The organism is Streptomyces sp. KL116D (assembly GCF_030766975.1).
Taxonomy (GTDB): Bacteria; Actinomycetota; Actinomycetes; order Streptomycetales; family Streptomycetaceae; genus Streptomyces; species Streptomyces longispororuber_A.
In genome coordinates this window covers 1-50669 of record NZ_JASERH010000069.1, presented here as the reverse complement: position 1 = coordinate 50669, position 50669 = coordinate 1, and the positions used below count along the sequence as shown (strand labels likewise).

The 50669-nt window shown below is 73.0% G+C and carries 47 protein-coding genes and 1 rRNA gene; 16 read left to right on the top strand and 32 right to left on the bottom strand.

All coding sequences use genetic code 11. The features are described 5' to 3' along the window. On the top strand, window positions 1–652 hold a 652-nt coding region (locus RBJ77_RS28710), incomplete at its 5' end, for an ABC transporter ATP-binding protein (protein ID WP_372347680.1). A 73-nt stretch (window positions 653–725) separates the two neighbouring features. Further along, window positions 726–1439 (top strand): ATP-binding cassette domain-containing protein, encoded by a 714-nt coding sequence (locus tag RBJ77_RS28705; RefSeq protein ID WP_372347679.1) that lies wholly within the window; start codon window positions 726–728, stop codon window positions 1437–1439. Here RBJ77_RS28705 and RBJ77_RS28700 read toward each other — a convergent pair. Then, complete coding sequence (locus RBJ77_RS28700) at window positions 1402–1971, bottom strand: transglycosylase family protein (RefSeq protein WP_372347678.1); 570 nt, start codon at window positions 1969–1971, stop codon at window positions 1402–1404. The genes RBJ77_RS28705 and RBJ77_RS28700 overlap by 38 nt on opposite strands. Before the next feature lie 107 nt (window positions 1972–2078). Next, window positions 2079–2681, bottom strand: coding sequence for a transglycosylase family protein (locus tag RBJ77_RS28695; RefSeq protein WP_372347677.1), 603 nt, complete (start codon window positions 2679–2681; stop codon window positions 2079–2081). A 383-nt stretch (window positions 2682–3064) separates the two neighbouring features. Between RBJ77_RS28695 and RBJ77_RS28690 the strand changes: the two genes are divergently transcribed. Beyond that, entirely contained in the window at window positions 3065–3856 is a 792-nt protein-coding gene (locus tag RBJ77_RS28690) for a hypothetical protein (protein WP_255975976.1), read from the top strand. A 208-nt stretch (window positions 3857–4064) separates the two neighbouring features. Next, a complete protein-coding gene (locus RBJ77_RS28685) occupies window positions 4065–4355 on the top strand; it encodes a hypothetical protein (protein WP_255975975.1) in 291 nt (96 codons plus the stop codon). Window positions 4356–4379: 24 nt separating this feature from the next. Here RBJ77_RS28685 and der read toward each other — a convergent pair whose 3' ends face one another. From der to RBJ77_RS28655, 6 genes are all read right to left on the bottom strand, one after another. Next, on the bottom strand, window positions 4380–5852 hold the full coding sequence (gene der / locus RBJ77_RS28680; protein ID WP_372347676.1) for a ribosome biogenesis GTPase Der: 1473 nt from the start codon (window positions 5850–5852) through the stop codon (window positions 4380–4382). A 76-nt stretch (window positions 5853–5928) separates the two neighbouring features. Further along, the gene (locus tag RBJ77_RS28675; RefSeq protein ID WP_372347675.1) at window positions 5929–6618 is read right to left on the bottom strand and encodes a lysophospholipid acyltransferase family protein; all 690 of its coding nucleotides are present in this window, start codon (window positions 6616–6618) and stop codon (window positions 5929–5931) included. Continuing rightward, complete coding sequence (gene cmk, locus RBJ77_RS28670; RefSeq protein ID WP_372347674.1) at window positions 6576–7265, bottom strand: (d)CMP kinase; 690 nt, start codon at window positions 7263–7265, stop codon at window positions 6576–6578. Before cmk ends, RBJ77_RS28675 begins: the two co-directional genes overlap by 43 nt. Window positions 7266–7387: 122 nt before the next feature. Next, complete coding sequence (locus tag RBJ77_RS28665; RefSeq protein ID WP_372347673.1) at window positions 7388–8473, bottom strand: prephenate dehydrogenase; 1086 nt, start codon at window positions 8471–8473, stop codon at window positions 7388–7390. Then, complete coding sequence (gene aroH / locus RBJ77_RS28660; RefSeq protein WP_255975965.1) at window positions 8470–8832, bottom strand: chorismate mutase; 363 nt, start codon at window positions 8830–8832, stop codon at window positions 8470–8472. The genes RBJ77_RS28665 and aroH overlap by 4 nt, the downstream gene beginning before the upstream one ends. A 119-nt stretch (window positions 8833–8951) precedes the next feature. Next, window positions 8952–9386: a YidB family protein gene (locus RBJ77_RS28655; protein ID WP_372347672.1), complete on the bottom strand. Its 435-nt coding sequence runs from the start codon at window positions 9384–9386 to the stop codon at window positions 8952–8954. Between the two features lie 164 nt (window positions 9387–9550). Between RBJ77_RS28655 and RBJ77_RS28650 the strand changes: the two genes are divergently transcribed. From RBJ77_RS28650 to RBJ77_RS28635, 4 genes are read left to right on the top strand one after another with little or no spacing between them, the layout of a single operon-like run. Then, the gene (locus tag RBJ77_RS28650; protein ID WP_372347685.1) at window positions 9551–10240 is read left to right on the top strand and encodes a hypothetical protein; all 690 of its coding nucleotides are present in this window, start codon (window positions 9551–9553) and stop codon (window positions 10238–10240) included. Between the two features lie 33 nt (window positions 10241–10273). Further along, window positions 10274–10852 (top strand): DUF6529 family protein, encoded by a 579-nt coding sequence (locus RBJ77_RS28645; RefSeq protein ID WP_372347671.1) that lies wholly within the window; start codon window positions 10274–10276, stop codon window positions 10850–10852. Further along, on the top strand, window positions 10849–11331 hold the full coding sequence (locus tag RBJ77_RS28640; protein WP_372347670.1) for a Rieske (2Fe-2S) protein: 483 nt from the start codon (window positions 10849–10851) through the stop codon (window positions 11329–11331). Before RBJ77_RS28645 ends, RBJ77_RS28640 begins: the two co-directional genes overlap by 4 nt. A 22-nt stretch (window positions 11332–11353) precedes the next feature. After that, window positions 11354–12058, top strand: coding sequence for a DNA polymerase beta superfamily protein (locus RBJ77_RS28635; protein WP_372347669.1), 705 nt, complete (start codon window positions 11354–11356; stop codon window positions 12056–12058). Here the strand turns inward: RBJ77_RS28635 and RBJ77_RS28630 are convergent. The 11 genes from RBJ77_RS28630 to RBJ77_RS28580 all read right to left on the bottom strand — a co-directional run bounded on the left by RBJ77_RS28630 (window position 12048) and on the right by RBJ77_RS28580 (window position 25125). Next, window positions 12048–13055 carry an ADP-ribosylglycohydrolase family protein gene (locus RBJ77_RS28630; RefSeq protein ID WP_372347668.1) on the bottom strand — a complete coding sequence of 336 codons (1008 nt, stop codon included), beginning with the start codon at window positions 13053–13055 and terminating at the stop codon, window positions 12048–12050. The genes RBJ77_RS28635 and RBJ77_RS28630 overlap by 11 nt on opposite strands. Beyond that, entirely contained in the window at window positions 13052–13795 is a 744-nt protein-coding gene (locus RBJ77_RS28625; RefSeq protein WP_255975953.1) for an NUDIX domain-containing protein, read from the bottom strand. Before RBJ77_RS28625 ends, RBJ77_RS28630 begins: the two co-directional genes overlap by 4 nt. Window positions 13796–13874: 79 nt before the next feature. Then, the gene (locus RBJ77_RS28620) at window positions 13875–14999 is read right to left on the bottom strand and encodes a pseudouridine synthase (protein ID WP_372347667.1); all 1125 of its coding nucleotides are present in this window, start codon (window positions 14997–14999) and stop codon (window positions 13875–13877) included. 10 nt (window positions 15000–15009) lie between these two features. Then, the gene (gene scpB, locus RBJ77_RS28615; protein ID WP_372347666.1) at window positions 15010–15654 is read right to left on the bottom strand and encodes an SMC-Scp complex subunit ScpB; all 645 of its coding nucleotides are present in this window, start codon (window positions 15652–15654) and stop codon (window positions 15010–15012) included. Further along, on the bottom strand, window positions 15651–16697 hold the full coding sequence (locus tag RBJ77_RS28610; RefSeq protein WP_372347665.1) for a ScpA family protein: 1047 nt from the start codon (window positions 16695–16697) through the stop codon (window positions 15651–15653). Before RBJ77_RS28610 ends, scpB begins: the two co-directional genes overlap by 4 nt. Before the next feature lie 27 nt (window positions 16698–16724). Beyond that, complete coding sequence (locus RBJ77_RS28605; RefSeq protein ID WP_372347664.1) at window positions 16725–17303, bottom strand: hypothetical protein; 579 nt, start codon at window positions 17301–17303, stop codon at window positions 16725–16727. After that, the gene (locus RBJ77_RS28600; RefSeq protein ID WP_372347663.1) at window positions 17288–18478 is read right to left on the bottom strand and encodes a ParA family protein; all 1191 of its coding nucleotides are present in this window, start codon (window positions 18476–18478) and stop codon (window positions 17288–17290) included. The genes RBJ77_RS28605 and RBJ77_RS28600 overlap by 16 nt, the downstream gene beginning before the upstream one ends. Window positions 18479–18820: 342 nt before the next feature. Beyond that, window positions 18821–19936, bottom strand: coding sequence for an alanine dehydrogenase (ald, locus tag RBJ77_RS28595; RefSeq protein WP_255975942.1), 1116 nt, complete (start codon window positions 19934–19936; stop codon window positions 18821–18823). A 145-nt stretch (window positions 19937–20081) separates the two neighbouring features. Beyond that, window positions 20082–22079 (bottom strand): tetratricopeptide repeat protein, encoded by a 1998-nt coding sequence (locus tag RBJ77_RS28590; protein WP_372347684.1) that lies wholly within the window; start codon window positions 22077–22079, stop codon window positions 20082–20084. A gap of 633 nt (window positions 22080–22712) precedes the next feature. After that, window positions 22713–23342 (bottom strand): NUDIX domain-containing protein, encoded by a 630-nt coding sequence (locus RBJ77_RS28585; RefSeq protein ID WP_372347662.1) that lies wholly within the window; start codon window positions 23340–23342, stop codon window positions 22713–22715. Between the two features lie 109 nt (window positions 23343–23451). Further along, a complete protein-coding gene (locus RBJ77_RS28580) occupies window positions 23452–25125 on the bottom strand; it encodes a CTP synthase (protein ID WP_372347661.1) in 1674 nt (557 codons plus the stop codon). 560 nt (window positions 25126–25685) lie between these two features. On the opposite strand from RBJ77_RS28580, the gene RBJ77_RS28575 reads away from it, so the two are divergent. The 3 genes from RBJ77_RS28575 to RBJ77_RS28565 all read left to right on the top strand — a co-directional run bounded on the left by RBJ77_RS28575 (window position 25686) and on the right by RBJ77_RS28565 (window position 29789). Next, entirely contained in the window at window positions 25686–27488 is a 1803-nt protein-coding gene (locus RBJ77_RS28575) for a glycoside hydrolase family 15 protein (RefSeq protein ID WP_372347683.1), read from the top strand. Window positions 27489–27578: 90 nt separating this feature from the next. Beyond that, a complete protein-coding gene (locus tag RBJ77_RS28570) occupies window positions 27579–29234 on the top strand; it encodes a PucR family transcriptional regulator (protein WP_255975936.1) in 1656 nt (551 codons plus the stop codon). A gap of 156 nt (window positions 29235–29390) precedes the next feature. Beyond that, a complete protein-coding gene (locus RBJ77_RS28565; protein WP_372347660.1) occupies window positions 29391–29789 on the top strand; it encodes a cytidine deaminase in 399 nt (132 codons plus the stop codon). Window positions 29790–29802: 13 nt separating this feature from the next. On the opposite strand, the gene RBJ77_RS28560 is transcribed toward RBJ77_RS28565, so the two are convergent. The 3 genes from RBJ77_RS28560 to recN form a co-directional block, all read right to left on the bottom strand. Then, window positions 29803–30930, bottom strand: coding sequence for a glycosyltransferase family 4 protein (locus tag RBJ77_RS28560; RefSeq protein ID WP_372347659.1), 1128 nt, complete (start codon window positions 30928–30930; stop codon window positions 29803–29805). A 142-nt stretch (window positions 30931–31072) separates the two neighbouring features. Then, entirely contained in the window at window positions 31073–31852 is a 780-nt protein-coding gene (locus tag RBJ77_RS28555; protein WP_372347658.1) for a hypothetical protein, read from the bottom strand. Window positions 31853–31875: 23 nt separating this feature from the next. Beyond that, window positions 31876–33600: a DNA repair protein RecN gene (recN, locus tag RBJ77_RS28550; protein ID WP_372347682.1), complete on the bottom strand. Its 1725-nt coding sequence runs from the start codon at window positions 33598–33600 to the stop codon at window positions 31876–31878. Between the two features lie 205 nt (window positions 33601–33805). On the opposite strand from recN, the gene RBJ77_RS28545 reads away from it, so the two are divergent. Continuing rightward, complete coding sequence (locus RBJ77_RS28545) at window positions 33806–35155, top strand: FtsX-like permease family protein (protein ID WP_372347657.1); 1350 nt, start codon at window positions 33806–33808, stop codon at window positions 35153–35155. Window positions 35156–35194: 39 nt separating this feature from the next. Here RBJ77_RS28545 and RBJ77_RS28540 read toward each other — a convergent pair whose 3' ends face one another. The 4 genes from RBJ77_RS28540 to RBJ77_RS28525 form a co-directional block, all read right to left on the bottom strand. Next, window positions 35195–38785 (bottom strand): hypothetical protein, encoded by a 3591-nt coding sequence (locus RBJ77_RS28540; RefSeq protein WP_372347656.1) that lies wholly within the window; start codon window positions 38783–38785, stop codon window positions 35195–35197. Window positions 38786–38864: 79 nt separating this feature from the next. Continuing rightward, on the bottom strand, window positions 38865–39770 hold the full coding sequence (locus tag RBJ77_RS28535) for an NAD kinase (RefSeq protein ID WP_255980967.1): 906 nt from the start codon (window positions 39768–39770) through the stop codon (window positions 38865–38867). Further along, entirely contained in the window at window positions 39767–40582 is an 816-nt protein-coding gene (locus tag RBJ77_RS28530; RefSeq protein WP_372347655.1) for a TlyA family RNA methyltransferase, read from the bottom strand. Before RBJ77_RS28530 ends, RBJ77_RS28535 begins: the two co-directional genes overlap by 4 nt. 7 nt (window positions 40583–40589) lie before the next feature. Continuing rightward, the gene (locus tag RBJ77_RS28525; protein WP_372347654.1) at window positions 40590–40859 is read right to left on the bottom strand and encodes a hypothetical protein; all 270 of its coding nucleotides are present in this window, start codon (window positions 40857–40859) and stop codon (window positions 40590–40592) included. 42 nt (window positions 40860–40901) lie between these two features. Here RBJ77_RS28525 and RBJ77_RS28520 point away from each other — a divergent pair, with 42 nt between their 5' ends. Then, on the top strand, window positions 40902–41249 hold the full coding sequence (locus RBJ77_RS28520; protein WP_372347653.1) for an SCP2 sterol-binding domain-containing protein: 348 nt from the start codon (window positions 40902–40904) through the stop codon (window positions 41247–41249). Between the two features lie 4 nt (window positions 41250–41253). Here RBJ77_RS28520 and RBJ77_RS28515 read toward each other — a convergent pair whose 3' ends face one another. The 3 genes from RBJ77_RS28515 to RBJ77_RS28505 are packed head-to-tail and all read right to left on the bottom strand — an operon-like array spanning window position 41254 to window position 44212. Further along, complete coding sequence (locus RBJ77_RS28515) at window positions 41254–42135, bottom strand: ABC transporter ATP-binding protein (RefSeq protein WP_372347652.1); 882 nt, start codon at window positions 42133–42135, stop codon at window positions 41254–41256. Next, window positions 42132–43169: a FecCD family ABC transporter permease gene (locus RBJ77_RS28510; RefSeq protein ID WP_372347651.1), complete on the bottom strand. Its 1038-nt coding sequence runs from the start codon at window positions 43167–43169 to the stop codon at window positions 42132–42134. Before RBJ77_RS28510 ends, RBJ77_RS28515 begins: the two co-directional genes overlap by 4 nt. Next, the gene (locus tag RBJ77_RS28505; protein ID WP_372347650.1) at window positions 43166–44212 is read right to left on the bottom strand and encodes a FecCD family ABC transporter permease; all 1047 of its coding nucleotides are present in this window, start codon (window positions 44210–44212) and stop codon (window positions 43166–43168) included. Before RBJ77_RS28505 ends, RBJ77_RS28510 begins: the two co-directional genes overlap by 4 nt. A 75-nt stretch (window positions 44213–44287) precedes the next feature. Between RBJ77_RS28505 and RBJ77_RS28500 the strand changes: the two genes are divergently transcribed. Then, window positions 44288–45370 carry an ABC transporter substrate-binding protein gene (locus RBJ77_RS28500; RefSeq protein WP_372347649.1) on the top strand — a complete coding sequence of 361 codons (1083 nt, stop codon included), beginning with the start codon at window positions 44288–44290 and terminating at the stop codon, window positions 45368–45370. A gap of 76 nt (window positions 45371–45446) precedes the next feature. After that, window positions 45447–46280 (top strand): siderophore-interacting protein, encoded by an 834-nt coding sequence (locus tag RBJ77_RS28495; RefSeq protein WP_372347648.1) that lies wholly within the window; start codon window positions 45447–45449, stop codon window positions 46278–46280. A 114-nt stretch (window positions 46281–46394) separates the two neighbouring features. Here the strand turns inward: RBJ77_RS28495 and RBJ77_RS28490 are convergent, their stop codons facing one another. Continuing rightward, window positions 46395–47447 (bottom strand): HAD hydrolase-like protein, encoded by a 1053-nt coding sequence (locus tag RBJ77_RS28490; RefSeq protein WP_372347647.1) that lies wholly within the window; start codon window positions 47445–47447, stop codon window positions 46395–46397. A gap of 72 nt (window positions 47448–47519) precedes the next feature. Between RBJ77_RS28490 and RBJ77_RS28485 the strand changes: the two genes are divergently transcribed. Next, window positions 47520–48794, top strand: coding sequence for a DUF1015 family protein (locus RBJ77_RS28485; RefSeq protein WP_372347646.1), 1275 nt, complete (start codon window positions 47520–47522; stop codon window positions 48792–48794). 51 nt (window positions 48795–48845) lie between these two features. Here the strand turns inward: RBJ77_RS28485 and RBJ77_RS28480 are convergent, their stop codons facing one another. After that, complete coding sequence (locus tag RBJ77_RS28480) at window positions 48846–49628, bottom strand: tetratricopeptide repeat protein (RefSeq protein WP_372347681.1); 783 nt, start codon at window positions 49626–49628, stop codon at window positions 48846–48848. 814 nt (window positions 49629–50442) lie between these two features. After that, a 5S ribosomal RNA gene (gene rrf / locus RBJ77_RS28475) occupies window positions 50443–50559 on the bottom strand. Window positions 50560–50669: the final 110 nt, after the last annotated feature.

The window sequence follows — 50669 nt, the reverse complement described above, 5'->3', positions numbered from 1 at the left end:
CCTCTCCGCCGCCCGCCTGAGCGTCGCCTACGACGGGCGCCCCGTCCTGCACGACGTGAGCATCGCCGTACCGGCCGGGCACGTCACCGCGGTCGTCGGGCCCAACGGCGCCGGGAAGAGCACCCTGTTCCACTGCCTCGCCGGGACGGTGCGGCCCGACGCGGGGCGGGTGTGGTTCGGGGAGCGGGACATCACCGCGCTGCCGGCCCACGCCAGGACCCGCCTCGGCGTGGCCCGCACGTTCCAGCAGCTCGCCGTCTTCCCGTCGCTGACCGTGGCCGAGAACATCCGGGTCGGCGCCGAGCAGGGCCGCGTACGCGATCCGGGGTCGACCCGGCGCATGCTCGCGCTGTTCGGCCTGCGGGGCGAGCTGGGCACGTCCGACCTGCCGACGGGCACGCTGCGCCGGGTCGAGCTGGCCCGGGCGCTCGCCGCGCGACCGCACGTGCTGCTGCTCGACGAACCCGCCGCGGGTCTGGACGACGCCGAAGTCGCCGAGCTGGCCCGGCTGTTGCGGGCGCTCGCGGCGGACGGCACGGCCCTGCTGGTGGTCGAGCACGACCTGGACCTGGTCGCGGGCCTCGCCGACACGGTGCACGTGCTGACGGCGGGCCGGGTGGTGTCGTCGGGCCCACCGGACGCGGTCCTGTGACCGCGCCCCGATCGCTCCGCAGGGCCCACCGCCCGAGCCCCGAAGTCCCGGACGACGACCGAGGAGGTCATCCGTGCAGCGCGGCGTCCAGCTCCGCACCGCCCACGTCCACTACGGCCCCCTCGAAGCCCTGCGCGGCGTCACGCTCGCCGCCCCCGCCGGGACGGTCACCGTGCTGCTCGGCCGGAACGGGTCGGGCCGCACCACCGCCCTGCGCGCCCTGGCCGGCACCGCCCCGCTGACCGCGGGGTCCGTCCACTGGGACGGTGTCGACGTGACCCGCCGCACCGCGCACCGGCGGGCCGCCGCGGGCCTGTGCTTCGTCCCCGACCGGCAGGCCGTCTTCGCCGGCCTCACCGTCGCCGAGAACCTCCGGCTCGCCGCCCCGGACGGGGACGTGACCGCCGCACGGAACGCCTATCCGGAGCTCGGGCCGCTCCTCGGCCGCAGTGCCGGCACCCTCTCCGGCGGCGAGCAGCGCATGCTCGCCGTCTCCCGGGCCCTGCTCTCCCGGGCCCGGGTCGTCCTCGTCGACGAGCCGACCCAGGGCATGTCCCCCCAGGTGGCGTCCCGCACCTACGCGCTGCTGCGGGCGCTCGACGCCTGTGTGGTCCTCGCCGAGCAGCGGCTGCCGCCCGGCCTGCGCACGGACGGCACGGACCGTGGGGGCGGGGCAGGCGGGGCGGCAGCGGTGCTCGTGTACGAACTCGGGCGCGGGACCGTCGTGTTCAGCGGTGAGGCAGGCGAGCTCAGCGGGGCGGGAGGATCAGCATCGTGCCGGCGTTGAGCCGGTCGGGACGCGGGCCGACCATGTCCCGGTTGGCCTTGTAGAGGGCCTGCCAGCCGCCTCTGATCCGGAACCGGCGGGCGATCGAGGTGAGCGTCTCGCCGCGCTGCACCACGTGGACGCGGCCGTCGAGCCGGTACCGCTTCGAGCAGGCGGGCCAGGCCCGCCACCCCTGGCGGCGCAGCACCTCCTCGGCGACCTTGATCTGTTCGGCGCGGGTGGCGAGGTCGGCGCGCGGCGCGTACGCGAGGCCGCCGTGCTCCTCCCAGGTGGCCTGCCAGAACTGCAGCCCGCCGTAGTAGGAGTTGCCGGTGTTCGCGTTCCAGCGCCCGTTGCTCTCGCACTCGGCGAGGCAGGACCACGGCCACTGGTCGCGCGCGCAGTCGTACGGCTTGCGGGCGGTGGCCGCCGGGCCCGGCCCGGCGGCCGCGGGGAGCGGTGCGAGGGCCAGGGCGAGCAGCGCGCCCACCAGGACCGGCACCCAGCGCCGGACGGCCGGCGGCGGCTTCGGGAGCGCAGACGTCTGATGCATCGCGTCACGCTAGGCAGCCGCCGCGGGCGCCGCTCCGGTGCCGCGCCGCGCCGCCCGCGGCCCCACCCGGTCGGCGCACCGGGCAGGACCGCGATCGCTGCCGGCCGCTAGCGGAGCATCAGGCGCTGGCCCGGGAAGATCAGGTCCGGATCGCCGCCGATGACCGCCTTGTTGACGGCGTACAGCCGCTGCCAGCCGACGCCGTGGGCGGCAGCGATCCGGCCGAGGGTGTCGCCGCCGCGCACGACGTAGCCGCCGCGCCGGGCCGATCCGCGGTCGGTGTGCGCCGACGTGCGCTTCGGGGCGACGGCCCTGGGCGCCGCCTTCCGGGGAGCCGCGGCGGCGGCCGGCGCGCTGCCGTACGCGCCCGCCCGGACCGAGCAGGTCGGCCAGGCGCCCCAGCCCTGTCCGCGCTGCACCTTGGTGGCGACGGCGATCTGCTGGGACTTCGTGGCCCGGTCGGCCGTCGCGGCGTAGGCCCCTCCGCCGTACGCGCGCCAGGTCCCCGCGGAGAACTGGAGTCCTCCGTAGTAGCCGTTGCCGGTGTTGATGTGCCAGTTGCCACCGCTCTCGCAGCGGGCGATGCGGTCCCAGACGCCGCCGTCCGCCGCGGGGGCGGCGGCCGGAAAGGCGAGGAGACCGAGGGGGGCGAGCAGAGCCGCCCCGGCTAACACCGCTGTCGTTCGAGCCGTACGTATCGGCACGGACATGAGAATCCCTCTCGTGGACTGCTCGTTGCAGACGGCGGTGGAATCTAGGCAGCGCACGGGGTGGGCATCAACCAACTCCTTGTCACTCCAGGCCAGTTCGCCGTTACTGGAAGTAGCGACGAATTCACGCCACCCACTTCATGGGCTGATTTCATGATTTGTCGACCTGTCACTTCGATGATCTGTGACCCACTTCACTCACTCAACTTCCTTGGAACACCTACAAGTTGTCGTGGAGTGACAGATTCCGGGCGCGCTCTCACGGTCCGCGTCGGATGGGTGGATTCCGTTCGGTTCCGGGCGTGACTCCGGCCACAGATCACCCGTTGTCCCTTCATACGCATCCGCGAGAACCACCCCCAGACCGATCCTGAGGAGCCCCCGTGCCGCGCTTGCTCGACGTCAGTGACGACGTACGCGCCGAGATCGGCGACGACGAAGCCGACCGGCTGCTCGCCGGAGACAACGCCCCAGGCGGCTACGACTGCACGTCCTGCCGCACTCCGGGCGACTCGGAGCAGGAACGCACCAGCACGGTCCTGTTCGTCGGCGACGAGACCGCCGTCCTCGCCTTCGCCCACGCCGCCTGCCTGCCCTCGCAGGTCGTGCAGGTCGCCGAGGACCAACTGCAGGGCGCCGTACGGTCCATGACCGGCGCCCCCGACGAGGGCGCCGGCGCGGCGCCCGAGGCCGCCCCCGCCCAGGCCGTGCTCGGCGTGACCAGCGGCCTGGTGCTGATCGCGGGCGAGCTGCACCCCGCGCTCGTCGTGGAGCCGACCGGCCCCATCTCCCGGCCCGGCGCCGAGTCCGGCGGCGACGACTTCCTGCCGCTCCTGATCGAGCAGGGCTTCATGCCGCTCACCGAGCTGACGGAGGCGCCGCGCGCCCTGCCCGGCTGGTCCGTGCTGCTCGCCATGGGCCAGCTGCACGCGGTCCTGCAGCCCGGCACCGGCGGCCCCTCCGCCCAGGTCGCCTGGTGGCAGGCGCACCAGCCGCTCCTCGTGACGGAGGGCTGGCGGGCCGCGGCCAACAAGACGCACACGGTGCTCGTCTTCGCGGCCCCGGTCGGCTCGGTCGGCCGTCAGCCCCGTGAGGACCTGCTCCGCGACGCCCTCGACAAGGCCGCGGCGAACGGCCGCCTGGTGGCCGCAGCGATGCCGCTCGCCGGCACCTGAGCCGGTACCCGAGCCCGCACCCGAGCCGACCCCCGGCAGACCCCCGGACCCCCACGAACGCGCCGGTCACACTCCTGACGCCCCGCACAAGCCGAGGCCAAGGGCGCATCCGTCGGGGGTCCGGGTCGTTGGCACAGACGTGCACCCATACGACCCCACCTCATCCTCGTCCGGGCGGCGTCAGCCGTACCAGAGCCACATCCCGTCGATGCGTCCCGCGGAGGACCAGCCGAGCAGTCACTCGGCCACTCCGATCTACGACGCGCTGTACGCGGAGTACCGCCGGTCCTTCCGGGCCCTGCCCGGCGACCGCAGCGGCGAGGAGGACCTCGGGTTCACGGCGTTCGGCACGGGCCCCTACGCGACGCGCCACCACACCCCGCACTACCCGGCGGTCCAGCACCACCACGCCTGGCACCCACAGACGAACGGGCGGCAGCACGGCCAGGGAGGTCACCTCCCGGCCGCGCTGCCGCCCGCTCCGCGTCGCGAGCACTGAGCCCGCGACGCCCCGTACGGCGAACTACTTCTTCTTGCCGCGCTTCTCCCGCACCCGCACGGACATGTGGATCGGCGTCCCCTCGAACCCGAACTCCTCGCGCAGACGCCGCTCCACGAACCGCCGGTAGCCCGCCTCGATGAAGCCGGAGGCGAACAGCACGAACCGCGGCGGCTTGGTGCCGGCCTGCGTGCCGAACAGGATGCGGGGCTGCTTGCCGCCGCGCACCGGGTGCGGGTGGGAGGCGACGAGCTCACCGAGGAAGGCGTTCAGCCGGCCGGTCGGGACGCGCGTCTCCCAGCCGTCCAGGGCGGTCTCGATGGCCGGAACCAGCTTCTCCATGTGGCGGCCGGTGCGCGCCGACACGTTCACCCGGGGCGCCCAGGCGATCTGCGCGAGCTCGGTCTCGATCTCGCGCTCCAGGTAGTAGCGGCGCTCCTCGTCGAGGGTGTCCCACTTGTTGAACGCGACGACGATCGCGCGGCCCGCCTCGACCGCCATCGTCACGATGCGCTGGTCCTGGATGGAGATCGACTCGGACGCGTCGATCAGGATGACCGCGACCTCCGCCTTCTCGACGGCGGCGGCGGTGCGCAGCGAGGCGTAGTAGTCGGCGCCCTGCTGCAGGTGGACGCGCTTGCGGATGCCCGCCGTGTCGACGAACTTCCAGGTGACACCGCCGAGTTCGATGAGCTCGTCGACCGGGTCACGGGTGGTGCCCGCCAGCTCGTTGACCACGACGCGGTCCTCGTTCGCCACCTTGTTGAGCAGCGAGGACTTGCCGACGTTCGGGCGGCCGATCAGGGCGATGCGGCGGGGTCCGCCGACGGCCGTGCCGAAGGTCTGGGCGGGCGCCTCGGGCAGCGCCTCCAGGACGGCGTCCAGCATGTCGCCGGTGCCGCGGCCGTGCAGCGAGGAGACGGGGTGCGGCTCGCCGATGCCGAGGGACCACAGGGCGGTGGCGTCGGCCTCGCCGGACGGTCCGTCGACCTTGTTGGCGCAGAGCACGACCGGCTTCTTGGCCTTGCGGAGCAGCCGGACGACGGCCTCGTCGGTGTCGGTGACGCCGACCGTGGAGTCGACGACGAAGACGACGGCGTCGGCCGTCTCGATCGCGTACTCGGCCTGGGCGGCCACCGACGCGTCGATGCCGAGCACGTCCTGCTCCCAGCCGCCGGTGTCGACGACCTTGAAGCGGCGGCCCGCCCACTCGGCCTCGTAGGTGACGCGGTCGCGGGTGACGCCGGGCTTGTCCTCGACGACGGCCTCGCGGCGGCCGATGATGCGGTTCACGAGCGTCGACTTGCCGACGTTCGGGCGGCCGACGACGGCGAGGACGGGCAGCGGGCCGTGGCCCGCCTCCTCGATGGCGCCCTCGACGTCCTCGACGTCGAAGCCCTCTTCGGCGGCGAGCTCCATGAACTCCGCGTACTCGGCGTCGCCAAGCGCCCCGTGCTCGTGCTCCGCCGAGCCCTCGGGCTGGATCTGGTCGTTCATGAAGTCCGTACCTCGTCGTTCATTCGTGGTGATCGGTGGATCGCGGCGGACCGCGGTCCACTACTGAAAGTCTCGCTCAGCGCCGGGTCAGGCGCCTGGCGTCGGCCAGGTGGGCGGTGAGCCGCTCCTGGATGCGCACGGTCGCCTCGTCGAGGGCCTTGCGCGTACGCCGTCCGCTGCCGTCGCCCGCCTCGAAGGGGTCGCCGAAGACGACGTCGACCCGGCTCCTGAGCGGAGGCAGCTCCTTTATCAACCGTCCGCGCCGCTCCGTGCTTCCCAGCACGGCGACCGGCACGATCGGCGCCCCGCTGCGCACGGCGAAGTACGACAGTCCGGCGCGCAGCGACGCGAAGTCGCCGTCGCCGCGGGTGCCCTCGGGGAAGATGCCGAGCACCCCGCCGTCGGAGAGCACGCCGAGCGCCCGGGTGATGGCCGTCCGGTCCGCGCCGGAGCGGTCGACCTTCACCTGGCCGATCCCCTCCAGGAAGGGACCGAGCGGCCCGACGAACGCCTCCTGCTTGATCAGGAAGTGCGCCGGTCGCGGCGCGACGCCCATGACCATGGGGCCGTCGATGTTGTGGGAGTGGTTGACCGCGAGGATCACCGGGCCGGTGGCGGGCACCCGCCACGACCCGAGGACGCGCGGCTTCCACAGCCCGTACATCAGGCCGACGCCGATGCGCCGGCCCACCTCGGCCCCTCGTTCGGAAGCGGACACAGGACTCACGCGGAGATCCGCTTCTCCTCGACGAGGGTGACCACGCACTCGATGACCTGCTGGAGGGTGAGCTCGGTGGTGTCGACCTCGACGGCGTCGTCGGCCTTGGCCAGCGGCGACGTCTTGCGGCTGGAGTCGGCCTGGTCGCGCTTGATCAGGGCCTCCTGCGTCGCCTTGACGTCGGCGCCCTTCAGCTCGCCGGAGCGGCGGGCGGCGCGGGCCTCGGGCGACGCGGTGAGGAAGATCTTCAGGTCGGCGTCGGGCAGCACGGTCGTGCCGATGTCCCGGCCCTCGACGACGATGCCCCGGCCGTCCGCGGCGGCCGCGGCGGCGGTGGTGCGCTGCAGCTCGGTGATCCGGGCGCGCACCTCGGGGACGGCGCTGACGGCGCTGACCTTGGAGGTGACGTCGGTGGTGCGGATCGGGCCCGCGACGTCCGTGCCGTCCACCGTGATGGTGGGCGCGGACGGGTCCGTGCCGGACACGATCTCGGCCTTGTCGGCGACCGCGGCGATCGCGGAGGGGTCGGTCAGGTCGATGCCGTTGTGCACCATCCACCAGGTGATCGCCCGGTACTGGGCGCCGGTGTCCAGGTAGCTCAGGCCGAGCTGCGCGGCGACGGCCTTCGAGGTGCTCGACTTGCCCGTGCCGGAGGGTCCGTCGATGGCGACGATCACGGCTGCCGGGGTTTCCATGGGTGACGGACACCTTTCTCAGTGCACGGGGGCATGCGTACGGGGCGCGGACACGCCCCGTACAAGGTTACTGGCTCCGGAAAGCGCCGCTTACGGCCGCCTTCCCCGGCGCCCGCTGCCGCCTACTGCCGCATCGCCCAGCCGCGCTCGCGCAGCGCCGCCGCCAGTTTCGGCGCCGCGGCGGGCTGCACCATGAGCTGCACGAAACCGGCCTGCTGCCCGGTGGCGTGCTCGATGCGCACGTCCTCGACGTTGACGCCGGCGGCGCCCGCGTCCGCGAAGATGCGGGCCAGCTCGCCGGGCTGGTCGGAGATGAGGACGGCGACGATCTCGTACGCGGCCGGGGCCGCGCCGTGCTTGCCGGGCACCCGCGCCTGTCCCGCGTTGCCCCGGCGCAGCATCGTCTCGACGCCGTCGGCGCCGTCACGGCGCTTGGCGTCGTCGGAGGACTGCAGGGAGCGCAGGGCCTGCACGGTCTCCTCCAGGTCGCCGGCGACCGCGGAGAGCAGATCGGCGACGGGGCCCGGGTTCGCGGAGAGGATGTCGATCCACATGCCCGGGTCCGAGGCGGCGATCCGCGTGACGTCGCGGATGCCCTGGCCGCACAGCCGTACGGCGGTCTCCTCGGCGTTCTCCAGGCGGGCCGCGACCATGCTGGAGACCAGGTGCGGCATGTGCGAGACGAGGGCGACGGCCCGGTCGTGGGCGTCGGCGTCCATGACGACGGGCACGGCCCGGCAGAGCGCGACCAGCTCCAGGGCGAGGTTCAGCACCTCGGTGTCCGTGTCCCGGGTGGGCGTGAGCACCCAGGGCCGCCCCTCGAAGAGGTCGGCGGTGGCGGCGAGCGGGCCGCTGCGCTCCCGGCCCGACATCGGGTGCGTGCCGATGTACGGGGTGAGGTCGAGGCCGAGCGCCTCCAGCTCGCGGCGCGGGCCGCCCTTCACGCTGGCGACGTCCAGGTAGCCGCGGGCCACGCCCCGGCGCATGGCGTCGGCGAGCGAGGCGGCGACGTGCGCGGGCGGCACGGCGACCACGCACAGATCGACAACGCCTTCGGGTGCCTCGTCCGTGCCGGCGCCGAGCGCCGCGGCGGTGCGGGCCTGGCCCGGGTCGTGGTCGGCGAGGTGCACGGTGACACCGCGCGAGGCGAGCGCCAGGGCGGCCGAGGTGCCGATCAGGCCGGTGCCGATGACGAGTGCGGTTCTCACTGGGCGATGTCCTTGCGCAGGGTGGCCGCGGCGCCGAGGTAGACGTGCGCGATCTCCGACTTGGGCAGCTCGGTCTCGATGTGGGCGAGGAGCCGGACCACGCGCGGCATGGCGCCCGCGATGTCGAGTTCCTGGGCGCAGATCAGGGGGACGTCCACGATGCCGAGCTTGCGGGCGGCGGCGGCCGGGAAGTCGGAGTGCAGGTCGGGCGTGGCCGTGAACCATATGGAGATCAGGTCGTCGCCGGTCAGCCCGTTCCGCTCGATGACGGCGGTGAGCAGCTCGCTGACCTGCTCGTCCATGTGCTCGGCCGTGTCCCGCTCCAGCTGGACGGCGCCCCGCACCGCTCGTACCGCCACGGTGTCGCTCCTTGTTCCTGTCCGTACGTTCTGCCACCGCCCAGCGTAGTTGGGGCCCCGCGCACGGGTGCGCGGCGCCCGTCCTTCGAGACGGCCGCCGCGCACCCCTGGGCGTACCGCTACAGCTTCTGCTGCTCGACGAGCTGGTCCAGGGTGAGGCCGGGGACCTCTCCGTCGGGGGTGAGCTTGTCGACGGCCGTCGGCAGCGCCCCGGCGATGTCCTGGGCGGCCTGGTCGGGGGTGACGCCGGACTCGGCGGCGACCTTCTGCAGGGTCACATCGGGCAGCGCCTCCTTGACCTGGTCGGGGGTGAGCGACTTGTTCTCGCCCTTGCCGACCCAGGACTCGACCTGCTCCTGGCTGACCAGACCCGACTTGGTGATCTGTTCGAGGAGCCCGCCCAGCGGATTGCCGCCGGCCGAACCGCTCTGCCCCTTGGTGAAGGCCGCGAGCAGCGAGGTGAGCACGCTGCCCGCGGAGCCGCCTCCCCCCTTGTCGCCCAGGAGGCCGCCGAGGAGGCTGCCGAGGTCAAGACCGCCGTTGTTGCTCGCCATGGGTCACGCCTTTCGAGACGTACGAGGAGTCACCGCGGAGGGGGCGCGCGGCCCCAACCGCAGACCCTGCCAATGTCACCCGAACCGCCCCCTGTCGCCACTCGGCCGGAGCTGCTTGCATGGGGAGGGCGGCACCGCGCCGTCACCGCTTCGGGGGAGGCGCCATAAAGCGTTCGGGACCCCTCTACACGCTCTTCGCCGGTCTGGCGCTCGGCCTGTTCATGCTGTCGCTGAACGCGACGACGGGCGAGGCCGGCACCCCGTACGGGGGCGCGCCCGCCGCATCGCCTTCGGCCACCGGCGTGCGCCCGTCGAAGTCCGCGAGTCCGGCCGCGAGTCCCACCGAGAGCGCGACCACTCCCCCGAGCCCGTCCCCCTCCACATCGGCCGCCCCGAAGACGAGTTACGCGGGCCGCACCGACGACGACAGCTCCGCCGTCTCGGTCTCCGTGCGCGGCGACAAGGCGATCGCCTACTTCTGCGACGGCCGCACCAAGGAGTCCTGGCTGAAGGGGAACGTCGAGGACGACGGCTCCATGAAGCTCAGCGGCAAGCACGGCGCCAAGCTGGAGGGCCGGCTGGCGAACGACCGGATCCGCGGCACGGTCGAGGTCGACAGGAAGCCGTACGGCTTCACGGCGAACAAGGCCGTCAAACCGTCCGGCCTGTACCGGGCCACCACCGAGGTGCGCGGTGCCGAGGTCGACGGCGGCTGGATCGTGCTGCCCGGCGGCCGTCAGGTCGGCATCGTCCGGCGCGACGACGATCCGTCGGCCGCGCCGCCCATCGACCCGGAGACCGGCACCGTGACGGTCGACGGCGAGCAGCTCACCGCACGCCCGGTCGTCCCCTGACCCGCCCGGTCCCCGACCTTCGCGAGGGTTTCCATGACCGTCGATCCCAACGCCGCCACCCAGAGTTTCCCCGGACCCGACCACCGCCGCCCGAGCCCGGCCCGCTATCTCGTCCCGGCCGTCGTGGCCGCCGCGGTGGCGGTGGCGCTCGGCGCGTACGGCAAGGTGCACGATCCGGAGGGCACCGCGTTCAACCTGGCCGGGTTCTCCAGCACGAGCGCGGTGAAGTCCTGGCTGGCGACGGTCGCCTTCGCCTTCGCGCTGGTCCAGATCGTGTCGGCGTTCATGGTCTACGGGAAGCTGCACGGCCCGTCGTGGGCGCCCGCCCTGCACCGCTGGTCGGGCCGGATCGCGTTCCTGGTCGCCGTCCCGGTGGCGGTGCACTGCCTGTACGCGCTGGGCTATCAGACGTACTCGACGCGGGTGATGTGGCACTCGTTCCTCGGTTGCTTCTTCTTCGGGGCGTTCAGCGCCAAGATGCTGCTGCTGCGGACCGAGCGGCTGCCCGGCTGGCTGCTCCCGGTGGTGGGCGGTCTCGCCTTCGCGGTCCTGACGCTGCTGTGGCTGACGTCGGCGCTGTGGTTCTTCCGCACGGTGGGAGTGACGACATGAGGCGGTCCGCGTCGCGCAGGAGCGTTCTCGTCGCGGGCGCGGCGGCGCTCGCGGCGGGGTGCAGCAAGTACGGCGACGAGGGCGGGGGCGGCGACGACGCGCAGCCGGAGCCCGAGCCGTCCGGCACCCCGTCGTCCGGGGCGTCGTCGGCCGGGGGCCCGTCGTCCAGCGGCGCCGGGCAGCCGCCCGCCGCCGACGAGCTGACGAGGACGACGGACATCCCGGTCGGCGGCGGCAAGGTCTTCGCCGACGAGAAGGTCGTGGTGACCCAGCCGGAGAAGGGCGACTTCAAGGCGTTCTCGGCGGTCTGCACCCATGCGGGCTGCACGGTCCGCGACGTGTCGGGCGGCACGATCAACTGCCCGTGCCACGGTTCGAAGTACCGGATCGCGGACGCGTCGGTGGCCGGCGGCCCGGCGCCGCGCCCGCTGCCGCCGCAGAAGATCACGGTCACCGGAAATTCGATCACGCTGGGCTGACCGCTCCGCCTACGCTCGGCGGATGGAACAGGAACACCTGGAGCCGGCCGATCTGGTGCGCGACCACACGGTCTACGCGTGCGTCATGGGTTCGCGCGCCTTCGGCCTGGCCACCGAGGCGAGCGACACGGACCGCCGCGGCGTGTACCTGGCGCCGACCCCGCTCTACTGGCGCTTCACCAAGCCGCCCACGCACGTCGAGGGCCCGGCCGACGAGCAGTTCTCCTGGGAGCTGGAGCGCTTCTGCGAGCTGGCCCTGCGCGCCAATCCGAACGTGCTGGAGTGTCTGCACTCCCCGCTGGTCGAGCGCGTCGACGACACCGGCCGCGAGCTGCTGTCCCTGCGCGGGGCGTTCCTGTCCCGGCAGGCGCACAGCACGTTCGCCCGCTACGCGGAGGGCCAGCACAGGAAGCTGGAGGCCGACGTCCGTACGCACGGCGCACCGCGCTGGAAGCACGCGATGCACCTGCTGCGGCTCCTGGTGTCGTGCCGCGATCTGCTGCGCACGGGCGAGCTGACCATCGACGTGGGCGGGGCCCGCGAGCAGCTCCTCGCGGTGAAGCGGGGCGAGGTGTCCTGGGCCGAGGTGGACCGCCGGATGGCCCGGCTCGCGGCCGAGGCGGCGGACGCGGCGGACCGCAGCCCGCTGCCGGCCGAGCCGGACCGGGCCCGGATCGAGGACTTCCTGGTCCGTACGCGCCGGGCCTCGGCCGCCCTCAGCTCCTGACCGCCCCGTCCCACTCCGCGCCGAACGCGAGCAGCTCGTCGCGGTGCTCGATCCGCGCGACCCACTCCTCGGGCCAGGCGTCCGCGCCGAGGTGGGCGCCCGCGAAGGCACCGGCGAGCGCCGCGATCGAATCCGAGTCGCCGGAGGTGCAGGCGGCCCGGCGCAGCGCGAGCACGGGTTCGTCGACGAACTGGAGGAAGCAGGAGAGCCCGGTGGCGAGCGCCTCCTCGGCGATCCAGCCGGCACCGGTGGCGAGGCAGGGGTCGACCTCCGGGTTGGCGTCGCGCAGGGCGGTCTCCAGGCGTTCGAGGACGGCGAGGCACTCGTCCCAGCCGCGCGCCATGAAGTGCTGCGGGTCCGGGTCCTGCGAGCGCCGCCACAGGTCCCCGAGCCAGCGCTCGTGGTAGGTGGTGCGGTTCTCGAGCGCGTACGACCGCAGCCGTCCGACGAGTCCGGCGGGGTCGGCTCCCTGCGCGAGCAGGAACACGGCCCGTGCGGTCAGGTCGCTCGCGGCGAGCCCGGTCGGGTGCCCGTGCGTCAGCGCCGCCTGCAACTGGGCGGCACCGGCGCGCTGTTCCGCGTCGAGTCCCGGCAGGAGTCCGAGCGGGGAGACCCGCATGTTGGCGCCGCATCCCTTGGAGTGGATCCGGCTGGCGTCGCGCCAGTCCCGCTGCGGGTCCTCCAGGAGTTCACAGGCCCTGAGGCAGGTGTTGCCGGGTGCGCGGTTGTTGTCGGGCGACCGGTTCCAGTCGATGAACCGGCCGCGCAGTGCGTCGGCGTAGCCGGCCGGGGAGCCGGGGTGCCCGGCCCGCGCCACGGCGAGCGCCATCTGTGTGTCGTCGGTGATGTAGGCGACCGGGTGGCCGGGCAGCTCCATCTCACGCCAGGGCCCGCACTTGGCGAGGATCGAGGGGACGTCGTTGAACTCGGTCGGAAACCCCAGCGCGTCCCCCAGCGCGAGCCCGACCAGCGATCCGGTGGCGGCGTCCTTCGTCATCGGCGGTTTCCTTCCGCGGGTTCGGGCACGGGCCGCAGCAGCGGCGGATGCAGCGACACGGCGCCCCCGGCCCGGTACAGCGCCGCGGGCTTGCCGCGTCCGCCGGTCAGCCGGGAGGCGCCGGGGATCTGCTCGACGAAGCCGGGGGTGGCGAGGACCTTCCGCCGGAAGTTGGCGGGGTCGAGGTCGGTCCCCCAGACCACTTCGTAGACCTGCCGCAGCTCGCCCAGGGTGAATTCGGGCGGGCAGAACGCGGTGGCGAGGCAGGTGTACTCCAGCTTGCCGCCGATCCGCTCGTGCGCGTCGGCGAGGATCCGGTCGTGGTCGAAGGCGAGCGGGCCGTACGCGCCCTTGGCGCCCTCCTCGTACGGCAGCCAGGCGGCGCGGGCCGCGTCGCCGCCGCCCTGCGCGGCCGGGGCGTCCGGGACGAGCGCGGCGAAGGCGACCGAGACGACCCGCATCCGGGGGTCGCGGTCGGGCTCGCTGTACGTCCTCAGCTGTTCGAGGTGGAGTCCGGCGACATCGCTCAGGCCCGTCTCCTCGGCGAGCTCACGGCGTGCCGCGCTCTCCGCGGACTCGGCGGGCTCCAGGAACCCGCCGGGCAGCGCCCAGCGGCCCGCGTAGGGCTCCTGGCCGCGCTCCACGAGCAGGATGTGCAGTCGGCCGGCCCTCAGCGTGAACACGGCGAGGTCGACGGTGACGGCGAAGGGTTCGTAGGCGTACTTGTCGTAGCCGGGCATGCGGCAGCCCCCTCCCTTTATTGGTCTTGATGACCTTAAAGGGAGGGGGCTGCTCACGACAAGACCCCTGCGGCGGGTCCTACAGGTCGACTTCCTTCATCAGCATGCCGACCTCGGTGTTCGACAGACGGCGCAGCCAGCCCGACTTCTGGTCGCCGAGCGTGATCGGCCCGAAGGCGACCCGCACCAGCTTGTCGACCGGGAAGCCGGCCTCGGCCAGCATCCGCCGCACGATGTGCTTGCGCCCCTCGTGCAGGGTCACCTCGACCAGGTAGTTCTTGCCGGTCTGCTCGACGACCCGGAAGTGGTCCGCCTTCGCGTACCCGTCCTCCAGCTGGATGCCGTCCTTCAGCTGCTTGCCCAGGTCACGCGGGATCGGGCCCACGATGTGCGCGAGGTAGACCTTCTTCACGCCGTACTTGGGGTGGGTCAGCCGGTGCGCCAGCTCGCCGTGGTTGGTGAGCAGGATGACGCCCTCGGTCTCGGTGTCGAGCCGTCCGACGTGGAACAGCCGCGTCTCGCGGTTGTTCGTGTAGTCCCCGAGGCACTGGCGGCCCTCGTTGTCCTCCATGGTGGAGACGACACCGGCCGGCTTGTTCAGCGCGAAGAACTGGTACGACTGGGTGGCGACGGTCAGCCCGTCGACCTTGATCTCGTCCTTCTCCGTGTCGACGCGCATGCCCTGCTCGAGCACGATCTCGCCGTTGACCTCGACGCGGGCCTGGTCGACCAGCTCCTCACAGGCACGCCGCGAGCCGTAACCGGCGCGGGCGAGCACCTTCTGCAGCCGCTCGCCCTCCTGCTCGGCGCCCGGGAAGGTCTTGGGGAGGTTCACCTTCGGCTTGCCCGCGTACCGGTCGCGGTTGCGCTCTTCCGCGCGCGTCTCGTACTCGCGGGAGTACGAGGGCGTGGTCCGGCCGCCGGAGCGCTGGCCCTGCTTGGGACCGCCCTTGGCGCCGCCGCGCGCGGACGCGCCGCGACCCGACTTCGGACCGTCCTGGGTGCCGCCGGGGCCCACGTCGTAGCGCCGCTCCTCGGGGCGCGGCTTCTTCGGACGGCCGGCGCCGCCCTGCTTGTCGTCGCGGGCGTTACCGGCACCGCGGTAGTTACCGCGGCCACCGCTGCTCCCGCCGCGGCCGCCGCTGTTGCCACCACGGCTCCCGCCGTTGTTTCCGCTGCTGTTCCTGCCGCTGCTGCTTCGCATCAAATTTCCGTTAGTCGGCTGTCTGCTGGATGGAGTCGGAACCCGGCGCATCGGGTGCGTCCGGATCGAACGACGGAACCCCTTCCAGCGTGTCCGCCTCGATCGCGTCCGCCTCGGGGAGGAAGGGCGCGAGCTCCGGCAGCTCGTCCAGGCCGCGCAGGCCCATCCGCTCCAGGAAGTAGTTCGTCGTCCTGTACAGGATCGCACCTGTTTCGGGTTCCGCGCCCGCCTCCTCCACGAGACCGCGCTGCAGCAGGGTCCGCATGACCCCGTCACAGTTCACTCCGCGCACCGCGGAGACCCGGGAACGGCTGACCGGCTGCCGGTACGCGACCACGGCGAGGGTCTCCAGGGCGGCCTGCGTCAACCGGGCCACCTGACCGTCGAGCACGAAGCCCTCGACGGCCGCGGCGTACTCCGGCCGGGTGTAGAACCGCCAGCCACCGGCCACGAGCCGCAGCTCGAAGCCGCGCCCCTGCACGGTGTACTCGTCGGCCAGGGCCCGCAGCGCGTCGGCCACGGCCCTCCTCGGCCGCTGCAGGATCTTGGCGAGGTGCTCCTCGGTGGCGGGCTCGTCGACGACCATGAGCACGGCTTCGAGGGCGGGCTTCAGATCGAGCCCGGCCACGGCGTCCCGGTCCGTCTCGACGCTCATCCCACGCCCTCCTTCTCCTTGCTCTCCGGCTCGGGGGGCCGGTCGAACTCATCGGTCACCACGGGTTCGGTCGCGTCCGCGCCGCCGGTCCAGCGCACGAGCAGCTCGCCGAGGGCGGTCTCCTGCTCCAGCGCGACGGCCTTCTCCCGGTACAGCTCCAGCAGTGCCAGGAACCGGGCGACGACGGTGAGCGTGTCCTCGGTGTCGGCCACGAGCTCCCGGAAACTGGCCTCGCCCACCTCCCGCAGCCGGGCCACGACCACCCCCGCCTGCTCCTGCACGCTCACCAGCGGGGCGTGGATGTGGTCGACGTACACCTGGGGCTTCGGCTTCGGCTGCATCGCCTTCACGGCGAGCCTGGCGAATCCTTCCGCCCCGATGCTGATGACGACGTCCGGCAGCAGTTCGGCGTGGTGCGGTTCGAGCCCCACGGTGCGCGGGTAGCGCCGCGCCTCGGCCTCCAGCCGCTCGCTGAAGATGTCGGCGATCCGCTTGTACGCGCGGTACTGCAGCAGCCGCGCGAACAGCAGGTCCCGGGCCTCCAGCAGTGCGAGGTCGGCCTCGTCCTCGACCTCGGCGGCGGGCAGCAGCCGCGCGGCCTTCAGATCGAGCAGCGTCGCGGCGACGACCAGGAACTCGGTGGTCTGGTCGAGGTCCCAGTCGGGTCCCATGGCGCGGATGTGCGCCATGAACTCGTCGGTGACCTTGGACAGGGCGACCTCGGTGACGTCGAGCTTGTGCTTCGAGATCAGCTGCAGCAGCAGGTCGAAGGGCCCCTCGAAGTTCGCCAGCCGAACCTTGAACCGCCCGTCGTCGGCCTCGGCCGCCTCGGGCGCCTCCGCCACGGACTCCGCGGTCCCGGCGCCGCTCTCGGGTTCCGCCGCCGCCCCCGCCTCGACCGGCCCCGGCTCCTCCTCCGAGGGCTCCGGTTCGGGCTCGACCGGCTCGGGCGCGGCCAGCGCACCCCGGCCCAGCGCACGCCGACGCGCCCCACGGTCAGGGGGCGTAGAGGGATCCGGCTGGGCGGAGTCGTTCACGGGCATCACTGCCGGAGGCTACCGCTGAAGGCGCTAACGCCCACGCAGCCGACGTACGAGAATGCTCGCGTCCCCCCGGGACTCCAGGTCGGCCAGGACCACGGCGACCGCCTCGCGCACGATGCGGCCCCGGTCCACGGCGAGCCCGTGCTCACCGCGCAGCACCAGACGCGCGTGCTCCAGGTCCATCAGCTCTTCGGCGGAGACGTACACGGTGATCTTCTCGTCGTGCCGCTCACGCCCGCTGGGCCGCCGGTTCGCGGCCCGGGCACGGCGCCGCGCGGGCGCGGACCCCCGACCGCTGCCAGAACCTTCCTGCGCCCCACCCGACGACCGCCGGGCCGGCTTCTCCCCGGCCTCCGCCGCGGCGGCCCGACTGCGCGAACCGGCGTCGGACTCGGCCTCGGCCGCGGTGTGTTCGGCAGCCGCGGCGTCCGCGTCACCGTCCTCGCCCGAGGACGCCGCTGCGGCCGCCTCGTCGCTCTCGCCGGCCGGGCCGGGAACCCGCGCCTCGCCGTTCGCCGCCCGCCGCGGCGACGACGCCTGCAGTGCCATGCCACCGGTCGTACGGAACAGTTCGTCGGCCCCCGGCAGACTCACTCGGCGTGACACCGGGCGAGCACCTCCCTGGCGAGCTGGCGATAGGCGGCGGCACCGACCGAGTTCGAGGCGTACGTGGTGATCGGCTCACCGGCGACCGTGGTCTCCGGGAAGCGCACGGTCCGGCCGATCACCGTGTGGTAGACGTGATCGTCGAACGCCTCGACCACGCGCGCGAGGACCTCACGGCTGTGCACGGTCCGCGAGTCGTACATCGTGGCGAGGATGCCGTCGAGTTCGAGGTCCGGGTTCAGCCGCTCCTGGACCTTCTCGATCGTCTCGGTCAGCAGGGCCACACCGCGCAGCGCGAAGAACTCGCACTCCAGCGGCACGATGACCTTGTGAGCGGCCGTCAGGGCGTTCACGGTCAGCAGGCCGAGCGAGGGCTGACAGTCGATCACGATGTAGTCGTAGTCGGCCATCAGCGGCTTCAGCGCCCGCTGCAGCGTGGACTCCCGGGCCACCTCGCTGACCAACTGCACCTCGGCAGCGGACAGGTCGATGTTGCTCGGCAGCAGGTCCATGTTCGGGACGGCGGTCTTCAGGAGGACCTCGTCCGCGGCCATGCCCCGCTCCATGAGCAGGTTGTAGACCGTGAGGTCGAGCTCCATCGGGTTCACGCCGAGACCGACCGACAGGGCACCCTGCGGGTCGAAGTCGACGAGCAGGACCCGGCGACCGTACTCGGCAAGTGCCGCACCCAGGTTGATGGTCGACGTGGTCTTGCCGACGCCGCCCTTCTGGTTGCACATCGCGATGATCTTCGCGGGGCCGTGGTCGGTCAGCGGTCCTGGGATCGGGAAGTACGGGAGCGGACGCCCGGTCGGACCGATGCGCTCGCGGCGCTGGCGGGCAGCGTCCGGGGCGAGCGTGGCCGCGTACTCGGGATCGGGCTCGTACTCGGCGTCGGGGTCGTAGAAGTGCCCCTCGGGCAGTTCGTCGTAGTCGGCGAAGTGGCTGTGTGTGTCGCCACTTCGGTCGCCGGCCATGGCGTTCACGTGATGGCCATCCATGCTCTGGTGTGCTGTCTGCGTCGGCGTCTGCTGGGGGCCGCTCATGGCGCTGCCCCGATAGCCGCTCTGGTGGGCCGCGAAGGTTCGGACAGCGACGGAGCCGACAGCTTGAAGCCCCGCGGAAACCTGTCCGCCTGGCTGGCCACCTCCGGGAGTAAATGTCGACTCATTCACAAGTCGTCTTACCTCCTTGGATGTGACCAGGAACATTTATCGATAGGTCAGCGTGGCACCATGCCGACGGTTGGCGACTCTATGGCGTGTCACCGCTCCGCAGCAACACAATCCGCCGGACCCGGCACGATGTGTCGGCACTTCAGCGACAACAGAGTGCCCTCATGTCAAGGGCGTGCGACGGTTCTTCGGCGCGTTTCGCGGGGGCGCGAATCGGTTAAAGGGTTACGTTCAAGGCGAGTTGGCCATGTCCGTACCCATGCGCGTACGGCCGGACCCCTCACAAGGTCCGGCCGTAGGCGTGAGATTGACGACTCTCGTTGACGAGACGCGTCGCGAGGCTCAGCCGAGCAGGGTCTCCAGCTCGACGTGCTCGAGACCGTGGGCCTCGGCGACCTCCTTGTAAACCACCTTGCCGTCATGGGTGTTGAGGCCCAGGGCGAGCGCGGCGTCGCGGCGCAGGGCCTCGGCCCAGCCGCGGTTGGCGAGCTCGACGATGTACGGCAGCGTCGCGTTGGTCAGCGCGTACGTCGACGTGTTGGGCACGGCGCCCGGCATGTTGGCGACGCAGTAGAAGACCGAGTTGTGGACCGGGAAGGTCGGCTCGGCGTGCGTCGTCGGGTGCGAGTCCTCGAAGCAGCCGCCCTGGTCGATCGCGATGTCGACAAGGACACTTCCCGGCTTCATGCGCGAGACGAGCTCGTTGGTGACGAGCTTCGGGGCCTTGGCGCCCGGGATGAGGACGGCGCCGATGACGAGATCGGCGTCGAGGCAGGCCTTCTCCAGCTCGAAGGCGTTGGAGACGACGGTCTGGATCTTCGTGCCGAAGATCTTGTCGGCTTCCTTGAGCTTGTTGATGTCCTTGTCGAGCAGGGTCACGTGGAAGCCCATGCCGATGGCGATCTGCGCGGCGTTCCAGCCGGAGACGCCACCGCCGATGACGACGGCCTTGCCGGCGGCGACGCCCGGGACGCCACCGGGCAGCACGCCGCGGCCGCCGTTGGCGGCCATCAGGTGGTAGGCGCCGACCTGCGGGGCCAGGCGGCCCGCGACCTCGGACATCGGGGCGAGCAGCGGGAGCGCGCGGTTCGCGGTCTCGACCGTCTCGTAGGCGATGGCGGTCGTGCCGGACTCCAGGAGCGCGTCGGTGCACTCCTTGGAGGCGGCCAGGTGCAGGTAGGTGAAGAGCGTCTGGTCCTTGCGGAGGCGGTGGTACTCCTCCGCGATCGGCTCCTTGACCTTGAGGAGCAGGTCGGCGGTGGCCCAGACCTCGTCGGCGGTGCCGAGGATCCGAGCACCGGCGGAGACGTACTCGTCGTCCGTGATCGACGAACCCACACCGGCGTTCTGCTCGACGAAGACCTGGTGGCCGTGGCGCACGAGCTCATGCACGCCGGCGGGGGTGATGGCCACCCGGAACTCGTTGTTCTTGACCTCGCGGGGGATGCCGACCTTCATCGTCGATCACGGTCCTTGACTCAGGGGATTTCTCGGGCAATGCACTACATACCAGTGTGCTCGCAGACACACCGGGAGACACCGCGGAAGGATGCGGCGGAGCCAGTCTAATGAAGGTTTTCCGGCTGTCTAGCCTTTCGATGCATCAATCTTCTTCGGATGCACTACGGATTTCGTAGGCGTTAGTGGCTTGTTCCGAAGGGATTGCTTCCGCGGAGCCCTCATCGGCCCCACCTCGGAGTTCCTCACCCAGCATCCGCTCGGCGGCGCCCCGGTGGAGCTTGGCGGCGGCCGGGTCGCCGAGCCGTTCGAGGGTGTCCGCGAGCCGCAGCTGGAGCGCCGCCTGGAGCCGTACGTCCTCGGCCTGCCGGGCCCACTCGACCGCCTCCTGGCAGGTGTAGAGCGACTCCTCGGGCCGTCCGGCGTACTCCTGCACGCGCGCCAGTTCGCTCAGTGCCCGCGCCTGGGCGGGGACGTCGCCCTCCTTGCGGTATCCGGCCACGGCCGAGCGCCAGCCGCGCAGCGCCTCGCCGTACCGGCCGGCGTAGGTGTGCACCGCCGCGATCCGGCCATGGAGGCGGGCGGCGTCGGCCCGCTCGCCCCGGGTGATCCGCTGGGCGAGGGCGCGGCCGTACCAGTCGGCGGCCCGCTGCCAGTCCCCCAGCTCCTGGTACGCGCCGCCTACGGATTCCATCGCGCGGCCGGTCGCGTACGGGTCCTGCGCGGCCCGTCCGGCGTCGAGCGCGGCCCGGTAGCGGGTGAGCGCCTCCTGCGTGCGGCCGGTCTGCGCGTCGAGGTCGGCGAGATTGAGCAGGGCCGCGGCCTGCTCCCTCGGCAGGTTCCGCCGCTCGGCCACGTCGAGGACCAGCCGGTGGATCCCGTACAGGTCGGGAGCCGCGTCCTCGGTTCCGCGGTGCGCCACCATCGCCCGCACGAGCGCGGCCATGAGGCGTCGCGCCAAGGTGTCCAACTCCCCGTCGGCGACGGCCAGTCGGGCCGCGGCGAGCAGTGCGGGCCGGCGGACGTCCAGCCAGTCGGCGGCCGCCTCGGGACTCGCGAACCGCAGGGCGCTGGGCAGTCCGGCGAGCTTCTTGCGGGCCGGGGAGCCGTCCGGTTCGGTGACCGCGCGGCACGACGTGAGCAGCCGCACGGTCCGCTCCAGCATCCGGGCGCGGGCCAGCTGCACCTCGCCGGGCCGGTCCTGGGTCTCGGTGAGCCCGCGCAGGAGCGGCACCAGACAGCCCGGGACCTCGTACTGCGGCAGCTCCGAGTCGACCCCCCGCACCAGGCCGAGGGTCACGAAGTCGTCGAGGGTGGTGCGGGCCGCGGACACGGAGCAGCCCGCGAGCGCGGAGGCCGTGTGCGGGTCGACGTAACCCTCGGGGGCGAGGCTGAGGAATCGCAGTATCCGGGCGGCGGGCGCGGGCAGCGTGGCGTACGCGTGCCGGAAGACGCGGGCGAGGGCGGGCCCGTCCCCGGCGTTGTCGTCGGAGTGCAGTTGCTTGGCCAGGTCCGCGACGGATTCCTTCGGCCGCACGGCGAGCCAGCCGCCGGCGATCTCCAGGGCGGCGGGTTCGGCGCCGCACAGCTCGACCAGCGACTCGGCGGAGCGCGGGTCGCAGGTGACGCGGACGGAGCCCGTGTGCCTGGTCAGGAGTTCGAGCGCGGATTTGGTGTCGAGTCCGCCGAGCGTGCAGGGCCGGACGTCGGGGATGCCGGTCAGCGGCCCCTCGGCGACGGCCACGACGAGGCAGTCGGCGTTCTCCGGCAGCAGCGGGTCGACCTGCTCGGCGTCCCCCGCGTCGTCGAGCAGCAGCGCGACGCGGCGCAGGGACAGCCCCTCGCGCAGCCGCTCGGTGAGGTCGTCGGCCGACTCGCCGGGGGGCGCGGGCAGTTCGAGCGCGTTCAGCAGGTCGCGGGCGACGCGTTCGGTCGGTACGGGGGTGCCGTCGGGGGCGGTGAGCCGGGTCCGCAGCGAGCCGTCCGGGTACTGGTCGGCGACCTGGCGCAGCAGTTCCTCGGCGACGGCGGTACGGCCGGTGCCGGGGCGTCCGGCGACCAGCAGGACCCGGGCGCGCGGCACCTTCCGGCCGGACAGGGTGTCGAGTCCGGCCCGCTCGATGTCGGCCCGCAGCTCCTTCAATTCCCGCCTGCGGCCGAGGAACTGAGTGTCCGTCACGTCCTGACCCCGGCGGGTGCGGCGCCGTTTGCGGACCTGTCCCTGGGACGACTCGGCCTCCGCCACGTCGTCCGACTCGACCGCCTGATCCGTCACGGGCCACGCTCCGTCTCACCCAGCAAGCCCCTCCGGGGGTCGGCAGGGGCGTTTCCGAGCGTAGTTCAGGGGGTGCGGGTGCCCTTGGCGGGCGGCGCGGCGAAGTCACCCGGTCGGATCAGCGGATGGTCGGACCGGGTGGTGTGCCGGGCGGGGTCCTTCGACCGCGGGCCGGTGGGGGCTGGCCGCGCAGTTCCCCGCGCCCCTGAAAACCGACTGCGTCTGCGGCTTCGGTGGGGCTCCTCGCGCAGTTCCCCGCGCCCCTGAGCATCTGCCATGTGGCGGCCGGTTCTTCGTCGGCGGGTCTCATCGTGGTTGCTCGCGCAGTTCCCCGCGCCCCTGGAAGGCGTGCGCTGCGCGCAGCCTTCCCCGGCCTGGAGATGCCGCACGAAGTGCGCATCTCCAGGGGCGCGGGGAACTGCGCGAGAAGCCCCACGCACCCGCACCCCGCGACGAAAGCCCCGCACGGCAGACGCAGTCGGCACTTCAGGGGGCGCGGCGCTACGCCTCGAAGGGACGCGCAGGCCACTCCGACTCGGCGGGACGCAGCGCCCCGACCCCGTCCCCCGCCAAAGCCGCGGCCAGCGAAAGCACGCCCACCACAAGGCAGTTGTTGTGCAACTCACCCGCGAGCACACCCCGGACCAGATCCGCCAGAGGCACCCGCGCCAACTCCATGTCGGCCTCTTCGTCCTCCACCTCGAACCGCTCCCCCTCCGCCTCGGAGAGGTCCCGCGCCAAGAAGATGCGCACGGCCTCGGAGCAGCCGCCCGGCGTCGTGTACACATCCGTCAGCACGCGCCAGTCCTCGGCCTTGACGTGCGCCTCCTCGTACAGCTCGCGCTGCGCCGCGTGCAGCGGGTTCTCGCCGGGGATGTCGAGCAGACCCGCCGGGATCTCCCAGAGCTTCATGCGCACGGGGTGCCGGTACTGCTTGAGGATCAGCGCCCGCCCCTGGTCGTCGAGGGCGAGCACGGCCACGGAGCCGGGGTGCACCTGGTAGTCGCGCCGGGCGACCGACCCGTCGGGCATGACCACGTCGTCCGTACGCACCGAGGTCTTGTTCCCGACGAACGGGGTCTCGGTCGCCCGGACCTCCCACTCCTCGGCGGTGTCCTTGATCGTCGTCATGCCGGAACGTCCTCCTACGTACGTGAAGCAACCAGGCGCAAAAGAAACCGGGGCACGTGCCGCAAAAGGCACGCACCCCGGTAACCGTACATCGCTTGTGTGACAAGCTTTACTTGGCCTTCTTGGCCCCCGCGGCAGCGGCCACCTTGCGCTCGACGGCGGCCTTCACGAGGCCGGCGAAGAGCGGGTGCGGACGCGTCGGACGCGAGCGCAGCTCCGGGTGCGCCTGGGTGGCGACCAGGTACGGGTGGACGTCGCGCGGGTACTCGACGTACTCGACGAGCTTGCCGTCCGGGGAGAGGCCGGAGAACTGCAGGCCGGCCTTCTTCTCCAGCTCGGCGCGGTACGCGTTGTTCACCTCGTAGCGGTGCCGGTGGCGCTCCTCGACGTACTCCTTGCCGTCGTACACCTCGCGCACGATGGAGCCCTCGGCGAGCTTGGCCGGGTACATGCCGAGCCGCATGGTGCCGCCCATGTCGCCCTCACCGGCGACGATGTCGAGCTGCTCGGCCATGGTGGAGATGACCGGGTGGGCGGTCGCCGCGTCGAATTCCGTGGAGTTCGCGTCGGGGATGTCGGCCAGGTTCCGGGCCGCCTCGATGACGGTGCACTGGAGGCCCAGGCACAGACCGAGCAGCGGGATCTTGTTCTCGCGGGCGAACTGGATCGCGCCGACCTTGCCGGACACGCCGCGGTCGCCGAAGCCGCCGGGGATGCAGATCGCGTCGACGTCGCCGAGCTGCTTCTTGGCACCGGCCGGGGTCTTGCAGTCGTCCGACGTGACCCACTTGATCTTGACGCGGGCCTTGTTGGCGAAGCCGCCGGCGCGCAGCGCCTCGGTCACCGACAGGTAGGCGTCGGGCAGGTCGATGTACTTGCCGACCAGCGCCATGACGATCTCGTGGTCGGGGTTGTGGACGCGGTCGAGCAGGTCGTCCCAGGTCGTCCAGTCCACGTCGCGGAACGGCAGGTCCAGCTTGCGGACGACGTAGGCGTCCAGGCCCTCGCTGTGCACGACCTTCGGGATGTCGTAGATCGAGCGGGCGTCGGGGCAGGCCACGACGGCGGCCTCGTCGACGTCGCACATCAGGCTGATCTTGCGCTTGATGGCGGTCGGGACCTCGCGGTCGCAGCGCAGCACGATGGCGTCCGGCTGGATACCGATGTTGCGCAGGGCGGCCACCGAGTGCTGGGTGGGCTTGGTCTTGAGCTCGCCGGAGGGGCCGATGTAGGGCAGCAGCGAGATGTGCACCACGAAGACGTTGTCGCGGCCGACCTCGTGGCGGACCTGGCGGACGGTCTCCAGGAACGGCAGCGACTCGATGTCGCCGACCGTGCCGCCGACCTCGGTGATCACGACGTCGACCTCGTCCGTCGCCATGCGGCGGATGCGGTGCTTGATCTCGTTCGTGATGTGCGGGATGACCTGGACGGTGTCGCCGAGGTACTCGCCGCGCCGCTCCTTGGCGATGACCTGCGAGTAGACCTGACCGGTGGTGACGTTGGCCGAGCCGTCGAGGTCGACGTCGAGGAAGCGCTCGTAGTGGCCGATGTCGAGGTCCGTCTCGGCGCCGTCGTTGGTGACGAACACCTCGCCGTGCTGGAACGGGTTCATCGTGCCCGGGTCGACGTTCAGGTACGGGTCGAGCTTCTGCATGACGACGCGGAGGCCCCGTGCCTTGAGCAGCATCCCGAGGCTGGAGGCGGTGAGGCCCTTGCCGAGGGAGGAAGCGACACCCCCGGTGACGAAGATGTGCTTGGTCGTCGTGGATTTGGGCGTCATGGCCAAGAGGGGGCTCCCGTGGTCGCGGTCTGGGGTGCGTACCGGCTGGTCCCCGGTTCTTTCGGGGGAGGCGCCGTCGCTGCGGTTCGGGGGTTCTAGGACCACCGGCTCACGGGCTACCAGGGTATCAGCGACGGGACGAGGCTGCTTCCGGCCACGCTCCGCACATGCCTCGCCACAGGCTCACAACCTCGTCACCCGGTGCTCACCCGTTCGGCCCAGGCGCGTTGCCGGGAGCGGCACGCGGATCGCCTGGGTGCGTCGTATCCTGCTCGGACACTCGGCTGGCGAGTCACGCTGGAAAACGGCACCACAACGGCAACACCCCCGCCCGTTCCCGACCGTTCACCGGAAACACGAAGTCCGATCGCCGGAATCTCTCCCGGTACAACCGGCTCGTCAGTTCGTTTGACAACGACGTATCAAGACGACGTATCAAGACGATCCGTTGACCGTAGTTGACGACCGTTAGTTGACCGTGAAGACCGCAGAGCGCATGCCCCTCTCAGCACTACTGTCGCAGCGCAGGGGTGTGCGTGGCCGTTCGACTGGAGATGCACGTGGCCGGGCGCATCGAGGATTACGCACTCATCGGAGACATGCAGACCGCTGCCCTGGTCTGCCGGGACGGCACAGTCGACTGGCTGTGCCTGCCCCGCTTCGACTCGCATGCCATTTTCGCCGGGCTGCTCGGCACAGAGGACCACGGCTTCTGGCGCCTGGGCCCGGCGCACGCCGCCGACGCGGAGCCGCCGACGGCGGCGCGCCGCTCGTACCGCGGTGACTCGCTCGTCCTCGAATCGGAGTGGGACACCCCGCGCGGCACCGTCCGCGTCACCGACTTCATGCCGCCGCGCGACGGCGCGCCCCAGCTGACCCGGATCGTGGAGGGCGTCAGCGGGCGCGTCCCGATGCGCTCGGCGCTGCGGATGCGCTTCTCGTACGGGCGGATCACCCCGTGGGTGCACAAGGTGGACGGCCGTACGGTCGCGGTGGCCGGGCCGGACTCCGTGTGGCTGGACACGGACGCCGAGACGTACGGCAAGGACCTCACGACGTACTCGGACTTCACGGTGGCGCCCGGTGACCGGATCGCCTTCACGATCCAGTGGCAGCCCTCGCACAAGGAGCAGCCGCCGCTGCCGGACCCGGACGGCGCACTGGAGGCGACGCAGGACTTCTGGCGGGAGTGGGTCGAGCACTGTACGTACCACGGTCCGTACCGCGAGGCCGTCGTCCGCTCGCTGATCACGCTCAAGGCGCTGACGTACGCGCCGACCGGTGGCATCGTCGCCGCGCCCACCACGTCGCTGCCCGAGGAGATCGGGGGCGTACGGAACTGGGACTACCGGTACACGTGGCTGCGCGACGCGGCGATCACGCTGTCGTCGCTGCTGCGCACCGGGTACCGCGAGGAGGCCAGGGCCTGGCGCGAGTGGCTGCTGCGCGCGGTGGCGGGCGACCCGGAGAACCTGCAGATCATGTACGGGATCGCGGGCGAGCGGGAGCTCGGCGAGGCGGAGCTCGACTGGCTGCCCGGATACGAGAACTCGGCGCCGGTACGGGTCGGGAACGGCGCCGCGCACCAGCTCCAGCTCGACGTCTACGGCGAGGTCACGGAGGCGCTGCACCTGGCGCACATGACGGGGCTCGCGCGCAACGACTACGCGTCGCTCCTCCAGCTGAAGCTGATCCGCTACCTCGAAGGCCACTGGGACGAGCCGGACGAGGGCATCTGGGAGGTGCGCGGGCCGCGCCGGCACTTCGTGCACTCGAAGGTGATGGCGTGGGTCGCGGTCGACCGGACCATCAAGCTCATCGAGTCGGGCGACGCGGACGGCCCGCTGGAGAAGTGGCGCGAGCTGCGCGACGACATCCACCGGGACGTGTGCGAGAAGGGGTACGACAAGGAGCGCAACACCTTCACGCAGTCGTACGGCAGCAAGGAGCTGGACGCCTCGCTGCTGCTGATTCCGCAGATGGGCTTCCTGCCGCCGGACGACAAGCGCGTCATCGGCACCATCGAGGCGATCCAGCGGGAGCTGTCGACGACGGACGGGTTCATCCTCAGGTACCCCACCGACGGCGACAGCGCGGGCGTCGACGGCCTCCCCGGCGACGAGGGCGCCTTCCTCGCCTGCTCCTTCTGGATGGCGGACGACCTGGCGATGATCGGCCGGGTCGACGAGGCCCGCAAGCTCTTCGAGAAGCTGCTCGCCCTCCGCAACGACCTGGGCCTGCTCGCCGAGGAGTGGGACCCGCGGCTGCAGCGGCAGGTCGGCAACTTCCCGCAGGCGTTCAGTCACGTGCCGTTGATCGACACGGCGCTGCGGCTGACCGCGTCGGGGGCGTACGGGGGCTAGCGCCCGGTCGCGTACGGGGCGTGGGGGCCGCAGCCGGTTCCCCGCGCCCCGAGGTGCCCGCGGGCCCGGCCCGCCGGTACCGTCCGCAGCATGAACAGCACCTCCCCCGAGTTCTCCTCCCCCGGCGGCATCACCGTGCAGCGCGCCCTGGAACTGCCGGGGCTGCGCAGCGGGCTGCCGGAAGTGGTGGCGGGCGGCGAGCGGCTGCAGCGGACCGTGCGCTGGGTGCACGCGGGCGAGGTGCCGAACATCGCGTCGCTGCTCAAGGGCGGCGAGCTGCTGCTGACCACGGGGTACGGGATCGGGACGCGCCCCGCCGAGCAGCGCGCCTTCGTGCGCAAGCTGGCCGAGCGGGGCATCGCGGCGCTCGTCATCGAGCTGGGGCAGCGGTTCGCGCGGCTGCCCGCGGCGCTGGTGGAGACGGCGCGTTCGGCGGGGCTGCCGCTGGTGCAGCTGCACCGCGAGGTGCCGTTCGTGACGGTGACGGAGGAGATCCACACCGAGATCGTCAACGGCCACTACGCGCTCCTCCAGCGGGCCGAGGAGGTGCACCGGCGCTGCACCGAGGCACTGCTCGGCGGCGGGGGCGTACCGCAAGTGCTGCGGATCCTGGCCGAGTTCAGCGGGAACCCGGTCTTCCTGGAGACCGTCGACGGCCAGCTGCTCTACGCCGCCGGGGTCGACGCCGACGTCGCCGATCCGCTGCAGGTGTGGGAGGGCATGCGCGGCACGCACAAGGACGAGCCGCCGGGCGGTGCCGTGCTCGTGGACGTGCCGGGCGGCGGGCCCGGCGCCGGTTCGGTGCGGGCGCGGCTCGTGCTGCTGCCGGTGTCGGCGACGCTCGCGCCGGTGCACCGGATCGCCGCCGAGCGGGCCGCCGGCTCCCTCGCCGTGGTGCTGATGCAGGCCCGGCAGGAGGAGGAGCTCGCGGCGCGCGGGCGCGGTGACTTCCTGACCGATCTCGCGGAGGGCCGGATCAAGCCGGAGGACGCTCCGGCGCAGGCCAGGGTCCTCGGTTTCAAGCCCACCGGGCAGGGGCCGCTGCTGCCGGTCGTGATGCGGCTGCCGGAGGCGGCGGCCGGGTCGGTGGGGCTGTCGCCCGGCGGTGGCTGGGCGGTGCTCGCGCGGGCCGTGTCGGAGGAGCTGGCGTCGGTCGGGGTGCCGGTGCTGCTCGGGGTGCGGCCGGTGGAGGGGCGGGTGCCGCTGCTGCTCGGGCTGCGCTCGGACTCGGAGCGCACGGCGGTCGCCGACCGGGTCGCGGCGGCGCTGCGGGCGGGGGTGGAGCGGGCCGGGATGCAGCGGGCGGGCGCGCAGCCGCCGGTCGTGGTGGTCGGCGGCGCGGGCGGCTGGGCGGCGGCCGCCGCGGGGCTGCGGCACGCGGCGGAGACGGCGACGGCGGCCCAGGGGCTGACGGACCGGCCCTGGTACGACGCAAGGCGGCTCGACATCGACCTGCTGCTGTGGCGGCTGCGCGACCACCCCGACCTCGCGGCGTTCGTGGAGCGGGCGATCGGTCCGCTCCAGGACCACGACAAGCGCTCCAAGCCGCCGCTGCTGCCCACGCTCCAGACGTATCTGGCGCATGCGGGCCGCAAGGCGGAGACGGCCCGTGAGCTGCACCTGAACCGGCAGACCCTCTACAACCGCCTCGCGCGGATAGGGGAGTTGCTCGGCACGGACCTGGACGACCCGCAGACGGTGCTGGCGCTGAGCCTGGCGCTGCGGGCCCGCCGGCACGTGCCGTGAACCGGCTCGCCGTCTGAGATTCTCCCGGAGTCCCGTGACGTCCGACGCACAACGCGGCCGGCGCGTCCGGCGTCCGGCGCGCCCGGTGACAGGGACGTCCGACGAGAAGGCGTGCGACGAGAAGGCGGAGAAGATGACCATCCAGCCCCCCCCCCCGTGGACCATGAGCTGATCGAGGCCGCGACGGAGGTCGCCCGCACCCGCTGCCGGGGCGACAACCACACCGTGGCCGCCGCGGCCCGCAACCGGGACGGCCGGATCGTCACCGGGGTGAACGCCTACCACTTCACCGGCGGGCCCTGCGCCGAGCTGGTCGTCATCGGCGCGGCCGCCGCGCAGGGCGCGTACGAACTGGACACGATGGTCGCCGTCGGGGACCGCGACCGCGGGGTGGTTCCGCCGTGCGGGCGGTGCCGGCAGGCCATGCTCGACTACTTCCCGGGCATCGAGGTCATCGTCGGCAGCGGCGAGGGCGACGGCCTCCGTGCGGTCAGGATCGCCGATCTGCTGCCCGCGACGTACGTCTGGTCCGATCACCAGCCGGACGCCGGGTGACACGCAGGACCACTCAGTAGGCTCCGGTCAGCTCGTCGTAGACGCTGAGGACCTGGGCGACGGTCGCGTCCTCGCCAGGCCAGGACGCGGCCTGCGCGCTGCCGAGTGCGGTGAGTTCGGTGCGGCGCGCGGGGTCGGCCAGCAGCCTCTCGATGGCGCGGGCCAGCGCGGGCGCGTCGCCGTACGGGACCAACTCGGCGGCCTCGCCGACCAGTTCGGGGATGCCGCCGACGTCGGTCGCGACCAGCGGCACGCCGGCGTGCAGTGCCTCCTGCGCGAGCAGCGACCGGGACTCCCAACTGCTGGGCAGCACCGCGAGATCGGCGGCGCGCAGCAGGTCGGCGACGTCGTCGCGGCGGCCCGCGAGCCGCACCGGCAGGCCCTCGTTCTCGATGCGCCGCTGGAGGCCGGCCCGCTCGGGTCCCTCGCCCGCGATGACGAGCAGCGGCACGGGGTCGAGGTCGAGCCAGGCATGGGCGGCGTCGAGCAGGACGTCGTAGCCCCGGTGCCGCTCCAGGGTGCCGACGGCCATCAGCAACGGGCGGTCCACGGCGCCGAGTTCGGCCCTGGTCTTGCTGCGGGCGCGCTCGGCGTCGTCGTCGGGCCCGGGCCGGCGGGGCGGCGGGAAGGAGATCGCGGCGAGCCGGGCGTCCCGGGCGCCGCGGGTGCGGGCCCGGTCGACCAGGTCGGACGAGGTGCCGAGGACCACGGACGCCGCCTTGGCGACCCGCCGCTCCAGGATGCGCAGCAGGTGGGCGCGGGCCCCTTCGGCGTACGAGCGGGTGTGCCAGGTGACGACGAGGGGCACGCGGCGCCCGCTCAGCGCGAGGGAGGCGCGCAGCGCGGCGTGCAAGCCGTGCGCGTGCACCAGGTCGGCGTCGGCGCAGGCCACGCGGAGCGCGGCGACGGACGCCGGGTCGCTGCTGCGCGGCACCGGCAGGTGGTGCGCGCCGACGTCGCTGAAGCCGTACGCGCGCTCCGCCTCGGACGGCGCGCACACCGTGACCTTGACGCCGCGGGCCACCAACCCGGCGGCCAGGGACCGGACATGGGCGCTGCTGCCCGCGCTGCCACCCCCCAGCACTTGCACGGTGCGCAGCGGCGACTGGCCGTGCGCGGGGTGGCTGCTCACGTGACTCACGCGGCGGGGCTCCTGGTAAGTCGGTTCGAATGGTGGACCGGAGGTGGGACGCAGGCCCCAGGATGCCAGTCCGTACGGACGTTCCGGCACCGGCCACGGTCCCCCACCCGGCGGGTACGGGCAACACGGCGCACCGGACCACTCAGACGGGTGACTCTGCCCCCGGGGCCGTGTCCTTCACGAAGGCGCTCACCCGGTCCCCGCACACGGTCGCGGCGACGAGTCCTGCGGCGTGCGCGGCGAGCCCGGCCCGCCCGTTGCCCGCGACGATCGCGACGCCGAGGGCCGCGCCGAGCGCGTGCGCCCCGGTGTCCCCGAGCATGCCGCGCTCACCGAGGTCGTCCGGGAGCACGGCAGCGGCGGCGGCCAGCGGTGCGGCGGCCAGCGGACCGCGGAGCAGGCCGGGTGCGCCGATCACGAGGGCGGCCTGGGCGGCGCGTCCAGGGCGGACGTCGACGAGGTTGAGGAAGTGCGCGGTGCCGGCGACGACGACGCCCGCGAGCATCCGGTCGACGGGCCGCTCCTTCAGCAGGGCGCCCGCCGCGAGCCCCGCCGCCGAGATGCCGAACAACTTCACGGCGCCGCTGGTGAGTTCGCCGTCCCGCAGCGCGGTGAGGTGGGCCCGGAAGCCGCGTCGCGGATCGCCCTCCCCCGCCACGTCGTCGTAGGCACCGCACGCCCCGGCCGCGAGCGTGGCGAGCAGCGCGGCACCGCGCGTGCCCGGCTCAGCGGCCAGTGCGCCCGCCGCGACACCGAGGGCGGCGGCGGGGCCCGGGCACAGGTCGACGGTGCGGCCCGCGTGGTTCTTCCGCTCCCACAGGCCTGCGCCACCCGGCTTCGTGCGGCGCAGGGCGGCGCCCGCGGCGCGGGTGACACCCGCGGCGAGGGCGGCGGAGCGGAGGGTCCGGGTGACGTCGATCATGCGGTCAGCCTATGCCGCCGCGGTCAGGCGTCGGCGCGGGCCGCCGCGAGCAGCTCCTCCGCGTGCGCCCGCGCGGTCTCCGAGTCCTCCTGGCCGGCCAGCATCCGGGACAACTCCCGTACGCGGTCCTCGCCTTCGAGGACGGTGACGCCGGAGCGGGTCACGGAGCCGTCGTTCGTCTTCTCGACCAGGAGCTGCCGGTCGGCGAACGCCGCGACCTGCGGCAGGTGCGTGACGACCACGACCTGCGCGGACCGGGCGAGCTTGGCGAGCCGGCGGCCGATCTCGACGGCGGCCTTGCCGCCGACACCGGCGTCGACCTCGTCGAAGAGGTACGTCGGTACGGGGTCGGTGCCCGCGAAGACCACCTCGACGGCGAGCATCACGCGGGACAGCTCACCGCCGGACGCGCCCTTGGCGATGGGCCGCGGCGGCGCCCCGGGGTGCGGCGCGAGCAGCAGCTCGACCTCGTCGACGCCGTGCGGCCCCGCGGTGACGGTCCGGCCGTCGACCTCGACGCCGTCCGCCGCCTCGGTCGTGGTCTGCCGGATGTCGAAGGAGATCCGGGCGTGCGGCATGGCGAGCGAGGCCAGTTCCTCGGTCACCGCGGCGGCGAACCGGGCGGCGGCCTCGGTCCGTGCGTTGGTCAACTCCTGCGCCAGGGTGCCGAGTTCACCACGGAGCGCGTCGCGCTCGGCGGTCAGTTCACCGATCCGCTCGTCGTCGCCGTCGAGTTCGAGCAGCCGCGCCGAGCTCGTCTCGGCCCAGGCGAGCACGGACGCGACGTCCTCGCCGTACTTGCGGGTGAGCGCGGTGAGCGCGGCCCGCCGCTCCTCGACCGCGGCGAGCCGCAGCGGGTCGGCGTCCAGGTCGTCGGCGTACCCGGCGAGTTCGGCGGCGACGTCGGTGAGCAGGATCTGCACCTCGCCGATCCGCTCGGCGAGCGTGGCGAGGGCCGGGTCGTGGGAGCGGACCGCTTCGAGGGCCCGGAACGCGCCGCCGACCAGCGTCGTGGCGTCGACGCCCTCGGGGTCCTCGGGGTTCCCGGCGAGCGCGGCGTGCGCGACGGCGGCGGCCGAGGCGAGCGCCTCCGCGTGCCCGAGCCGCGAGGCCTCCTCGGCCAGTTCGACGTCCTCGCCCTCGCGCGGCTCCACGGCCGCGACCTCGTCCAGGCCGAACCGCAGCAGATCGGCCTCCTGCGCACGCTCCCGCGCACGCGTGGTGATCTCGTCGAGTTCGTTGCTGACGGCGCGCAGCCGCCGGTACACGGTCGCGTACTTGGCGAGCGGCACCGCGACGGCGTCCCCGGCGTACCGGTCGAGCGCCTGCCGCTGACGGCCCTGCTTCAACAGGCCCTGCTGGTCGGTCTGCCCGTGCACGGCGACGAGTTCGTCGGCGAGCTCGGCCAGCACCCCGACGGGCACGGACCGGCCGCCCAGGTGCGCGCGCGAGCGCCCCTCGGCGGAAACGGTACGGCTGACGAGGAGCACCCCGTCCTCCAGCTCGGCCCCGGCCTCCTCGGCCCGGGTGGCGGCCGTGGACCCGGCGGGCACGGCGACGCGCCCCTCGACCACGGCGTTCTTCGCGCCGATCCGTACGAGGGCCGGGTCGGCACGTCCGCCGAGCAACAGCCCGAGACTCGTGACGACCATGGTCTTGCCCGCGCCGGTCTCACCGGTCACCGCCGTGAATCCGGGCGACAGCTCGACCACCGCGTCGTCGATGACTCCGAGCGACCGTATCCGCATCTCCTCCAACACGGACACGACCTTACGAGGTCCGGGGCCGCCTGTGCGACGGGCCCCGGGTCACAGGACCGAAGCAGCAGGTGACGAGGACCCCCTGTTCACTCGCGCGGGTGGGGGAATTCGCCCGGGGTGGGGTTGTCCCCCGCCCGGGCGGGCGGGCCCGCACCATGGCCCTGCGCGGGCCCCTGCGCGCACGCTGGACCCCATGAGTACGGCACTGGCGCAGGCAGCGCTCAAGGCCCACCGCCCGGCGTTCGTGGGCACGGCGGTGGCCGCGCTCTTCGCGGCGACCGTGGTGAGCGCCTCGACGACGGTCCTCACCACGACGAGCGCCGACGGCATCACCCCGGCAGACCGTCACGACATCACCACAAACGGAGTCGGCGACATAGCGGCCGTCCTACTGATCGGCTCGGTCTACATGTCGATTTTCGTGGTGGTCTCGACGATGGGCACGGCCGTCGCCCAGCAGCACCGGGAGCTGGCCCTGGTCCGGGCGATCGGCGCCCGTCCCCGCCAGGTCCGCCGCGCGGTGGCGGTGCAGGCGCTGGCGGCGTCCGTCCCTGCGGCGCTGCTCGGCTTCGTGCTGGGCGGCACCGTCCTGGCACCCGCCTGGTTCCACGGCATGGTCGGCCACGGGCTGGTCCCGGCGACCGTGCCGTTCCGCTTCTCCTGGCTCGCGCTGCCGGTCTGTCTGGCGGTGGCGGTGGTGACGTGCACGGCCGCCGCCCTGCTGTCCTCGCTGCGCTTCTCGCTGCTGCGGCCCGCCCGCGCCCTGGACGAGGCCGCGGCGGGCCGCCGGTCCCTCGGGCTCCTGCGGGCACCGCTCGGCGTCCTGGCGGTGGCCGGCGCGGCGTTCCTGTCGGTGCTGCTCTCCCGGCAGCCCGCGGACGACGCGAACGCGGGCGCGTTCCTGGTCCTCATCCTGTTCTGCGTGGGCGTGGGGCTGCTCGGCCCGCGGCTGATCGGTCCGGCGGCCCGGCTGGTCTCCGCGCCGGTCGGCCGGCTCGGCCCGAGCGCCCGCCTCGCGATGCTCAACGTCCGCTCGCAGCCCCGCCGCTTCGCCGCCGCCGTGCTCCCGCTCGTCCTGGTCGTCGGCTTCGGCGTCACGAAGATCGCCCAGCACACCACCGCCGAGCACGTCACGGGGTCGGCGGGCAGCACGGGCGAGGTGTGGCTGGACTACCTGGGCACGTCCCTCTACGCGGGCTTCGCCGCCATCGCCTCGGCCAACACCCTGGCGATGATCGCCCTGGAGCGCCGCCGGGACCTGGCCCTGCTCCGGGTGGTCGGCTCCCAGCGGCGGCAGATCCGCGCCATGGCGTTCTGGGAGGCGCTCGTGGTGGCGGGCACGGCGCTGCTGCTCGGCTCGGTCATCGCCCTGGTGACCCTGGCCCCGATCCTCGACACCACCTTCGGCTCGCCATTCCCGTACGTCCCCGGCGTCCTCGCGGCGTCGATCGCCCTGGCCACGCTGGCCCTGACCGTGGCGTCGACGGGGGTGCCGGTGCAGGCCGGGCTGCGCGGGCGGGCCATCGACGCCGTACGGGGCTAGGGCCTGTCTCCCGGGTCCCTCCAGATCCCTGGGCCTAGCTCAGTCGTCCAGCAGCGCGGCCACCGTCGTCACGGGCTCCCACCCGGGGTCGACGCCGGTCAGCCGTCCGGCCACCCGGGTCCAGGCCGCCGGGTCGGTGCCGAGCCGGGACCGGACGAGGCCCGCCAGCCCGGCCCGGGCAGCGGCGGCCCCGGGCGGCGCGTCGGTGCGGCGGGCGGCGGCGCCGAGGTAGGCGAGCAGCCGGCCGGCCGGGGCCGCCAGGTGCAGCAGATCCGCCCCGGTCAGCAGATCCGCGGCGAGCAGTCCGTCCAACTGGGTGGCGGGCGCGCAGTGGAAGTGACCGGCGAGGCCGTACCGGGCCCGCTCCCGGGTGAGCGCCGCCCCTCCCGGCAGCCCGTCGGGGCCCGGCTCGGGCAGCAGCTCCGCGTGTCGCAGCCGCACCTCCTCGGAGGCCTCGTCCAGGCGGACCAGGTCGGACCAGTACGGGATCGGGTCCGCCGCGTGGGCCGCCTCGACGGCGGGCCAGTCCATGGTCACGCCCGGCGGGAGCGACTCGACGACGTGGCGGGCCTCGGCCGCGTGCGCGGCCCGGCGCAGCTTCTTGACGAGCTTCTCGGGGGCGAGCTCGCGGTCGAGCCTGGCCCGGATCACCGCGGCCGGGTCGGCGGACGCCAGGGCCTTGGCGCACACCGTGGTGGCGGCCCGCCCCAGTACGTCCCGGGCCGCGACGGCGGCGAGCCGCTCGGTTCCGCCGTGCTCGAACAGGCTGAGACAGCCGAGGAGTTGATGCGCCAGGGGCAGCCCCGCACCGTCCCTGACGAGGATCTCCGCCACGAGATCGGGCTCGGCCGAGCAGAGCCAGCTGAGGTCACCGGCCGGGCGCGCGGAGCCGCTCGCCCGCCAGTCGGCGAGCACCCGGGCCCCCAGCGAGGGCCCCGCACCGCCGGGACGGGACCGGGCCACGATCCGCTGGACGACGGCCCGGGGATTCCAGTGCCGCAGCAGCGCGAGGTCGACGTCGGGGTCGTCCAGGTCGACGAGCCGCTCCAGCGATCCGCTCCTCCTCAGCCACCGGGACTGCTCGGCGAGGACGCGCAGCGCGTCGGGATCGCGATCGGCGAGCAGCCGGTCGAGAACGTGGGACGGGGTGCGGTCGTAGCGCAGCAGGTACGCGGCGAGGAGCCAGGGTCCGTCGGGGCCGAGCCGGGGCAGCACGGCGTCGACGACCTCCGCGTCGGCCAGGCACAGCAGGGTGCCTGCCGGCCAGGACCACAGGTGGTCGCCGTGCTCAAGGAGCTTGACCGCCGCGTCGGGGGTGCCCGGGCGGGCGGCGGCGAGGGGGTCGTGATCCGGTACGGGCACCGCGCCCTCGGCGAGCGGGATCAACTGCGCCCAGGTCAGCCCTTGTTCCGACGCCTCTGCCGCTTCTGCCCATACCGCTGCTACCCCCGTTCCAGCCTTTCCTGCCTTTCCTGCCGCCTCCGCCGCGCTGACCGTCGCCGCGAGGCGCAGCCATGCGTCCGGGTCGGTCCCGAGGTCGGCGCGCAGGCGGCGGGCGAGCGCGGCCCGCCAGGCGTGGCCGAACGCGAGGCGCCCCCAGTCGTGCGGGAACTGGAGCAGGCGGTGCGCGGGCAGCAGGGTGAGCAGTTCTTCGGCGGGCAGGACGCCCTGTTCGTAGGCCCATTCGGTGAGCCGGGCGCCGGATCCGTACGAAGCCGGAGGGTGCGCCAGCACGTCCGCGAGGCTGGGCTCGGCGTACGGGCGCCCGTCGTCGGAGGGGTCGACGTCGTGGGCCCGGCAGGCGTCGATGAACCACTGCGGGGTGGCGAGTCCCGGCGCGTCGCTCCCCTCGTACGCGGCCAGCGCCCGCAGCACCTCCGGGTCGTCGGGCGGTGGCGCGTCGGCGGGGGCCAGGGAGTACAGCAGGTCGAGGGCGGCCAGGGCGACGGACCGGTCCCGGTGGTTCAGCCGCGGCCGGGCCGGCGCCTCGGCGGTCCCGGTCCGCTCCGGCGCGGTCCGTGCGCCGGGCACGTCCGGGGCCCGGCCCGCGGCGACGATCAACTCCCGCACCGTCCCCCGGTGTTCGTCCAGCAGCGCATCGAGCGCGGCCCACGCCGCCGCCCGGTCACCGAGGTGTGCAGAGGTCAGCTCGCGCAGTTCGGCGACGGCCGCCCCGCCCAGCAGGTCCCGCTCGGCGAGCCCGGCGAGCGCGGTCAGGGCGTGGGCCGCGGGCCGGGCCGCGCCGATCAGCTCGGCGGGGTCGAGCAGTCCGGCGCCCGCCATGCCGTCCGCCCAGCGCGCGGCGCTGTCGTCGAGCTCCTCCCGGGCGAGGCGCTGCGCGGGCAGCGTGACGTTCCCCGCGCGGCGCCCGCCGGCCCGCCACGGCTCGTTGAGGACACTGAGCCGGAACGCCAGGCGCTGCTCGTCGCTCGCCGCTTCGTGGCGGGCCAGCTCCTCGCAGGCCTTGGGCATGAACGGGGTCGCGGCGTGCGCGGCGGCCAGGGCGTCGAGGTCGTGGACGTACGGCTCGGAGAGCAGGTCGCGCAGGGTGCTGGTGCCACGGGTGGTGGCCAGCAGTTCGGGCAGCCGCGCGGGATCCCCGTACGGCTCGCACCGCTCACGCAGACGACGCGGAGCGTCAGCGTCCGTGTCCGCCGCGGAGAGGGCCTCGCTCACCGTGGCGACGACGTCACGGCCCAGCCACGGACGCGCCCGGGGATCGTCGAGCAGCACCCGCACCGCGTCGGCGCCGGCCCGCTCCCAGACCCTCGACAGCGCGTACTGCTGGGCGACTTGGCGGACGCCCCAGCGCAGCGCGAGCACCACCAGGGAGGGATCGCCGGACCCGAGCAGCGGTACGGCCCAGGTGCGCGGCACGTCGGCGTGCGGTGCCGTCAGCTCCGCGCGGAGCGCGTCGTCGAGCGGGACGACGCCGAACCGGTCGACCACGGTCCGGCGCAGGGACGGGGTGGCCCGCTGGTTGCGGTAGACCGCCGCGGCCACCTGCGCGTCGCCGGCCAGGAGGAGGCGGGCCAAGTCCCGTGCGTCCAGCCGGGGATGGCGGGCCAGGGCGGCGCGGCAGCGGGTGTCGCCGTGCTCGACGACCGCGGTGACCAGGGCCTGGGCGGGTGGGGCGCCGCCGGCGAGCAGCTCCGCCGTCGCCCGCTCGGGCAGGACGGCGAGCGCGGCGGCGGCGTGCTCGGGCTCGGCGTGCTGGAGGAGCAGGCCGAGGGTCGTGTGGACACTGCGCGGTGCGGGCCTGCGCACCTCCTGCCCCTGCCCCTGCCGCTCGGGCTCCGGGTCCAGCGCGAGCAGTTCGGGCAGGCCCTCCCGCCGCTCGGCGAGCGCGTCGTACAGTCCGCGCCAGCGCGCCGGGTCGCCGCCCAGGTGACGCCCGGTCAACTCCCGCAGCAGGAGCGCCGCCGCCCGGTCGACTCCGCCGGCGGCGGCGACCTTCGCCGCGACGCCGCGCGCGGGCCGTGTCCGCAGCACCGCGAGCCGGGCGGCGCTCTCCCCGTCCGGCACCTGCGCGCCGGCCGCGTCACGGACGGAACCGGGCCCACCGCCCCCGGCCCGGTCCAGAATGCCGCGCAGCAGCCGTCCGGCCGCCCCCACCTGCGTCTCAGTCATGGTCATCATGCTAGGGACGGGCACTGACAACCGGACCCGGCGCCCGTACCGCCTCGCCCGTACCGCCCCCGTACCGGGACTAGTGCGGCGCCCCGCGCCACCCGGCCACGGGCAGCGCGAACTTGGCGACGAGCCGGTCGGTGAACACCGCGTGGTGCAGCCGGGCGAGCCGCACCGGCACCGCGCCGCGGCGCACCTCCACCCGCGCTCCGGCGGGCAGTTCGACCGTCCGCCGTCCGTCGCACCACAGCACCCCGTGCGGCGTGTGCTGCTGCACCTCGACGGCGAGCACCGAATCGGGCGAGGTGACGAGGGGTTTGGCGAAGAGCGCGTGGGCGCTGATCGGCACCATCAGCAGCGCCTCCACCTCGGGCCACACGACGGGCCCGCCGGCCGAGAACGCGTACGCGGTCGATCCGGTCGGGGTCGCGCAGACGATCCCGTCGCAGCCGAACCCGGTGACCGGCCGGCCGTCGATCTCCAGGACGACCTCGAGCATCCGCTCGGGTTCGGTCTTCTGCACGGCCGCCTCGTTGAGCGCCCAGTCCCGGTGCACGACGTCGCCGTTGCGGTGCACGACGACGTCGATCGTCATGCGCTCCTCGACCTCGTACTCCTTGGTGACGACCCGGTCGACGACCTTGTCGAGGTCGTCGCGCTCGGCCTCGGCGAGGAACCCGACGCGCCCCAGGTTCACACCGAGCATCGGCACTCCGGAGGCCCGCGCGAACTCGGCGCCGCGCAGCAGCGTCCCGTCCCCGCCCAGCACGATCAGCAGCTCGCACCCGTCGAGGCAGGCCGGCGTGGCCTCCTTCACGAGTTCCACGGTGTCCGGCAGCGGCAGGTCGGAGGCCTCGGACTCCAGCACCCGCACCCCGAGACCGCTCTTCAGCAGTCCTTGGACGACCAGCTCGGCGCTCCGGATGGCCGCGGGCCGGCCGGTGTGCGCGAGCAGGAAAACAGTACGAGCTCGGGTCTGTGTCAACGCGGCCCCTCCGCCACTGCACGATCGACGTCGGCCGGGTCCAGTTCGGGCGCCCCGGCACGCAGCCACAGAAAGTACTCGACGTTCCCGGAGGGTCCGGGCAGCGGGCTCGCGGTCACTCCGCGCACCCCGAGCCCGAGCTTCCACGCCTGCGCGGCGACCCCCCGTACTGCTTCGGCCCGCAGCTGCGTGCTCCGGACGACGCCCCCGCTGCCGAGGCGCTCCTTGCCGACCTCGAACTGCGGCTTGACCATCAGCACGAGGTCCGCGTCCGGCGCGGCGCACCGGGCCAGGGCGGGCAGCACCAGGCCGAGCGGAATGAAGGACAGGTCCCCCACCACGATGTCCACGGGTACGTCATCGATCGCCTCCAGCGTCAACTCGCGTACGTTCGTACGGTCCTTGACGGTGACGCGTTCATCGCTCTGCAGTGACCAGGCGAGCTGCCCGTACCCGACGTCGACGGCGACGACGTGCGCGACGCCGGCCCGCAGCAGCACGTCCGTGAACCCGCCGGTGGACGCTCCGGCGTCCAGCGCCCGGCGCCCCTCGACCACGAGCCCCTGCGGGACGAACGCGGCCAGCGCGCCCGCGAGCTTGTGCCCGCCGCGCGAGACGTAGTCGGGGACGCTGTCGTCCGACGCGACGACGATCGACACCCCCGTGTCCACCTGCGTCGCGGGCTTCGTCGCGACGATCTTGCCCACGCTGACCCGGCCCGCGGCGATCAGCTGGCTGGCGTGCTCGCGCGAGCGGGCCAGCTTGCGGTTGACGAGTTCGGCGTCGAGGCGGCGACGTGCCACACCTGCCACGGTCGGTTCAGCTCCTGTTGTCGTACGAGGGTGTCGGCTGGGGTCGTGCGTCGAGCGCGGTCAGCGCGCCACGCAGGCCCTGATGTACATCCTCGTACACCTCGACGTGGCCGTCCGCCGCGAGGTGGTCCACATCGCCGAGCCGCTCCAGCTGCGCGTCCACCTCGGCGTTGCCCGTGGGGGTGCGCTCGACACCGAGGGGGGCGGGGGCCGCGGGCTCGTACGACGGTTCTTCGGGAACCGCGGCCGGCTCGAGCTCCGGGAGAGAGTCGCTCATGCCCAGACGCTACCCCGAAGCGCCGGTGTACCGTCGATCACGATGGCCACGATCGAGGAGTGCCGGACGGCACTCGACACACTCTCGGACACCATGGCGGGCGCCGACGGGGACGTCCGCGCCGCGACCGCGCTCGACCGCTCGCTGAGCTGCCGCATCACGGATCTGGACGTGACGTTTTCCGGCCGCCTCAAGGACGGCCGGATCGAGGTGCTCGACACCCGGCAGGGGCCGCCCGCCGAGAAGGCGCAGATCCGTCTCGCGATGACCGGCGACGATCTGGTTGCGATGGTGGACGGGCGGCTGAACTTCGCGAAGGCCTGGGCGTCGGGCCGGGTGAAGCTGGAGGCGTCGTTCCGCGATCTGCTGCGCCTCAGGACGCTGCTCTAGCGCCTCAGGACACTGCTTCAGCGACCTCGGGCCTGCCCTTGCGGGTCTTCCGGGCAGCCGGCACCACCAGCGGAGTACCGGTCTCCGGATCGTCGATGACCTGGCACTTCATCCCGAAGAGCCGCTCGACGAGGTCGGCCGTCACGATGTCCTTCGGGGCCCCCTCGGCGATGATCTCGCCCTCGCGCAGCGCGATGAGGTGCGTCGCGTAGCGCGCCGCGTGGTTGAGGTCGTGCAGGACGGCGACGAGCGTGCGGCCCTGCTCCTCGTGCAGTTCGGCGCAGAGGTCCAGGACGTCGATCTGGTGCTGGATGTCGAGGTAGGTCGTCGGCTCGTCGAGCAGCAGCAGCGGCGTCTGCTGGGCGAGCGCCATGGCGATCCAGACGCGCTGGCGCTGGCCGCCGGAGAGCTCGTCGACGTACCGGTCGGCGAGCTCGGCGACGCCGGTGGACTCCATGGACTCCCGGACGACCTGCTCGTCCTGCGGCGACCACTGACGCAGCAGTCCCTGGTGCGGGTAGCGGCCGCGGGCGACGAGGTCGCCGACGGTGATGCCGTCGGGCGCGACCGACGACTGCGGCAGCAGACCGAGCGTCTTGGCGACCTTCTTTGCCGGCATCGACTGGATGACGCTGCCGTCCAGCAGCACCCGGCCCGCGCTCGGCTTCAGCATGCGCGACAGGGCGCGCAGGAGCGTGGACTTGCCGCAGGCGTTCGGCCCGACGATCACCGTGAAGGAGTTGTCGGGGATCTCCACCGACAGCTTCTCGGCGATGACCCGCTGGTCGTAGCCGAGGGTCACGTCGTCGGCCATCAGCCTGTTCACAGCGGTGCTCCTCTGGTTCGTACGAAGGTCTTCGGGCCCGCGGGCCCCGGGGGCGGTCATATCCGGCCCGCCTTGCGCTCGGTGACGAGCAGCCACAGCAGATAGACGCCGCCGACCACGCCGGTGACGACACCGACCGGCAGCTGGTCCGCGCCGAACGCCCGCTGCGACACCAGGTCGGCGACGATCAGCAGGGTGGCGCCGAGCCAGGTGGCGGCCATCAGGTTCGGTCCGGGCGACCGGGTCAGGCGCCGGGCGATCTGCGGGGCCGTGAGCGCCACGAAGACGACCGGTCCGGCCGCGGCGGTGGCGGCGGAGGTCAGGAAGACGGAGACGGTGAGCAGCAGGAGGCGGGTCCGCTCGACGGGGATGCCGAGGCCGCCGGCCGCGTCGTCGCCCATCTCCAGCATGCGCAGCGGGCGCCCGTACGCGGCGACGACCGGGACGAGGACCGCGAAGAGGATCAGCAGCGGCCACACCTGCTCCCAGCCGCGGCCGTTGAGCGAACCGGTCATCCACACGGTGGCGCGGGCGGCGTCCACGAAGTCGGCCTTGGTGAGCAGATAGCCGTTGATCGCGGTGACGAACGCGGAGACGCCGATGCCGACGAGGACGAGCCGGTAGCCGTGCACGCCCCGCTTCCACGCGAGGAGGTAGATCGCGAGTCCGGTGACGAGTCCGCCGACCAGTGCGCCGAGGGCGACCTGGGTGGCGCTGCCGCCGAAGATCACGATCATCACGAGCGCGCCGGCCGTGGAGCCCTGGCCGAGGCCGAGCACGTCGGGGCTGCCCAGCGGATTGCGGGAGATGGACTGGAAGAGCGCACCGGACAGGCCGAGCGCGCCGCCGACCAGGAGGCCGACGAGGACCCGCGGCAGGCGCAGGTCGTTGATGATGAACTCCTGCCCGGCGTCGCCCTGTCCGGCCAGGGTGCGCAGGACGTCGAGGGCCGGGATGGGGAAGTCGCCGGTACCGATGAGGACGACGGCCGCCGCGAGCGTGACGACGACCAGGGCCGCCACGACGACGGCCGCGCGCAGGTCGAGCCGGACGGAGAGGCCGCCCGGGGTGCGTATCGCCTTGGTGGTCTTCACAGCTGGGCCAGCCTCCGGCGTCGTACGAGAAGGATGAAGACCGGCGCGCCGATGACGGCGGTGACGATGCCGACCTGGAGCTCGGCCGGGCGGGCCACGATCCGGCCCACCACGTCGGCGCCGAGCAGCAGGACCGGCGAGAGGACCGCCGCGTACGGCAGGATCCAGCGCATGTCGGGGCCGGTGAACGAGCGCACGATGTGCGGCACCATCAGGCCGACGAAGACGATGGGCCCGCAGGCGGCGGTGGCCGCGCCGCACAGCAGGGTCGCGGCGGCCATGCTCAGGGCGCGGGTGCGGCCGAGGTGGGCGCCGAGCGCGCGGGCGGTGTCGTCGCCCATGGCCATCGCGTTGAGCGGCCGGGCGAGACCGAGCGCGAGGAGCGTGCCGACGGCGATGAACGGCAGCACCTGCTCGATCGTGTCCATCTTGGCCGAGGCCAGCGAGCCGACCTGCCAGAACCGCATCCGGTTGAGCGCGACGTCGTCGGTGATCATCACCGCGTAGAGGTAGCCGGACAGGGCGGCGGTGATGGCCGTACCGGCGAGGGCGAGCCGTACCGGTGTCGCGCTGCGCGTACCGCCGAGGACGTAGACGAGCACCCCCACCGCTGCGGCGCCGAAGAAGGCGAACCACACGTAGCCGCTGAGCGAGGTCACCCCGAAGAAGCTGATGGCGGTCACGACGGCGGCGGACGCGCCCATGTTGATGCCGAGGATGCCGGGGTCGGCCAGCGGGTTGCGGGTCAGCGCCTGGAGGACCGCGCCCGCGAGGCCGAGCGCGAGGCCGGCCAGCAGCCCGAGCAGCGTCCGGGAGACGCGTTCGCCCACGACGATGTCGGCGTACCGGCCGGTGTCGTCGAAGAGGCCGTGCCAGACCTGGTCCAGGGAGAGCGGTTTCGCCCCGATGGCGATGCTGGCCACGGCGACCGCCAGCAGCACGAGGACCGACACGAGGAGTCCGGCCGTGCGTATCGCCGCACGACGGCCGGGGGGCGCGGGAGCAGGTGCCGCGCTCGTTTCTGGGGGACTGTCGACCAACACGAGGTTAGGTTAGCCTACCCTCCAAATCGGCCACATCCGGCTGGACCACATTCACGTGCCGAGAGAAGCATCTCCATGCCCTCCGCCCCTTCGTCCCTCACGGCCTCCACGGCCTCCACGGCCTCCACTCCCGCCGCGGCCTCGATATCCTCGGGGCCCGCGCCCACCCGCCGCACCCTGCTGGCGGCCGGCGGGGCACTCGGCCTCGGTGCTCTGCTCACCGCCTGCGGCGACGACAAACCCGCCGCCACCGGTCCGGACCACCAGGGGTGGAGCTTCAAGGACGACCGGGGCACGACAGCCAGGACCAAGGGCACCCCGCGCCGGATCGTCGCGTACATCGGGGCGGCCGCGGCCCTGCACGACCTGGGCGTCGAGTGCACCGGCGTCTTCGGCCCGACGAAGCTGAAGAACGGCGAGCCGGACGTCCAGGCCGCCGACATCGATGTCGACAAAGTGACCGTGCTCGGCAACGAGTGGGGCCGGTTCAACGTGGAGAAGTACGCATCCCTGAAGCCCGACCTGCTCGTCACGACGATGAACGTCTCGCCGACGCTCTGGTACGTCCCCGAGGAGTCCGCCGGGAAGATCGCGGCCGTCGCCCCGACCGTCGGCATCCTCACCGGCAGGACGTCCCTCACGCAGGCCATCGGCCGCTTCTCGGAACTGGCCGGGGCGCTCGGCGCCGACCTGGCGGCGGCCGAGGTGAAGGCGGCGAAGAAGCGCTTCGAGGAGGCATCGGAGAAGCTCCGCCGCGCGGCCCGCGCCCGCCGCGGCCTGAAGGTCATGGCGGTCTCGGCGACGCCCGACCTGCTCTACGTCGGCAACCCCGCCGACTTCACCGATCTGCGCCACTACCGCGAGCTCGGCGTCGAGTTCGTGACCCCGGACTCGACGGGCAAGGACGGCTTCTTCCAGGAAGTCGGCTGGGAGAACGCCGACAAGTACCGCGCCGACCTGATCCTCGTCGACCGCAGGACCGGCAACCTGCAACCCGCCGACCTGAAGAGGACCAAGCCGACCTGGGCGAAACTCCCCGCGGTCCGGGCCGGTCAGGTCACGTCCTGGTTCAACGAGGCCCAGTTCAGCCACGCCGGATACGCACCGCTCGTCGAGCGGCTCGCCGACTCGCTCGACGCGGCGAAGAGCCTCGCATGACGGCCGCCCGGCCGCGCACCACGCCGCTTCCCGAACGCCTCGCCACCGCCATACCCCGCGCCCGAAGGATCCCCGCATGACGAACACGGCAGCCCCGGCGGAAGCCCCGCCCTTCGACCTCTTCGACCTCCACGTCGTACGCGCCCGGCACCTCACCCCGAACATGGTGCGCGTGGACTTCGGCGGCGCCGACCTGGCCCGCATGCGGTCGGCCGGCCGCGACCAGCGCATCAAACTGTTCCTGCCGGCCCCCGGCCAGGACGCCCCGCACCTCCCGGACAACAGCGACGGCACCTGGTACCCGGCGTGGCAGGCCCTCGACCCGGCCACCCGCGGCGTCATGCGCACCTACACGATCCGGGACCTGCGCACCGCCCCGGCCGAGCTGACGGTCGACTTCGCGGTGCACGGCGACGAGGGCCCGGCCTCCCACTGGGCCCTGCGTGCCGCGCCCGGCGACCGGGTCGGCGTGCTGGCGCCGGTCGTCACGGACAACGTCGCGTACGAGTTCCGTCCGCCCGCCGACACCGACTGGGTCCTGCTGGCCGCGGACGCCTCGGCCCTTCCCGCGGTCGCGGCGGTCCTGGCCCATCTGTCGCCGAACGTGCCGGTCCGCGCGTGGATCGAGGTGCCCGACGCGGCGGACCGCCAGGAGCTGCCGATCGGCACGGACACCGAGATCGTCTGGCTCACGGCCTCCGGCACCACCCCCGACGCCATCCGCGCCGCCACCACGCTCCCGGAGGGCACGCCGTACGCCTGGGTGGCGGGCGAATCCTCCACGGTCAAGACCATCCGCCGCCACTTGGTGCAGGACCGCGCGATCGACCGCAAACGCGTCAACTTCTCCGGCTACTGGCGCAAGGGCGCATCGGAGGACAACCTCCTGGCGACGAACGAGGACGCGTAGGCGGAGGCGTCAGGAGGACGCGTACGGCAGTGACCGGGGCGGGGGCGGGGGCGGCGAGGTCAGGAGGCGCGGGAAACTGCGCGCCCCCTGACGAGGCCACCCCGCCCCGCCGCCTTACAGCCCCAACCGAGCCAGCGCCTTCACCGGATCCAGCTCACACGCCCCGCCCTCCGCGACGCTCCACGCCGCCCCGCACAGGGCCCTCAGCCCGTCGATCGCCTCCCCGTCCCCCTCGATCTCCAACTGCCCGTCCCCCGCCACGGCGGTCCACCCGCCGCACCGGAAACCGTCCCCGTCCGCGACGACCTCGGGCTGCCCGGTGAGCATCCCCCGAAGGTCGCGGTCGACGTACGTCGGCCGGTGCTGCGGCGGCGCGGCCAGCAGCTGCGCGCCATCGGTCACTCCGGTCAGCACGAGCAGCGAGTCCACGCCCCCGTTGAACGCGCCCTCGATGTCCGTGTCCAGGCGGTCGCCCACCACCAGCGGCGTCTTCGCCCCGGTCCGCAGGATGGTCTCCCGGTGCATCGGCGGCAGCGGCTTCCCCGCGATCTGCGGCTCGGCCCCCGTCGCGATCCGGACGACCTCCACCGCCGCCCCGTTCCCCGGCGCGATGCCCCGCGCGCTCGGGATCGTCAGGTCGGTGTTGGACGCGAACCACGGCACCCCGCGCGCGATGGCGTAACAGGCCTCGGCGAACCGCCCCCACGCCATGTCCGGCCCGCCGTACCCCTGCACGACGGCCACCGGCTCCTCGTCGGCGGAGTCCACCGGCACCAGCCCGCGCTCCCGCAGCGCGACCCGCAGCCCTTCCCCGCCGATCACCAATACCCGCGCGCCGTCCGGCACTTGCTCACTGATGAGCCGGGCGACCGCCTGTGCCGACGTGATGACGTCCGCCGCCTCGGTGGGGATGCCGAGCTCCGTCAGGTGCTCGGCGACGGCGTCCGGCGTCCGCAGCGCGTTGTTCGTGACGTACGCGAGCCCCATGCCCCCGTCCCGGGCCACGGCCAGCGACTCCACGGCGTGCGTGATGGCCCGGCCGCCCGCGTAGACCACCCCGTCCAGGTCGAGCAGCGCCGTGTCGTACGCCTCGCTCAGCGTCCGCGCACTCCCGTCGGGCAGCAGCCGGATCCCGGCGCCGGCCGCACCGCTCGCACTCTGGCTCATTCCGCATCGCTCCTCACTCGATCCCACTCCCCCGATCATCCCCCACGCCACTGACACTCGTACGATGCACGAATGAACACTGCAGGTGACGGCCTGGATCTGCGCCCCTTCCACGGGGTGCGCTACGTTCCCGAGCGCATCGGCAGCCTCGCCGCCGTCACCTCGCCCCCGTACGACGTCGTGGTCCGCCCGGACGGCCTGCTGCACCTGGAGAGCGCCGACCCCCACAACATCGTCCGCCTCATCCTGCCGCAGGCCACCGAGCCGCAGGAGCGCAACGACCTGGCGGCCGCCACGCTCGACCTCTGGCTGGCCGAAGGCGTCCTCGCCCCCGACCCGGAACCCGCCCTCTACGTGTACGAGCAGCGCAACGGCGACATGCTCCAGCGCGGACTCATCGGCGCGCTCCGCCTCTCCGACGCCTCGGAGGGCCTGGTGCTGCCGCACGAGGACGTCATGCCGCACGTGGTCGAGGACCGCGCGGGCCTGATGCGCACGGCGGCCGCGAACCTCGAACCGCTCCTGCTGACGTACCGCGGCAACGGCAGCGCGACGGGCGCCACCGCCGTCATCGAGCGCGCGGTCCACCGCCCCCCGCTCCTCGCCACGACCACGGAGGACGGCTACAGCCACCGCCTCTGGTCGATCACGGACCCGGCGGAGCAGCAGCAGATCCACTCCGACCTGGCGGCGCACCAGGCCCTGATCGCGGACGGCCACCACCGCTGGGCGACGTACCTGCGCCTGCGCACGGAGCACGTCTCCCCCACGCCCTGGGACTACGGCCTGGTCCTCCTGGTCGACACGGCCCGCTACCCCCTCCGGGTCCGCGCCATCCACCGCCTCCTGAACCGCCTCCCCATCGACCAGGCCCTGGCCACGGCCCGTGCCCACTTCCGCGTACGGGAGGTACCCGGGCCGCTGCCGCAGGCGATGGAGGCCCTGGCGGAGGCGGCGGCCGGCGGCAACGCCTTCCTGCTCACCGGCAGGGACGACACGTACCACCTGCTCGACCGCCCGGACCCGGCCCTGCTGCACCGCACGATCCCGACGGACCGCCCCGAGGCCTGGCGCACGCTGGACGCGACGGTCCTGCACTCCACGCTGCTCGGCCATGTCTGGGGCATCCCCGAGGACTCCCCCGCGGACATCGCGTACATCCACGACACGCAGGCCACGGTCGAGAAGGCCCGCCGCGACGGCGGAACCGCGGTCCTCATGCACCCGGTCCGCGAGGAAGTCGTCCGCGAACTGGCCCGGCAGGGCGTGACGATGCCCCGCAAGTCCACGTCGTTCGGCCCCAAGCCGGCCACGGGTCTGGTCCTGCGCACCCTCACCGACGACTGACGGGCGGGCCCCCGAAGGAACCCGCCCGCCACTGATCACACGCCGCGCGACCTACTTAGCGTCGCGCACGTCGTCGTCCTCGTCGTCTTCGTCATCCTCGTCGTCGTCCTCGGTGTCGAGGCCGGCGACCGACGGAGCAGCCTTGTCTTCGCTGTCGTCGAAGGCGTCGACGAACTCGACGCCGTCCAGCTCCGCGAGGCGGTCGGACGCGTCGGTGCTGCCGTCCTTGTCGGACTCCACGGCCTTGGCGAACCACTCGCGCGCCTCGTCCTCACGCCCGGCGGCGAGCAGGGCGTCGGCGTACGCGTACCGCAGTCGCGCGGTCCAGGGCTGCACCGAGTTCGACGCGAGTTCGGGGCTCTGCAGCGTGACGATGGCCGCGTCCAGCTGGCCCATGTCGCGCCGTGCCCCGGCCGCGACGAGCCGCATCTCGACCTGTCCGGCCTTGTCGAGCTTGTTCACCTCGGGCGCCCCGGCCATGTCGAGCGCCTTCTCGGGCCGCCCGAGACCCCGCTCGCAGTCGGCCATGACGGGCCACAGCTCCGCGTTGCCGGTCATCCGCCGTGCCGCACGGAACTCGGCGAGCGCCTCGTTGTACTTCTGGTTCGCGTACGCGGCGAACCCGGCGGCCTCACGCACCGCGGCGACGCGCGACGCGAGCCGCAGAGCGACCCGCGAGTACCCGTAGGCACCCTCGGGGTCCTCGTCGATCAGCCGCGCCACCATCACCAGGTTCTTGGCGACGTCCTCGGCAAGCCCCTTCGGCAGGGACTGCAGCTCCTGCTGTACGTCCTTGTCGATCTCGTAGCCGGTGACGTCCTCGGGAATCGGCAGCCGCTTGATCGGCTCACGGTCCCGCTCCCGCTCGTCCCGGAACCGGCCGCCACCGCGCCGGTCGTCCCGCCGGTCATCCCGCCGGTCGTCCCGCCCACGGAACCCACCGGGCCGCCCGCCACGGTCATCACGCCCGCGGTAGCCACCGCCACCACGGTTGTCGTCGCGACGGTCGCCGCCGCGGTACCCACCGCCACGGTTGTCGTCGCGCCGGAAGCCGCCGCCACCACCGCGGTTGTCATCACGCCGATCGTCCCGACGGTCATCACGACGGAACGCCGGACGGTCCCCGTCACGCCGCGGCCCACGATCCCGGTCACGGTCACCGTAGGACGGACGGTCATCACGCCCGCGGTAGCCACCGCCACCACGATTGTCGTCGCGACGGTCGCCGCCGCGGTACCCACCGCCACGGTTGTCGTCACGCCGGAAACCGCCGCCACCACCGCGGTTGTCATCACGCCGATCGTCCCGACGGTCATCACGACGGAACGCCGGACGGTCCCCATCGCGCCGCGGCCCACGATCCCGATCACGGTCACGGTCACGGTCACCGTAGGACGGACGGTCATCACGCCGGTCACGGCGCGGACCGTCGTTACCGCGGTACCCACCACGGTCACCACTGTCCCGACGGCGCTGATCGCGCTCCGGTCGCTCGTCGTTGGTGGGCATCAGGGACTCCTGTCTTCGGTACCGCAGTCATTCTCACGCAGCCGGGGTGCCGGCGCGCTCCGAGAAGAGCTCTGGAAATACAAAAAGGACCCTTGGTCCCCAGCATGTGTGCCGGGACCAAGGGTCCTCTTCAAAAATAGTTCGGCGGCGTCCTACTCTCCCACAGGGTCCCCCCTGCAGTACCATCGGCGCTGTGAGGCTTAGCTTCCGGGTTCGGAATGTAACCGGGCGTTTCCCTCACGCTATGACCACCGAAACCCTTTCAGACATCCCTCGAGAGGGACACATGAACAGGGCGGCGAACTAGCACACTTTTCAATTGATAAGTGAAACTGTTCTGCCAGCACAACCGTTCGTTGTCTGGGA

What these genes read in the sequence shown, in the direction of transcription:
- RBJ77_RS28625 (WP_255975953.1), bottom strand. Translation starts at nt 13,795, where the DNA reads ATGCCCGGCTACGACAAGTACGCCTACGAACCCTTCGCCGTCACCGTC.
- RBJ77_RS28500 (WP_372347649.1), top strand. Translation starts at nt 44,288, where the DNA reads ATGCCCTCCGCCCCTTCGTCCCTCACGGCCTCCACGGCCTCCACGGCC.
- RBJ77_RS28540 (WP_372347656.1), bottom strand. Translation starts at nt 38,785, where the DNA reads ATGACTGAGACGCAGGTGGGGGCGGCCGGACGGCTGCTGCGCGGCATT.
- RBJ77_RS28495 (WP_372347648.1), top strand. Translation starts at nt 45,447, where the DNA reads ATGACGAACACGGCAGCCCCGGCGGAAGCCCCGCCCTTCGACCTCTTC.
- RBJ77_RS28630 (WP_372347668.1), bottom strand. Translation starts at nt 13,055, where the DNA reads ATGACGAAGGACGCCGCCACCGGATCGCTGGTCGGGCTCGCGCTGGGG.
- RBJ77_RS28620 (WP_372347667.1), bottom strand. Translation starts at nt 14,999, where the DNA reads ATGCGAAGCAGCAGCGGCAGGAACAGCAGCGGAAACAACGGCGGGAGC.
- RBJ77_RS28635 (WP_372347669.1), top strand. Translation starts at nt 11,354, where the DNA reads ATGGAACAGGAACACCTGGAGCCGGCCGATCTGGTGCGCGACCACACG.
- RBJ77_RS28585 (WP_372347662.1), bottom strand. Translation starts at nt 23,342, where the DNA reads ATGACGACGATCAAGGACACCGCCGAGGAGTGGGAGGTCCGGGCGACC.
- RBJ77_RS28515 (WP_372347652.1), bottom strand. Translation starts at nt 42,135, where the DNA reads ATGACCGCCCCCGGGGCCCGCGGGCCCGAAGACCTTCGTACGAACCAG.
- RBJ77_RS28645 (WP_372347671.1), top strand. Translation starts at nt 10,274, where the DNA reads ATGACCGTCGATCCCAACGCCGCCACCCAGAGTTTCCCCGGACCCGAC.
- RBJ77_RS28655 (WP_372347672.1), bottom strand. Translation starts at nt 9,386, where the DNA reads ATGGCGAGCAACAACGGCGGTCTTGACCTCGGCAGCCTCCTCGGCGGC.
- RBJ77_RS28490 (WP_372347647.1), bottom strand. Translation starts at nt 47,447, where the DNA reads ATGAGCCAGAGTGCGAGCGGTGCGGCCGGCGCCGGGATCCGGCTGCTG.
- scpB (WP_372347666.1), bottom strand. Translation starts at nt 15,654, where the DNA reads ATGAGCGTCGAGACGGACCGGGACGCCGTGGCCGGGCTCGATCTGAAG.
- RBJ77_RS28610 (WP_372347665.1), bottom strand. Translation starts at nt 16,697, where the DNA reads ATGCCCGTGAACGACTCCGCCCAGCCGGATCCCTCTACGCCCCCTGAC.
- RBJ77_RS28555 (WP_372347658.1), bottom strand. Translation starts at nt 31,852, where the DNA reads ATGATCGACGTCACCCGGACCCTCCGCTCCGCCGCCCTCGCCGCGGGT.
- RBJ77_RS28700 (WP_372347678.1), bottom strand. Translation starts at nt 1,971, where the DNA reads ATGCATCAGACGTCTGCGCTCCCGAAGCCGCCGCCGGCCGTCCGGCGC.
- cmk (WP_372347674.1), bottom strand. Translation starts at nt 7,265, where the DNA reads ATGGAAACCCCGGCAGCCGTGATCGTCGCCATCGACGGACCCTCCGGC.
- der (WP_372347676.1), bottom strand. Translation starts at nt 5,852, where the DNA reads ATGAACGACCAGATCCAGCCCGAGGGCTCGGCGGAGCACGAGCACGGG.
- RBJ77_RS28685 (WP_255975975.1), top strand. Translation starts at nt 4,065, where the DNA reads ATGCGTCCCGCGGAGGACCAGCCGAGCAGTCACTCGGCCACTCCGATC.
- recN (WP_372347682.1), bottom strand. Translation starts at nt 33,600, where the DNA reads ATGCGGATACGGTCGCTCGGAGTCATCGACGACGCGGTGGTCGAGCTG.
- RBJ77_RS28485 (WP_372347646.1), top strand. Translation starts at nt 47,520, where the DNA reads ATGAACACTGCAGGTGACGGCCTGGATCTGCGCCCCTTCCACGGGGTG.
- RBJ77_RS28520 (WP_372347653.1), top strand. Translation starts at nt 40,902, where the DNA reads ATGGCCACGATCGAGGAGTGCCGGACGGCACTCGACACACTCTCGGAC.
- RBJ77_RS28695 (WP_372347677.1), bottom strand. Translation starts at nt 2,681, where the DNA reads ATGTCCGTGCCGATACGTACGGCTCGAACGACAGCGGTGTTAGCCGGG.
- RBJ77_RS28545 (WP_372347657.1), top strand. Translation starts at nt 33,806, where the DNA reads ATGAGTACGGCACTGGCGCAGGCAGCGCTCAAGGCCCACCGCCCGGCG.
- RBJ77_RS28580 (WP_372347661.1), bottom strand. Translation starts at nt 25,125, where the DNA reads ATGACGCCCAAATCCACGACGACCAAGCACATCTTCGTCACCGGGGGT.
- RBJ77_RS28570 (WP_255975936.1), top strand. Translation starts at nt 27,579, where the DNA reads ATGAACAGCACCTCCCCCGAGTTCTCCTCCCCCGGCGGCATCACCGTG.
- RBJ77_RS28525 (WP_372347654.1), bottom strand. Translation starts at nt 40,859, where the DNA reads ATGAGCGACTCTCTCCCGGAGCTCGAGCCGGCCGCGGTTCCCGAAGAA.
- RBJ77_RS28640 (WP_372347670.1), top strand. Translation starts at nt 10,849, where the DNA reads ATGAGGCGGTCCGCGTCGCGCAGGAGCGTTCTCGTCGCGGGCGCGGCG.
- ald (WP_255975942.1), bottom strand. Translation starts at nt 19,936, where the DNA reads ATGAAGGTCGGCATCCCCCGCGAGGTCAAGAACAACGAGTTCCGGGTG.